General features: G+C 66.0%; 51 protein-coding genes, 1 tRNA gene and 1 riboswitch (1 of these 53 cut by a window edge). Of the genes, 27 read left to right on the top strand and 25 right to left on the bottom strand.

Annotated features, from left to right (window positions below):
• From GTK09_RS03035 to GTK09_RS03000, 8 genes are all read right to left on the bottom strand, one after another.
• Positions 1-39, bottom strand: partial view of a thioredoxin domain-containing protein gene (locus tag GTK09_RS03035; RefSeq protein ID WP_163461036.1) — the 5' end (the start) only. The gene continues 753 nt to the left of window position 1, outside the view; the window shows 39 of its 792 coding nt (coding positions 1-39); the start codon lies at positions 37-39; the stop codon falls past the left edge of the window.
• Positions 40-86: 47 nt separating this feature from the next.
• A complete protein-coding gene (locus tag GTK09_RS03030) occupies positions 87-665 on the bottom strand; it encodes a hypothetical protein (protein ID WP_163461035.1) in 579 nt (192 codons plus the stop codon).
• Positions 662-1738 carry a hypothetical protein gene (locus tag GTK09_RS03025; RefSeq protein WP_163461034.1) on the bottom strand — a complete coding sequence of 359 codons (1077 nt, stop codon included), beginning with the start codon at positions 1736-1738 and terminating at the stop codon, positions 662-664. The genes GTK09_RS03030 and GTK09_RS03025 overlap by 4 nt, the downstream gene beginning before the upstream one ends.
• Positions 1735-2340 (bottom strand): c-type cytochrome, encoded by a 606-nt coding sequence (locus GTK09_RS03020; protein WP_163461367.1) that lies wholly within the window; start codon positions 2338-2340, stop codon positions 1735-1737. Before GTK09_RS03020 ends, GTK09_RS03025 begins: the two co-directional genes overlap by 4 nt.
• A 344-nt stretch (positions 2341-2684) precedes the next feature.
• Positions 2685-3236 (bottom strand): DUF3341 domain-containing protein, encoded by a 552-nt coding sequence (locus GTK09_RS03015; RefSeq protein WP_163461033.1) that lies wholly within the window; start codon positions 3234-3236, stop codon positions 2685-2687.
• Positions 3233-4621, bottom strand: a complete 1389-nt coding sequence (gene nrfD / locus GTK09_RS03010; protein WP_246217677.1) for an NrfD/PsrC family molybdoenzyme membrane anchor subunit — start codon at positions 4619-4621, stop codon at positions 3233-3235. The genes GTK09_RS03015 and nrfD overlap by 4 nt, the downstream gene beginning before the upstream one ends.
• The gene (locus tag GTK09_RS03005) at positions 4618-7623 is read right to left on the bottom strand and encodes a 4Fe-4S dicluster domain-containing protein (protein ID WP_163461032.1); all 3006 of its coding nucleotides are present in this window, start codon (positions 7621-7623) and stop codon (positions 4618-4620) included. Before GTK09_RS03005 ends, nrfD begins: the two co-directional genes overlap by 4 nt.
• Positions 7620-8276 (bottom strand): cytochrome c3 family protein, encoded by a 657-nt coding sequence (locus tag GTK09_RS03000; RefSeq protein WP_163461031.1) that lies wholly within the window; start codon positions 8274-8276, stop codon positions 7620-7622. Before GTK09_RS03000 ends, GTK09_RS03005 begins: the two co-directional genes overlap by 4 nt.
• Before the next feature lie 504 nt (positions 8277-8780).
• On the opposite strand from GTK09_RS03000, the gene pdhA reads away from it, so the two are divergent.
• The 10 genes from pdhA to GTK09_RS02950 all read left to right on the top strand — a co-directional run bounded on the left by pdhA (position 8781) and on the right by GTK09_RS02950 (position 18250).
• Positions 8781-9887, top strand: coding sequence for a pyruvate dehydrogenase (acetyl-transferring) E1 component subunit alpha (gene pdhA, locus GTK09_RS02995; protein WP_163461030.1), 1107 nt, complete (start codon positions 8781-8783; stop codon positions 9885-9887).
• Between the two features lie 156 nt (positions 9888-10043).
• The gene (locus GTK09_RS02990; RefSeq protein WP_163461029.1) at positions 10044-11516 is read left to right on the top strand and encodes a pyruvate dehydrogenase complex E1 component subunit beta; all 1473 of its coding nucleotides are present in this window, start codon (positions 10044-10046) and stop codon (positions 11514-11516) included.
• A 34-nt stretch (positions 11517-11550) separates the two neighbouring features.
• Positions 11551-12048 (top strand): SRPBCC family protein, encoded by a 498-nt coding sequence (locus tag GTK09_RS02985; RefSeq protein WP_163461028.1) that lies wholly within the window; start codon positions 11551-11553, stop codon positions 12046-12048.
• A gap of 11 nt (positions 12049-12059) precedes the next feature.
• Positions 12060-12668 (top strand): Uma2 family endonuclease, encoded by a 609-nt coding sequence (locus tag GTK09_RS02980; protein ID WP_163461027.1) that lies wholly within the window; start codon positions 12060-12062, stop codon positions 12666-12668.
• Positions 12669-12689: 21 nt separating this feature from the next.
• On the top strand, positions 12690-14135 hold the full coding sequence (locus tag GTK09_RS02975) for a pyruvate dehydrogenase complex dihydrolipoamide acetyltransferase (RefSeq protein WP_163461026.1): 1446 nt from the start codon (positions 12690-12692) through the stop codon (positions 14133-14135).
• 10 nt (positions 14136-14145) lie between these two features.
• On the top strand, positions 14146-14784 hold the full coding sequence (locus GTK09_RS02970) for an SGNH/GDSL hydrolase family protein (protein ID WP_163461025.1): 639 nt from the start codon (positions 14146-14148) through the stop codon (positions 14782-14784).
• 74 nt (positions 14785-14858) lie between these two features.
• Positions 14859-16313, top strand: coding sequence for a dihydrolipoyl dehydrogenase (gene lpdA / locus GTK09_RS02965; protein ID WP_163461024.1), 1455 nt, complete (start codon positions 14859-14861; stop codon positions 16311-16313).
• Positions 16314-16458: 145 nt separating this feature from the next.
• On the top strand, positions 16459-16713 hold the full coding sequence (locus GTK09_RS02960) for a GlsB/YeaQ/YmgE family stress response membrane protein (RefSeq protein WP_163461023.1): 255 nt from the start codon (positions 16459-16461) through the stop codon (positions 16711-16713).
• 105 nt (positions 16714-16818) lie between these two features.
• Positions 16819-17793, top strand: coding sequence for a lipoyl synthase (gene lipA, locus GTK09_RS02955; protein ID WP_163461022.1), 975 nt, complete (start codon positions 16819-16821; stop codon positions 17791-17793).
• A gap of 10 nt (positions 17794-17803) precedes the next feature.
• Positions 17804-18250 carry a type II toxin-antitoxin system RatA family toxin gene (locus tag GTK09_RS02950; protein WP_163461021.1) on the top strand — a complete coding sequence of 149 codons (447 nt, stop codon included), beginning with the start codon at positions 17804-17806 and terminating at the stop codon, positions 18248-18250.
• A gap of 75 nt (positions 18251-18325) precedes the next feature.
• Here the strand turns inward: GTK09_RS02950 and GTK09_RS02945 are convergent, their stop codons facing one another.
• The 3 genes from GTK09_RS02945 to GTK09_RS02935 all read right to left on the bottom strand — a co-directional run bounded on the left by GTK09_RS02945 (position 18326) and on the right by GTK09_RS02935 (position 21572).
• Positions 18326-19609: an MFS transporter gene (locus tag GTK09_RS02945; RefSeq protein ID WP_163461020.1), complete on the bottom strand. Its 1284-nt coding sequence runs from the start codon at positions 19607-19609 to the stop codon at positions 18326-18328.
• Positions 19610-19824: 215 nt separating this feature from the next.
• Complete coding sequence (locus tag GTK09_RS02940) at positions 19825-20301, bottom strand: CinA family protein (RefSeq protein WP_163461356.1); 477 nt, start codon at positions 20299-20301, stop codon at positions 19825-19827.
• A gap of 59 nt (positions 20302-20360) precedes the next feature.
• Positions 20361-21572 (bottom strand): bifunctional 2-C-methyl-D-erythritol 4-phosphate cytidylyltransferase/2-C-methyl-D-erythritol 2,4-cyclodiphosphate synthase, encoded by a 1212-nt coding sequence (locus GTK09_RS02935; protein ID WP_163461019.1) that lies wholly within the window; start codon positions 21570-21572, stop codon positions 20361-20363.
• Positions 21573-21705: 133 nt separating this feature from the next.
• On the opposite strand from GTK09_RS02935, the gene dusB reads away from it, so the two are divergent.
• From dusB to GTK09_RS02885, 10 genes are all read left to right on the top strand, one after another.
• Complete coding sequence (gene dusB, locus GTK09_RS02930; protein WP_163461018.1) at positions 21706-22776, top strand: tRNA dihydrouridine synthase DusB; 1071 nt, start codon at positions 21706-21708, stop codon at positions 22774-22776.
• A gap of 1 nt (position 22777) precedes the next feature.
• Complete coding sequence (locus tag GTK09_RS02925; RefSeq protein WP_163461017.1) at positions 22778-23923, top strand: two-component system sensor histidine kinase NtrB; 1146 nt, start codon at positions 22778-22780, stop codon at positions 23921-23923.
• On the top strand, positions 23889-25376 hold the full coding sequence (ntrC, locus tag GTK09_RS02920) for a nitrogen regulation protein NR(I) (RefSeq protein WP_512698708.1): 1488 nt from the start codon (positions 23889-23891) through the stop codon (positions 25374-25376). The genes GTK09_RS02925 and ntrC overlap by 35 nt, the downstream gene beginning before the upstream one ends.
• Positions 25377-25459: 83 nt before the next feature.
• A complete protein-coding gene (locus GTK09_RS02915) occupies positions 25460-27715 on the top strand; it encodes a sensor histidine kinase NtrY-like (RefSeq protein WP_163461015.1) in 2256 nt (751 codons plus the stop codon).
• On the top strand, positions 27697-29061 hold the full coding sequence (gene ntrX, locus GTK09_RS02910; protein ID WP_163461014.1) for a nitrogen assimilation response regulator NtrX: 1365 nt from the start codon (positions 27697-27699) through the stop codon (positions 29059-29061). The genes GTK09_RS02915 and ntrX overlap by 19 nt, the downstream gene beginning before the upstream one ends.
• Positions 29062-29116: 55 nt before the next feature.
• Complete coding sequence (trkA, locus tag GTK09_RS02905) at positions 29117-30493, top strand: Trk system potassium transporter TrkA (protein WP_163461013.1); 1377 nt, start codon at positions 29117-29119, stop codon at positions 30491-30493.
• Between the two features lie 182 nt (positions 30494-30675).
• The gene (hfq, locus tag GTK09_RS02900; protein WP_083589440.1) at positions 30676-30924 is read left to right on the top strand and encodes an RNA chaperone Hfq; all 249 of its coding nucleotides are present in this window, start codon (positions 30676-30678) and stop codon (positions 30922-30924) included.
• On the top strand, positions 30925-32313 hold the full coding sequence (hflX, locus tag GTK09_RS02895; protein WP_163461012.1) for a GTPase HflX: 1389 nt from the start codon (positions 30925-30927) through the stop codon (positions 32311-32313).
• A 181-nt stretch (positions 32314-32494) separates the two neighbouring features.
• On the top strand, positions 32495-33016 hold the full coding sequence (locus tag GTK09_RS02890; protein ID WP_163461011.1) for a T6SS effector amidase Tae4 family protein: 522 nt from the start codon (positions 32495-32497) through the stop codon (positions 33014-33016).
• A gap of 40 nt (positions 33017-33056) precedes the next feature.
• Positions 33057-33413, top strand: coding sequence for a hypothetical protein (locus tag GTK09_RS02885; protein WP_163461010.1), 357 nt, complete (start codon positions 33057-33059; stop codon positions 33411-33413).
• 266 nt (positions 33414-33679) lie between these two features.
• Here the strand turns inward: GTK09_RS02885 and GTK09_RS02880 are convergent, their stop codons facing one another.
• Entirely contained in the window at positions 33680-35239 is a 1560-nt protein-coding gene (locus tag GTK09_RS02880; RefSeq protein ID WP_163461009.1) for a DEAD/DEAH box helicase, read from the bottom strand.
• 147 nt (positions 35240-35386) lie between these two features.
• On the opposite strand from GTK09_RS02880, the gene GTK09_RS02875 reads away from it, so the two are divergent.
• Positions 35387-36088 carry an alpha/beta fold hydrolase gene (locus GTK09_RS02875; RefSeq protein WP_163461008.1) on the top strand — a complete coding sequence of 234 codons (702 nt, stop codon included), beginning with the start codon at positions 35387-35389 and terminating at the stop codon, positions 36086-36088.
• 54 nt (positions 36089-36142) lie between these two features.
• Here the strand turns inward: GTK09_RS02875 and GTK09_RS02870 are convergent, their stop codons facing one another.
• The 4 genes from GTK09_RS02870 to GTK09_RS02855 form a co-directional block, all read right to left on the bottom strand.
• Positions 36143-36703, bottom strand: coding sequence for a hypothetical protein (locus tag GTK09_RS02870; protein ID WP_163461007.1), 561 nt, complete (start codon positions 36701-36703; stop codon positions 36143-36145).
• Between the two features lie 154 nt (positions 36704-36857).
• The gene (gene parE / locus GTK09_RS02865; RefSeq protein WP_163461006.1) at positions 36858-38882 is read right to left on the bottom strand and encodes a DNA topoisomerase IV subunit B; all 2025 of its coding nucleotides are present in this window, start codon (positions 38880-38882) and stop codon (positions 36858-36860) included.
• Between the two features lie 285 nt (positions 38883-39167).
• Positions 39168-40577: a type I glutamate--ammonia ligase gene (glnA, locus tag GTK09_RS02860; protein ID WP_163461005.1), complete on the bottom strand. Its 1410-nt coding sequence runs from the start codon at positions 40575-40577 to the stop codon at positions 39168-39170.
• A gap of 148 nt (positions 40578-40725) precedes the next feature.
• Positions 40726-41064 carry a P-II family nitrogen regulator gene (locus GTK09_RS02855; RefSeq protein ID WP_163461004.1) on the bottom strand — a complete coding sequence of 113 codons (339 nt, stop codon included), beginning with the start codon at positions 41062-41064 and terminating at the stop codon, positions 40726-40728.
• A gap of 276 nt (positions 41065-41340) precedes the next feature.
• Here GTK09_RS02855 and GTK09_RS02850 point away from each other — a divergent pair, with 276 nt between their 5' ends.
• The gene (locus GTK09_RS02850) at positions 41341-42867 is read left to right on the top strand and encodes an NAD(P)H-hydrate dehydratase (RefSeq protein ID WP_163461003.1); all 1527 of its coding nucleotides are present in this window, start codon (positions 41341-41343) and stop codon (positions 42865-42867) included.
• Positions 42868-42973: 106 nt separating this feature from the next.
• Here the strand turns inward: GTK09_RS02850 and GTK09_RS02845 are convergent, their stop codons facing one another.
• The 3 genes from GTK09_RS02845 to GTK09_RS02835 are packed head-to-tail and all read right to left on the bottom strand — an operon-like array spanning position 42974 to position 46786.
• Complete coding sequence (locus GTK09_RS02845; protein ID WP_163461002.1) at positions 42974-45241, bottom strand: xanthine dehydrogenase family protein molybdopterin-binding subunit; 2268 nt, start codon at positions 45239-45241, stop codon at positions 42974-42976.
• The gene (locus tag GTK09_RS02840) at positions 45234-46292 is read right to left on the bottom strand and encodes an FAD binding domain-containing protein (RefSeq protein WP_163461001.1); all 1059 of its coding nucleotides are present in this window, start codon (positions 46290-46292) and stop codon (positions 45234-45236) included. Before GTK09_RS02840 ends, GTK09_RS02845 begins: the two co-directional genes overlap by 8 nt.
• Entirely contained in the window at positions 46289-46786 is a 498-nt protein-coding gene (locus GTK09_RS02835) for a (2Fe-2S)-binding protein (RefSeq protein WP_163461000.1), read from the bottom strand. The genes GTK09_RS02840 and GTK09_RS02835 overlap by 4 nt, the downstream gene beginning before the upstream one ends.
• Positions 46787-46996: 210 nt before the next feature.
• On the opposite strand from GTK09_RS02835, the gene GTK09_RS02830 reads away from it, so the two are divergent.
• Complete coding sequence (locus GTK09_RS02830) at positions 46997-47617, top strand: TetR/AcrR family transcriptional regulator (protein ID WP_163460999.1); 621 nt, start codon at positions 46997-46999, stop codon at positions 47615-47617.
• 72 nt (positions 47618-47689) lie between these two features.
• Here GTK09_RS02830 and GTK09_RS02825 read toward each other — a convergent pair whose 3' ends face one another.
• From GTK09_RS02825 to apaG, 4 genes are all read right to left on the bottom strand, one after another.
• Positions 47690-48628 carry a prephenate/arogenate dehydrogenase family protein gene (locus GTK09_RS02825; RefSeq protein ID WP_163460998.1) on the bottom strand — a complete coding sequence of 313 codons (939 nt, stop codon included), beginning with the start codon at positions 48626-48628 and terminating at the stop codon, positions 47690-47692.
• Entirely contained in the window at positions 48625-49722 is a 1098-nt protein-coding gene (gene hisC, locus GTK09_RS02820; RefSeq protein ID WP_163460997.1) for a histidinol-phosphate transaminase, read from the bottom strand. Before hisC ends, GTK09_RS02825 begins: the two co-directional genes overlap by 4 nt.
• Before the next feature lie 37 nt (positions 49723-49759).
• Positions 49760-50554 carry a chorismate mutase gene (gene pheA / locus GTK09_RS02815; RefSeq protein WP_163460996.1) on the bottom strand — a complete coding sequence of 265 codons (795 nt, stop codon included), beginning with the start codon at positions 50552-50554 and terminating at the stop codon, positions 49760-49762.
• A gap of 102 nt (positions 50555-50656) precedes the next feature.
• Entirely contained in the window at positions 50657-51049 is a 393-nt protein-coding gene (apaG, locus tag GTK09_RS02810) for a Co2+/Mg2+ efflux facilitator ApaG/CorD (RefSeq protein WP_163460995.1), read from the bottom strand.
• A gap of 218 nt (positions 51050-51267) precedes the next feature.
• On the opposite strand from apaG, the gene GTK09_RS02805 reads away from it, so the two are divergent.
• Positions 51268-51873, top strand: a complete 606-nt coding sequence (locus GTK09_RS02805; protein ID WP_163460994.1) for a CDP-alcohol phosphatidyltransferase family protein — start codon at positions 51268-51270, stop codon at positions 51871-51873.
• Positions 51874-52206: 333 nt separating this feature from the next.
• Here the strand turns inward: GTK09_RS02805 and GTK09_RS02800 are convergent, their stop codons facing one another.
• Positions 52207-53400 carry an O-succinylhomoserine sulfhydrylase gene (locus tag GTK09_RS02800; RefSeq protein ID WP_163460993.1) on the bottom strand — a complete coding sequence of 398 codons (1194 nt, stop codon included), beginning with the start codon at positions 53398-53400 and terminating at the stop codon, positions 52207-52209.
• Positions 53401-53465: 65 nt separating this feature from the next.
• Positions 53466-53543, bottom strand: a riboswitch (SAM riboswitch).
• A 92-nt stretch (positions 53544-53635) separates the two neighbouring features.
• Here GTK09_RS02800 and GTK09_RS02795 point away from each other — a divergent pair.
• The 3 genes from GTK09_RS02795 (at position 53636) to GTK09_RS02785 (ending at position 56405) form a co-directional block, all read left to right on the top strand.
• Entirely contained in the window at positions 53636-54727 is a 1092-nt protein-coding gene (locus tag GTK09_RS02795; RefSeq protein WP_312869582.1) for a 2'-deoxycytidine 5'-triphosphate deaminase, read from the top strand.
• A 169-nt stretch (positions 54728-54896) separates the two neighbouring features.
• Positions 54897-56219, top strand: coding sequence for a UDP-glucose dehydrogenase family protein (locus tag GTK09_RS02790; protein WP_163460992.1), 1323 nt, complete (start codon positions 54897-54899; stop codon positions 56217-56219).
• Positions 56220-56328: 109 nt separating this feature from the next.
• Positions 56329-56405: transfer RNA gene (locus tag GTK09_RS02785), tRNA-Pro, on the top strand.
• A 44-nt stretch (positions 56406-56449) separates the two neighbouring features.
• Here GTK09_RS02785 and GTK09_RS02780 read toward each other — a convergent pair.
• Positions 56450-56899: integrase core domain-containing protein (locus GTK09_RS02780; RefSeq protein ID WP_163460991.1), on the bottom strand; the 450-nt coding region annotated here is incomplete at its 5' end.

Below are 56899 nucleotides of genomic sequence, written 5' to 3'. Positions count from 1 at the left end.
GAGGCCGGCGACTGCGGGAGCGGCGGCGAGGGCGGACATGGCAATGGCTGCGAACAGGGAAGGCAGTCTGCGGAGCTGGCGAGGCGTCATCGAACAACCCCCGAATTTTCTTCCGGTGGCGGCTGGTAGTTCGGCGTTCCATCGAAGGCGTCGGTGGGAACACGAGTCGCTTCGCCGAGACCGGGCTGGCCGGGGGGCGGAGCGCCCTCGATCTGCGGGCTCATCGCCCCCGTGCGGGCGCCGGCGTCGAAAGTCACGCCTCCGGAAGGACTCTGCGCCGTCTGGGCCTTCATCGCCCTCAGGCCGGCTCCGTCGGGCACGTCGCTCTCCGGCAGGAGGGGGGCGTAAGGATCCGGCCGGCTAGCGACGAGGCGCATCGCCTCGTTGATCGGGACATTCGCCGACTGCGTCAGCTGGGCGATGCCGGCGGCGTTCGAGCGGTCGAGATCGATCTTCGGCACGACCTGCAAGCGGGGGCGTGGGAACCCCGTCACCGCCTGGGGGCTGGTATTGTTCGGCAGATAGCCGAGCATGTACCAGAAGGCGAAGCCGAGTAGCGACATGACGGTGATCGCGATGGCAAAGGCGAGGGCAACCGCCGCGACGATCGGACGAGCCGAAACGTCGGGGCTCAACTGTTCCGGCGTCGGGGCTTCGCCGCTCATGGCGCGACCTCCGGCTTCGAGTTCTCAGACGCGGATCGGGGCGCGATGGCCGCCACGGTCAGAAACAGCATGAGGCCGATGGCACCGACAACGGCGGCGAGGACGAATAGGCCCGTCATCCAGTCGCGGAAGGGCGGGGCGAATTCGAAGAAGACGAAGAGCGCGACGAAGGCCAACGCGCAGTCGGCCGCGATCTTCGTATAGGCCGCATCGTGGCGGAGCGAGGTTCGGCTGAGGATCGCGAAGGCCGAAGCGGCGAGGAGGGAGGCGAGGATCGCCACGGCCTGCCAGGGAAACTCGCTGCGCAGGACGTAGTAGGCGACTTTTTCGGGCAGGTTTCCCGACCATTGCACCAGGAACTGCATGAACTGCATGTAGACGAGGCCGAGAATCGCCACGAGCAGCAGCTTGGCGAGATCGTCGCGCGGGCCGGGCGAGCCGCCGGCGTCGGTGGCGACGAGGAGGGATAGGGCAAGGGCGATCTGGGTGATGGCGAACATCGCGCCGAAGGTGGTCGACGACCAGTGCGGCTCCAGCGACATGATCCAGTCGATCGAGGCGAATTGGACGCTGATCGCATAGAAGGCGATCGACAGGCCGCTGGCGAGCCGGCCTTGGGGGCCGAAGCCCGCCGCCAGGACGGCGATCGCCGACCAGCCGAGAAGAATGACGATCGCCCGGACGCCGAAGAACACGGGGTTGAGGTAGAGCGCGGCGACGTCGGGTTTTTCGGCGAGGCCTGAGCCGTCCGCCCAGGGCCAGACCAGCGGCTGCACGAGGATGACGACGAAACCGAGGATGGCGAGGAACGGGACGGTGGCGGCCAGCCCTTCGAAAGCCGGCCGAGCGGCCTCGCCCCAGCAGCCGCGGGTCAGCCTATGAGTGTGGACGAGGATGCTGGCGCCCATGCCGGCGGAGATCGCGACGATCCAGCCTGCGACATAGGCTCTCGCGACGGCGGCGGGAAAGACCAGGGCCAGCGCGACGAACAGGAGCGCGATCAGCCCGAACAGCCGCAGCGAAACCGGGGTGTTGGCGCCGAGATTGCGCTGGATCCAGGCCGACGGGTTCATCGCGCGCCCTCCCGGTTGCTGGATGGTGCATCATCATCGCCTGCTTCGGGAGTGCCTTGCGCACCATTCGCAGGGATTGCCGCCGCGACGTCCCGCGGCGCGCCGGTCTGGGAGACCTGCAGGGCGCGGATATAGGCGGCGATGGCCCAGCGGTCGCGTGGCTCGACGCGGGCGGCGTAGGGGTACATCACCCCCCAGCCATGGGTGATGACGTCGACGAAATGCTGTGAATCGGCGGAAAGCAGCCGCGGCTCCATGTAGGAGGGTGGCTGCGGAAAGCCGCGCTGGACGATGATGCCGTCGCCGTGGCCGGCGAGGCCATGGCAGGGCGTGCAGTAGATTTCGTACTGCTCGCGCCCACGCCGCAGCAGCGCTTCGTCGACGGGCGGGCGGTCTGCGAGCGCGGCGATGCGGGCGGGTTCGTTACGCGACACCGTGCCGAAGGGGATCTCGCGCGCTACAGCATTGTCGGGAAAGGCCGCGGCGGTGGAATAGGTCTTCAGCTTCGGCTGCGTCTCCATGCTCTGCTGCTCGCAGGCGGACAGCAAGGCGGGGGCGAGCACGGCGAGCACGGCGGAGGCTAGCCGGGGGACGGCGGACATGGCGGCGATGGCGAGCGGTGCGTCGGTGACTGCCGAGACGTTGGGGGCGGGCGAGCGCCTCCCGCGTCCACTTTCGGCGGCTTGGCCGGATGAGGCCGTGCCATCCACGCGGCCGTCATTCTCGGGCCCCGTCCCGAGAATCCAGGAATCGTCGGGCACCCATTGCGGCTCGTGGCAACGGCATCGTGGCATGGAAGGTTGCGGCAACCGCCCCTGGATTCTCGGGACGGGGCCCGAGAATGACGAAGCGGCTAGGCGAGTGCCCATCCTGAAGTGTCGGGCAAAAGCGGGCCAGCGCCGTCTCCGGGCATTGCAAAGCCGCCCTTCAATCGTCATCCGCCACCTCATGCCACCCGCTCCCGGACCGTCAGGGCGCCATGGTGGCGGAGGAGATCGCTCAAGGCGCGATCGACGACCGGGTCCGATGTGCTGACGGGATCGAGCTCGACCTCCAGCATGAAGCGGTCGTCGCTGGCCCTCTCGATGCCGTCCCAGTCGAAGACCGGATTGTAAAGCCTGCCGAGGCGGCCGGTGACGACGAGGGTGACGAAGCCGCCGATCGCCGCGGACAGGACGGTGATCTCGAAGGTCGTCAACATGAAGGTCGGCCAGGCATTGTAGGGGCGGCCGCCCGAGTTGAACGGATAGGCCTCCACCGACGACCAATATTGCAGGAAGAACATCAGCGCCGCGCCGACCGCCGCTGCAGCGACCATGACGGTGCGCACCGGCGAGGGGCGGGCACCTTGGGCCGCGGCAATCTCGTCGAGGTCGGGGATGGAGTAGGGCGTGTAGGTCTCGAAGCGCCGGCCTTTCTGCGCCGACGCCATCGCCCGGACGGCGTCCGTCAGCGCGTCGGCGGTGGAGAATTCGGCGAAGAGCATCCGGGGCTTCATCGCGCCGCGCCCTCCTTGTGGGCGAGTTCGCGGATCTCATGGATCGTGGCGGTCGGGATGACCTTGGCGAAGACGAAGAACAGGAAGCAGAACAGGCCGAAGCTGCCGAGAAACAGCGACCAGTCCCAGAAGGTCGGCGTGTAGCTGGAATCGGTGGCTGGCAGGAAGCCGTGGCTCAGCGTGTTCATGTTGATCAGGATGCGTTCCAGCCACATGCCGAGATTGATCAGGACGCCAGCGATGAAGAGGATCACCAGATTGCGCCGGCAGAGGCGAAACCAGAAGAGCTGCGGCACGGCGCCGTTGCAGGCCAGCATCAGCCAGTAGAGCCACCAGTACTGCCCGGTGAACTGGGCGACGACATGGGCACGGTCGACCTCGTTGCCGAGATACCAGGCGTTGAACCACTCGAATGAATAGGAAAATGTCATTACCAACCCGCCGAACAGCATGATCTTGGCCATGGCGTCGAGATGGTTGCGGGTGATGATCGCCTCGAGGCCGAGGCCCCAGCGGATCGGGATCGTCAGGGTGACCACCATGGCGAAGCCCGAGAACATCGCGCCGACGACGAAATAGGGCGGGAAGATCGTTTCCTGCCAACCGGGCATCAGCGTCGCGGCATAGTCGAGCCCGACGACGGAATGGATCGAGATGACCAGTGGCACGCCGAGGGCCGCCATGGCGTAGTAATAGGCGTTAAAGGCCCGCCACTGCCGGGACGAGCCGGTCCAGCCGAGGGCGAAGAGACCGTAGGCGACCTTGACGAACCTAGTCTTCGCTCGGTCGCGCAGGGTGGCGAGGTCGGGGATCAGCCCGGTGTACCAGAACAGCAGCGAAAACAGGATGTAGCAGGCGATCGCGAACATGTCCCAGACGAGCGGCGAGCGCCACTGCGGCCAGAGATCCATGGTGTTCGGATAGGGCGTCATGAAATGGACGAGCCAGGGCCGGCCGACATGCAAGAGCGGGAACAGGCCGGCGATCGAGGCCGCGAACAGCGTCATCGCCTCGGCATAGCGGTTGATCGAGGCGCGCCACTTCTGCCGGGTGAGGAGCAGCATCGAGGAGATCAGCGTGCCGGCATTGCCGATGCCGATCCACCAGACGTAGTTGGCGACGGCATAGCCCCAGACGACGTCGGAATTGATGCCCCAGATGCCGACGCCTTCGGCAAGCAGCACCCAGATCGAGACGAAGAGCAGGACGACGCCGAGAAACGACACGCCGACCAGCGCCATCCACAGCCGCGTCGGCTTGGCGAAGACGGCGCCGGCCACCTCGTCGGTGATCGAGCGGTATCCCATCTCCGCCGGCATCAGGCCGTCGCGGGTGCGGCCGTGCTCGGCGATCAGGTCGCGGCCGGAGAGGGACGTCTCGCTCATCCGCCCTCCCGGTCTTCGGAGATGCGGTTGGTCACCTTGGCGAGATAGGTGGTGCGCGGCCGTGTGCCGAGTTCTTCCAGGAGCGCGTAGTGATGGGGTTCGCGCCGGAGCGCGTTGACGCTCGATCCGGATTCGGAAAGATTGCCGAAGCTGATCGCCTTGGTCGGACAGGCCTGCTGGCAGGCGGTGACGACCTCGCCCTCCGCGATCGTCCCGTCCTCACGGATCGCCTCTCGCCTGGCGCCGGAGATTCGCTGGACGCAGTAGGTGCACTTCTCCATGACGCCGCGGGCCCGCACCGTGACGTCGGGATTGTGGACGGCATGGACCATGGGATCACCAAGATCGGCGAATTCCTGGCCGTTGTTATAGGCGAAGAAGTTGAAGCGGCGGACCTTGTAGGGGCAGTTGGCCTGGCAGTCGCGCGTGCCGATGCAGCGGTTGTAGACCTGGACGTTGAGGCCCTCGCTGTCGTGGATCGCCGCGCCGACCGGGCACATCGGCTCGCAGGGCGCCTTTTCGCAATGCATGCAGGGGACCGGTTGCGAGGCGGTGGAAATGGCTTCGTCGTCGCCGGTGTAATAGGTGTCGATGCGCAGCCAGTGCATGTCGCGGCCGCGGCGGATCTCCGCCGGCCCCACCACCGGCACGTTGTTCTCCGCCTGGCAGGCGACGACGCAGGCCGAGCAGTTGATGCAGGCGGTCTGGTCGATCACCATCGCCCATTCGTAGGGGCCGTGCGGGAACTCCGGATAGAGCGTCGGCGGGACCTCGGCCTCGTTCGAAAGTTCCGTGGCGGCGAGGTCCGACAGAGCGACTTCCCGGACGATCTCGCGGCCGTGCATCTGGTGGGTGTGCTGGGTGAGGGCGAGTTCCACCGAGGCGCCGGTGACGCTCACCTCGACGGCACGCATCCACAGGGCGTCGGTCGTTCGCAAGGGACCGACGTCGGCGCCGATGCCGCGGGCGACCGAGCCGAAGCGGCGGCCATAGCCGAGAGTGAGGCCGATGGTGCCGCGGGCGATGCCGGGCACGGCGATGACGGGAATCAGCACCGGCCGAGACACCGTATCGCCCGAGCCCGCCACAGTGATCGAGACGAGCGCGCCGTCGGCGACGCCGAGCGCCTCGATGTCCCTCGGGTTCATCGCCGCCGCGTTGCCCCAGACTTCCTTGGTGATCGGCCGGGGAAGCTCCTGCAGCCAGGCATTGTTGGAAAAGCGGCCGTCCCAGACTGAGGGGTCGGGCAGGAAGACAGCCTCGAAGGCGCCGGCTTCCGGCGTTTCGGTAAGAGCCGGCGCCACAGGCGCGGCGGAAAGGGCAGGGGCTCGGCCCGTTTCGGTCTCGGTGCCCAAGATCGTGCCGCGCGCCAGAACGGTCCGCCAGAAGGTCTCGAAATCGCCGGCGTCGTCAGCACCTGCTGCGCCGGCCACCGGTCCAGCACCGGGACCAGTTCCTCCGCCGATCTCGCCAGAGTCGAAGCGCTCGCGCCAGTTGGCCAGCAGGATCTCGTGGCCAGAGCGGTTCACCTGGCCGCCGATCGCGGCGAGGACGGAGAGGGGCGAATGGCCTTCGTAGAGCGGCGAGACGAGGGGCTGGACGATCGAGGCGAGGCCCGTCGCCGTGCGGCCGTCGCTCCATTCCTCCAGCGGATGCAGCTGCGGCACGTGCCACAGGCATTGCTCGCTGGTTTCGTCCTCGTAGAGCGAATGATGAACCGTGAACGGCACCTTCTGCAGGGCGTCTTCGAAGGCAATGTCGGCGGGGGCCGAATAGATCGGATTGACGCCGAGGACGAAGAGGTCGGAGACCGCGCCGGCCGCCATCGCCGCAGTCAGTTCAGCCAAAGACTGGAGCTTCGATTCCAACAGCCTCGGCGGCAGGATCGAGACCGTTTCGCCGAGCGAGCCGAGATGGGCGTTGACCCGGTGGGCGAGGGCATGGACCGCCGGTGGCTGGGCCTCACCGACCGTCAGGAGGGCACTTCCGCGGGCCGCTTGCAAGGCCCTGGCGGCGACGTTCGCGAAGCGCGTCTCGCGCGCGTCCAAATCGACCACCGGCCCGGTCCCCGGAAGGCCAAGTCGTCCCGCGATGGCGGAGGCGAGGGCGGGAATGCGGCTGCGCCGGCAGGCGAGGCGCTCGTCGGCGGTGCCGCCCGTTGCCGTCAGCACCGGTTCGGCGACGAGGAGCGGCGCCATGGTCGTCGAGCCCGCGCGGACCCGCCGCCTGTCGATCACCCCGCGCGACAGCCGCACCTGCTCGGGGCCGGGGCCGAGAATGTCGTGGTCGAGGCAGACGAAGGCGCTCGCCCGGCCCGTCACGAGATGCACGCGGCCAGGCGCGCCGAAGGCCACCTCGACGCCCTGTCGCTGGTTCTCGCGGGAGATCGGCTCGAAGACGGAGATGCGCATCTTCGGATAGTCGCGCTGCAGGCTGTGCAGCAGCCGTTCGGCCGTCGGCGAACTGTTCTCGCCGACGATCAGCGCCAGGCCCTCGCCGCCTGTCCGGGACCATTCGGCGCGGCGCGCGACGACGGCTTGGAGGAAGGCGTCGTAGGTGGAGAATTCTCCCGCGCGCCGCACCAGCGAGGCGCGGCCGGGGTCATAGAGCGACAGCACCATCGCCTGGTGGAAGGCGTCGGTGGAGCCGAGTGAATTTGGATGGTCGGGATTGCCCTCGATCTTGGTCGGCCGGCCCTCGTAGCTTTCGGCCAGAAGCCCCGTGGCGACGCCATTGAGGTCGAAGGCGGTGGCGAAATATTGCGGCTGGCCGGCGACGAGACCTTCCGGCATCTCGACGTAGGGGACGATCTCCTCGTGCGGCGCGTCGCAGGCAGCCAGCGGCAGGGCGGCCGAAAGACCGAGGAATTTGAGCACGGAGCGGCGGTCGAAACCCTCCCGGGCGACCTTGAGAAGCTCGCCGTCCTCGACCGGCAAGAGACCGGCCGTCTTGCCGACCATGGCCTCGCGGGTCCGATAAGGGGCGGCGTTCGCGGTGCTCATCGGTGGCACACGGAGCAGTCGGTGAGATGGTCGGGGCGAATGCCGTAATGCTTCAGCAGGGTGGCGCCTTTCTCCTCCTGGTCGGCCGGCTTCTGCCAGGCCGTGTCGAAGATCTCGCTCTCCGGCCGAAGGTTCTTGGCCGGATCGCGGTGGCAATCGAGACACCAGCTCATCGACAGCGGCTCAGCTTTGGCGATCAGCGGCATGTCGGCGACGTCGCCGTGGCAGGAGGAGCAGCCGATGCCGTTGGTGACGTGCACCGAATGGTCGAAATAGACGTAGTCGGCGAGGTCATGGACGCGCTGCCAGTGGATCGGCGTGTTGGTCGCGAGGCTGACGCGGACCGGCGCCAGCATCTCGGCATTCGTCCAGAGCTGCGAATGGCAGGTCATGCAGGTCTCGGTGGGCGGCACGCCGGCAAAGGCCGCCTTTTCGACCTGGGTGTGGCAATAGCGGCAGTCGAGGCCGAGTTCGCCCGCATGATGGCGATGGGAGAAGGGAACCGGTTGCTGAACGTAATTGCCGACATCGGTGTAGTAGCTCGATCGGACATAGGCGTAGGCCGAGATCGCCGCGAAGGCGATGGTGCCAGCAATTCCGACGAGGGCGACGGGCAGGAGCAGATTTGCGCGCTGCCGGAAGATCTGCGCCAAGCCCCGCCCCCCTTAGCTCTCTCACAAGTTCGGCCATCGAAGCAAAGTTGTAGGCCATGGGATCAGACGGGCAACCGTAAGCGACGCTGTCTTCTGGATCGTTTCCAGTCGTTGGAACACAATTTCGCCCAGTTCGTCACCAGCGAAGAGGGCGGATGACCTGTCTCACGGGCGGTGCGGCCCGTGCGGCCGAGATCGCCGCTTGCGAACTGTGTTGAAAGGACGGAAGGGCTCCGGGTCCATCGCCGCACGCCAGCCATATGGGAAGGCGTGACCCCTCATGATGCAAGGGCTGTGCGACGAACTCTCTCTTCAGCCAATGCAGATCGAACGAGCCGAAGGTCGTCAGTTTAACTGACGTCCAATTAAATCGAGCTCAGCGGCAAATTTGAACCAGAATAAAGTTAAACCAATTTGTCGTGCTTGAAGCGCCATCCTCCTCCAATATACTGGTGGTCTAACGACAGACGTGGAACGTCGAAACCGCGGGTCAAGGGAGACGTCATGGCGGCCAAGTCAAACAAGTCCAGGTCGGATTCGCCGTCGGCCAAGCCGGAAACGGTCCGGGAGAGTTCCGCCCGCGAGATCGTCAGGACGCTCGAGCATTTCGACGCGCCGGCGCCGGCAAAGTTCGGCAAGGACGACGAGATTCGCGCCTATCGCGACATGCTTTTGATCCGCCGCTTCGAGGAAAAGGCCGGCCAGCTCTACGGCATGGGCTTCATCGGCGGCTTCTGCCATCTCTATATCGGTCAGGAAGCGGTCGTCGTCGGCATGCAGATGGCGATGAAGGAGGGTGACCAGGTCATCACCGGCTATCGCGACCATGGCCATATGCTGGCCACCGGCATGGAAGCGCGCGGCGTCATGGCCGAGCTCACCGGCCGCCGCTCGGGCTATTCCAAGGGCAAGGGCGGCTCGATGCACATGTTCTCCAAGGAGAAGAAATTCTTCGGCGGGCACGGCATCGTCGGCGCGCAGGTGCCGATCGGCACAGGCCTCGCTTTCTCCAACGTCTACAACAAGACCGACGCGATCTCGATCACCTATTTCGGCGACGGCGCGGCCAATCAGGGCCAGGTCTATGAGAGCTTCAACATGGCCTCGCTGTGGAAGCTGCCGGTGGTCTACGTCGTCGAGAACAACCGTTACGCCATGGGCACCTCGGTCAATCGCGCCTCGGCCGAGACCGACTTCTCGCATCGCGGCCTGTCCTTCAAGATCCCCGGCTTCCAGGTCGACGGCATGGACGTGCGGGCGGTGAAGGCGGCCGGCGATCTCGCCGCCGAGCATTGCCGCTCGGGCGAGGGGCCGATCATCCTCGAAATGATGACCTACCGCTATCGCGGCCATTCCATGTCCGATCCTGCGAAGTACCGCACGCGCGACGAAGTCCAGAAGATGCGCTCCGAATCGGATCCGATCGAGCAGGTGAAGAAGCGCCTGACCGGCGATCACGGCATGTCGGAGGACGAGGTCAAGGCGATCGACAAGGACGTGCGCGACATCGTCGCCGATGCCGCCGACTTCGCCCAGAACGATCCCGAGCCGGATCCCTCCGAGCTGTGGACCGACATCTATGCCGAGGACATTCCTCAGGCCGCCGAATAGGCGCGGGTTCGATCCGGCCGCGGGCTTCCGCGGCCGATTGGTGCAACGAGCTTGCGCCGCTATTTGAGGTTTGAACGGGCCGGCAACGGGGATCGCCACGACGCGCCCCAGACAAGACCCGCCCAAGAGGCCTGAGTTTCAGGAGGAAACACCTTCATGCCGACCGAAATCCTGATGCCGGCTCTGTCCCCGACCATGGAGGAGGGGACGCTCGCCAAATGGGTCAAGAAGGTCGGCGACGCCGTTGCCCCGGGCGACGTCATCGCCGAGATCGAGACCGACAAGGCCACCATGGAAGTCGAGGCCGTCGACGAGGGCACGCTCGGCAAGATCCTCGTCGAGGAGGGCTCCGAGGGCGTCAAGGTCAATACGCCGATCGCCATCCTTCTCGCCGAGGGTGAGGACGAGAGCGCCATAGAGAACGGCGCCGCTTCCCAGTCGCGCGGTGCCCCGGCTTCGGCCGCCGAAGATACGTCGGCGACCCGCGAAACCGACGAGAAGCAGTCGTCGAAGGGTTCGGAGCCCTCCGGCGGCGATGCCGTAAAGGACATGTCGGCTCGGCGCGTTCCGGCCGAGGGAAAGACCCATCCCGACCCCGAGGATCCCGAGGGTGATCTCGCCCAGGAGATCCCGGAGGGCACCGAGATGGTCTCGACCACCGTGCGCGAAGCGCTGCGCGACGCCATGGCGGAAGAGATGCGCCGGGACGAGCGCGTCTTCGTCATGGGCGAGGAGGTCGCCGAATATCAGGGCGCCTACAAGATCACCCAGGGTCTGCTCGACGAGTTCGGCGCGCGCCGGGTCGTCGATACGCCGATTACCGAGCACGGCTTTGCCGGCCTCGGGGTCGGCGCGGCCTTCGGCGGGCTGAAGCCGATCGTCGAGTTCATGACCTTCAACTTCGCCATGCAGGCGATCGACCAGATCATCAATTCGGCGGCCAAGACCCTCTACATGGCCGGCGGCCAGATGGGCTGCCCGATCGTCTTTCGCGGGCCCAACGGCGCGGCCGCCCGTGTCGCCGCCCAGCACAGTCAGGACTACGCCGCCTGGTACAGCCACGTGCCTGGGCTCAAGGTCGTCCAGCCCTACACGGCGGCCGACTACAAGGGTCTCTTGAAGTCGGCGATCCGCGATCCCAACCCGGTGATCTTCCTCGAAAACGAGATCCTTTACGGGCAATCCTTCGAGATCCCGAAGATCGACGACTGGACCGTGCCGATTGGCAAGGCCCGCATCCACCGCAAGGGCAACGACGTCACCATCGTCTCCTTCGGCATCGGCATGACCTATGCCGTGAAGGCCGCCGAGGAATTGGCGAAGGAAGGCATCGAGGCCGAGATCGTCGACCTGCGCACCATCCGCCCGATGGACATGGACACCGTCATCCGCTCGGTGAAGAAGACCAATCGCTGCGTGACGGTGGAAGAGGGCTATCCGCAGAGCTCCGTCGGCGCCCACATCGCCTCCGAGATCATGGTCCGCGCCTTCGACTATCTCGACGCGCCGGTGCTCAAGGTCGCGGGCAAGGACGTGCCGATGCCCTATGCCGCCAATCTCGAAAAGCTGGCGCTGCCCTCGGTCAAGGACGTGATCGACGCGGTGAAGGCCGTGACATACAAGGATTGAGGCGAGGGCCGAAGCTGGAAGGAACGCCGCTGCGATGACGCCCGAGGGCCATTCAGACCTGTCCGAAGCGGGAACGCTCGTCCTCACGAGGGACGTGCGTCGGCCGCGGGCGCATGTCTGGCGGTGCCTGACGCAGCCGGACTGCTTCAAGGTCTGGTGGCGCGACAATCTCGAATTCGAGCCGCAGCTCGGCGGCCGTTTCGTCGAGCCCTGGGTCGACCCGTCCGGCCGCGAGCGCACGACGCGGGCGGAAGTGACGGCGTTTCATCCGCCGGAAGGCTTCGTCATGGTCTGGGCCGACGAGGACTGGGAGTTCGACACCGTCGTGTCCGTGTCGCTGACGGAGATCGAGAGCGGCACCCGCGTCACGATCGAGCACCAAGGATGGGAGAAGGCTGCGGAGCCGGATCGCGCGACCTATCTTCTCGATCATCACGCCGGCTGGGATCGCCATCTCGATAACCTTGTGGCCTTCGCCGAGGATCTTGCCCATGACGACGGGTCGGCCTCGGGCGACGGCGACGGGCGATGAGGGAGGCGGGAATGTCCACGGTCGAACAGCTTTCCCCGGCGGTCCGCAAGCCGGCGACCTATGCCGATCTCGAAGCGGTGCATCCGCATCTCGTCGCCGAGATCCTCGATGGCGAGCTGGTGACCCATCCGCGGCCGCGTTTGAAGCATGCCGTCGCGTCCTCCGCCCTCGGCGCCGAACTGAACGATGCCTTTCAGAGAGGCCGTTCGGGGCCCGGAGGTTGGATGATCCTTGACGAACCCGAACTTCACCTCGGGCCGCAGGTGGTGGTTCCCGATATTGCCGGTTGGCGGCTCGAGAGATTTCAAGCCTTGCCGGACAAGGCGTATGCAGAAACGCCGCCCGACTGGGTGTGTGAAGTCGTATCACCTTCGACGGAGATCTATGACCGCAGCACCAAGCGGCGCATTTATGCGGATGCGGGTGTTCCGTTCCTGTGGATTCTCGACCCTCGTCTAGAGATGCTCGAAACCTTTACCCTAACCGGGCGCCAGTGGCTCCTGGATGCCACACTTTCCGGCAAGGATGACGTGAACGCTGCCCCCTTCGAGGCGATCACCTTCCCGCTGACCATTCTCTGGCCGCTCAACCCGGCCCCCGACACCCAAAACGCGCAGTAAGACGCTTTCGGAGACGCCCACATGCCGATCAACGTCACCATGCCCGCCCTGTCTCCGACCATGGAGGAGGGCAATCTCGCCAAATGGCTGGTCAAGGAGGGCGACGAGGTCTCCGCCGGCGACATCATCGCCGAGATCGAGACCGACAAGGCGACCATGGAAGTGGAAGCCGTCGACGAGGGCAAGGTTGCGAAGATCGTCGTTCCGGCGGGCACCGAAGGCGTCAAGGTGAACGCCGTGATCGCCATCCTCGCCGCCGAGGGCGAAGATGTTTCCGAGGCCGCGAGCGGTGGTGACGGCAAGGGCTCAGCCGGCGACGACAAGGGCGGTGCGATGGCAGCCGACCCGAAGGCCGATGCCGCAACGACGGGATCCAAGGAAGAGGCCAAAGAACCCGCGATGCGGGGCGACAGCCGCACCTCCGGTGGAGAGCCGAAGAGCGGTGCCAACGGCACCTCCGAATCCAAGGCCGGTGCTGCGCCAAGCGGCGAGAAGGGCGGCCGCATCTTCGCCTCGCCGCTGGCACGGCGGCTCGCCAAGGAGGCCGGCATCGAGCTCGGCGCCGTCGACGGTTCCGGGCCCCATGGCCGGGTGGTGAAGGCCGACATCGAGGCGGCGAAGAAGGACGGCGGTGCCAAGAAGGCTGCGCCCGAAAAGCCGGCCGACGCGAAGAAGCCCGAAGCGGCCCCGGCCGCCGCGGCGCCGATGGCCAAGGCGGCCAGCGACGAGTCCATCCTCAAGCTCTTCCCCGAGGGCTCCTACGAGAAAATCCCGCACGACGGGATGCGCAAGACGATCGCCAAGCGGCTGGTCGAGGCCAAGCAGACCGTCCCGCATTTCTATCTCACCCTCGATTGCGAGATCGACGCGCTGCTGGCGCTGAGGAAGCAGCTCAACGACGCGGCGCCGACGATCAAGGGCGAAGCCGGCGACAGGCCGGCCTACAAGCTCTCGGTCAACGACATGATCATCAAGGCTCACGCGCTGGCGCTGAAGGCCGTGCCGATGGCCAACGCTTCCTGGACCGAGGGCGGCATGCTGATCCACAAGCATGCCGACGTCGGCGTCGCGGTTTCCATCGAGGGCGGGCTGATCACCCCGATCATCCGCCGGGCCGAGGAAAAGACGCTTTCGACGATTTCCAACGAGATGAAGGACCTCGCCAAGCGCGCCCGGTCCCGCAAGCTGAAGCCCGACGAATATCAGGGCGGCACGAGCGCGGTTTCCAATCTCGGCATGTTCGGCATCAAGGACTTCTCCGCCGTCATCAACCCGCCCCATGCGACGATCCTCGCGGTCGGCTCGGGCGACCAGCGCGCGGTGGTGAAGGCCGGCGCGGTGACCGTCGCGACGGTGATGACGGTGACGCTGTCGACCGACCACCGGGCGGTGGACGGCGTCCTCGGCGCCGAGCTGATCGCCGCCTTCAAGAACTTCATCGAAAACCCGATGTCGATGCTGGTCTGAGGGGAGGACGATGAAAACCGTCCTCGCCTTCGGCGACTCGCTGACCTGGGGCTACAACCCCGAAAACGGCCTGCGGCACGAGTTCTTCGACCGCTGGCCGAATGTCGTCGCCAAGGCGCTCGGCCACGGCGTCCGGGTGATCTCGGAAGGGCTGAACGGCCGCACCACGGCCTTCGACGACCATACGGTGATGGCCGAGCGCAACGGGGTGAAGACCCTGCCGACGCTGCTCGACAGCCACCAGCCGCTCGATCTCGTGGTCATCATGCTCGGCACCAACGACTTGAAGCGCCACACCGGCGGCGGCCGGGTATTCGAGAGCCGGCAGGGGCTCGAACGGCTGGTCGAGATCGTCCAGTGCTTTCCCTATCAGCGCGGCTATGACGCGCCGAAGCTCTTGCTCGTCGCGCCGCCGCACTTTGCCGAGACGATGGAGCCGGATTTCTCGCTGCTGTTTGGCCATGCGGTCGAAGAGAGCCAGCATTTCCGCTCCGCCGTCACCAAGGTGGCGGAGGAGTATGGTTGCGCGATGTTCGATGCCGCCGAGGTCTGTGAAGCCTCCTGCCTCGACGGCGTGCATCTTTCGGCAGAGCACAGCCGCGCCCTCGGCGAGGCGCTGGTCGAGCCGATCAGGGCGCTACTCGGCTGAGCCGGGCCGTGCCAATCCGATTTCAAGCGGCGCCTTGAGAGCGCCCAGTCAGACGATCCGCGGAGAGACGACCCATGGCTGACACCTACGACATCCTGGTCATCGGCGGCGGGCCGGGCGGCTATGTAGCCGCAATCCGGGCCGCGCAACTCGGCTTCAAGACTGCGGTCGTAGAGCGGGAGCATCTCGGTGGAATCTGCCTCAACTGGGGGTGCATCCCGACAAAGGCGCTGCTGCGCTCCGCCGAGATCTTCCACTATGCCGAGAATGCCCAGAACTACGGGCTGAAGATCGAGAAGCCGAGCTTCGAGATGGAAGCGGTGGTCAAGCGCTCGCGCCAGGTGTCGGGGCAGCTCGCCGGCGGCGTCGGGTATCTCATGAAGAAGAACAAGATCGACGTCATCTGGGGCGAGGCGAAGATCACCAAGGCCGGCAAGGGCGGCCCGGTCGAGGTCGCCGTCGGCAAGATGAAGAAGCCGATCGTCGAGCCGCAGAACCCGGTGCCGAAGGGAACGCTCGGCGAGGGCACCTACAAGGCCAAGCACGTCATCGTCGCCACCGGCGCCCGCCCACGCGTCCTTCCGGGCATCGAGCCGGACGGCGACCGCATCTGGACCTATTTCGAGGCGATGAAGCCCAAGGCGATGCCGAAGAGCCTGATCGTCATGGGTTCGGGCGCCATCGGCATCGAGTTCGCGTCCTTCTACCGGACGATGGGCGCCGAGGTGACCGTCGTCGAGCTGCTGCCGCAGATCATGCCGGTGGAAGACGCCGAGATCGCCAAGCTCGCCCGCAAGCAGTTCGAGAAGCAGGGGATGAAGATCCTCACCGATGCCAAGGTGTCGAAGGTCGAGAAGGGCGGCGACGGCGTCACCGTCACGGTCGAGACGAAGGACGGCAAGTCGCAGACGCTGAAGGCCGAGCGGCTGATCTCCGCCGTCGGCGTTCAGGGCAATACCGAGGGGCTCGGCCTCGAAGAGATCGGCGTCGCGATCGAGCGCGGCATCGTCAAGGTCGACGGCTATGGCAAGACCAATGTCGAGGGCGTCTACGCCATCGGCGACGTCGCCGGCCCGCCGATGCTCGCCCACAAGGCCGAGCACGAGGGCACGATCTGCGTCGAGAAGATCAAGGGGATCGACGTCCACCCGATGAAGAAGACCGAGATCCCCGGCTGCACCTACTGCCAGCCTCAGGTCGCCTCGGTCGGCCTGACGGAGGCGAAGGCGAAAGAGGCCGGCCGCGAGGTCAAGGTCGGCCGCTTCACCTTCGTCGGCAACGGCAAGGCGATCGCGCTGGGCGAGCCGGACGGCATGGTCAAGACCGTCTTCGACGCCAAGACCGGCGAGCTCCTGGGCGCGCATCTGGTGGGGGCGGAGGTCACCGAGCTGATCCAGGGCTTCGTCATCGCCATGGGCCTCGAGACCACCGAGGAAGAGCTGATGCACACCTGCTTCCCGCATCCGACGATCTCGGAGACGATGCACGAAAGCGTCCTCGACGCGTATGGGCGCGTCATTCACATGTGACGAGAAAGAACGCGGCATCCGGCCGTGTTCGAGTCCATCGATCGTGGCGGCACGGCAGAAAAGAACCGCCGTGCCTCTTGCCGGAAGGTTGCCGGCTCTAACTATCGGTCCAGACTTCTCCAAACCCAGACACGGGAAATTTCACATGATCGGTAGCTTTCTTGCAGCAATCATCGTCGGCGGCATTGCCGGCTGGCTGGCCGAAAAGGTGATGAAGAGCGACATGGGGTTGATGATGAACATCATCCTCGGCGTCGTCGGCGCCATCATCTTGAGCTTCATCCTGCGCCTCACCGGCATTGGCGGCGGCGCTTCGGCGTCATTCTCCTTCGCCTATCTCATCACCGGCTTCGTCGGCGCCTGCCTCCTGATCCTCATCGCCCGCGCCGTCCGGCGCTGAGGTGACAACAGGGATCCCTGCGTGACGGGCAACCCCGTCATGCAGGAGCCGATGCGGGTGTCGAAGCTGATTGCATCGCTAAAACCGGAGGCTTAAGTAGGCCCCATGGTCACACTCCTCGACACCCGGTCGTCAGAAACCGAGAAGCCACGGCTCCGCCACCCGGAAAAGGCCCATCGGCCAGACGCCGTGGCGAGCCCGCCCAAGCCGGACTGGATCCGGGTCAAGGCGCCGGTTTCAAAGGGCTATTTCGAGACCCGGGAGATCGCCCGGGAAAACCGCCTAGTCACCGTCTGCGAGGAGGCCGGCTGCCCCAATATCGGCGGCTGCTGGGAGAAGAAGCACGCCACCTTCATGATCATGGGCGGCATCTGCACCAGGGCCTGTTCCTTCTGCAACGTCGCCACCGGCATGCCCCATGCACTGGATGAGAGCGAGCCCGAGAGCGTCGGCCGCGCCGTCGCCAAGATGGGCCTCAACCATGTCGTCATCACCTCGGTCGACCGCGACGATCTCGCCGATGGCGGAGCGGAACATTTCGTCCGCACCATCCGGGCGATCCGCGCCGCGGCGCCCGGCACGACGATCGAGATCCTGACCCCCGACTTTTTAAGGAAGCCCGGCGCGCTCGAGCGTGTCGTCGAGGCCAAGCCCGACGTCTTCAACCACAATCTTGAGACCGTTCCGTCGAAATATCTGACGGTGCGCCCCGGCGCCCGCTACTTCCATTCGATCCGGCTGTTGCAGCGGGTGAAGGAACTCGACCCGACGATCTTCACCAAGTCCGGCATCATGGTCGGCCTCGGCGAGGAGCGCAACGAGGTGCTGCAGCTGATGGACGACCTTCGAACCGCCGATGTCGACTTCCTCACCATCGGTCAGTACCTCCAGCCGACGAAGAAGCATCATGCGGTAATTCGCTACGTCACGCCGGACGAGTTCGCCTCTTTCGAGAAAGTCGCGTTGACGAAGGGCTTCCTCGTTGTCTCGGCCAGCCCGCTCACTCGCTCTTCCCACCACGCGGGGGAGGATTTCGAACGCCTGAAGGCCGCGCGGCTCGCCCGCCAGTCGGCCGCCTAATCCGCCCGTCATGCCCAAATTTCAAACGACGCGCCACGTTCGCCACTCCGCCGATCAGATGTTCGCTCTCGTCGCGGACGTCGAGAAGTATCCCGAGTTCCTGCCGCTCTGCCAGGCGCTGACGGTGCGCTCCGAGCGCGAGAAGGAGGGCAAGCGCCTTCTCGTCGCCGACATGACGGTGGCCTACAAGATGGTCCGCGAGACCTTCACCTCGCAGGTGCTGCTGAAGCCCGATGAGCGTCGGATCGAGGTGTCCTACGTCAACGGCCCGTTCAAGTTCCTCGACAATCGCTGGGACTTCGTACCGACCGGCGAGGGCTCGTGCGACGTCGAGTTCTTCATCGAATACGAGTTCAAGAGCCGCACCCTCGGCATGCTGATGGGCTCGATGTTCGATTTCGCCTTCCGGCGGTTCGCCGTCGCCTTCGAGGAGCGGGCGGACAAGATCTACGGGTGAGGACGGCGTAGCATGGGTGCGTCACGCCTCCGGTTCCAGCGCAGAGGAAGCCGACGATGTGTTCCGTCGCAAACGTCAGCCCTGCGCCGGAGTCTCGGCCTCGGCAGGGGGTTCGCGTTCGATTTCAGACTGTTCGACGGCCCAGGCGCTCGCAGCTTCGACGGCAACCGGTGACGATGTCGGAATGACGCCGATATAGCTCTCGGTCTGGCCCGCGGGAATGCCGGGCCGCTGTGTCATACGATACAGCGCGTAGAGAGCGATGGCGGCGAACGTCACGCTGAGGACCAGCCAGAACGTGAACGGCCCCGCCCATTCCATCGCCCAACCGGTGACAAGCGGTCCCAGGATGGCGCCGAGACCGAATGTGAAGACGAGGCCGCCGGACGCCGCCGGCATGTCTTCCGATGAGAGGAAGTCGTTCGTATAGGCCAGAAACAGCGCGTAGAGGGGGGTCGTCATGCCGCCCGCGACGAAGGCCGATGCCATCAGCGACCACAGACCGGCGCCAGCGATCCATCCGAAGAGACAGGATGCCGATCCGATAACGGAGACGGCAAAGATCAGGATGCGCCGATCCACGCGGTCCGAGATCCAACCGATCGGGTATTGAAGGAAGAGCGCCCCGGCGAACAGCATCGCCACGAACAGTGCTATCTGAGACGCGCTCATTCCGATCAGCGTGCCGAAGACGGCGCCCATGCCGGACTGTGTCGCATAGGCGCTGCCCAGAAGAAAGATCCCGACCGTGCCCAGGGGGGACTCGGCGAAGAGAGCCTTCAGGGCCATCGGCCGCGTGACGTCTGTCCTGGGGGCCGGAGCCACGGTGAGGAGGATCGGTGCGAAGGATATCGAGACGAGGATCGACGCACCGATGAACAGCACCGACGTCTGGGCATCGCCGAGCGTGAGTAGCCCTTGCGCTCCGATGATTCCGAGGGTCTGCGCGATCATGTAGGCGGACAGCACCTTGCCGCGGGTCTCATTGGTCGAGGCGTCATTCAGCCAACTCTCTGCCGTCACATAGACGCCCGACATGCAGAAGCCGATCAGCATCCGCAGCAATGTCCACGCCCAAGGTTCCGCGAGCAGAGGGAAGGTGATCAGCCCGGCCGACATGAAACTGCCGAGCGCCGCAAACACGCGGACATGCCCGACATTGCGGATGAGAGACGGCGTGAGATGAGCGCCGGACAGGAAGCCGACGAAATACCCTGAGGTGACGATGGCGAGGGCCGTGGCCGAAAACCCCTCGATTCCGCCGCGCAGACCGATGAGGGTGAAATGCATGCCGTTGCCCAGCATGATCAGGACGATACCGACCAGAAGAGCCCAAATGCCGGATAAGACTTTGACCATGGGTCGCCCTCGAGCGCTGGCCCGCACCTTCTATGCCAAGCGTTCGGCGAAGGTTACACATCCCGCCTGCTTGCGCGACGTTCCAATCGCGACCTCGCATTGACGGGACCACGAAATCGCTGACGGGCCGAGGCCTGGAGCCGAGCCTTGGTAGAACTTCATTCTGCGGCACCCGCTGCTAGGAAAAAGCCATCGTCTGAGAACGGCTTATGCCTTCACGTTCCCGACGCGGCCACCAGCAGTTCCAACGCCACCACCACCGACGCCTGTCTGATGGCCGCGCGTCCCAGATCCCCGAACAGCTCTTCCCGATGCACCGTCCCCGCCGGTCCAGCGCAGGCGAAATGCACCAGCCCGACCGGTTTTGCCGCCGACCCACCGCCGGGGCCGGCGATGCCGGTGATCGACACGGCGACGGTGACGCCCGCGCGTCGGCGCGCGCCTTCCGCCATCTGGCGCGCGACCGTTTCCGACACCGCGCCATGGGCGGCGAGCGCCGCAGGATCGACGGCGACGAGGTCGATCTTCGCCTGGTTGGAATAGGTGACGAAGCCGCGGTCGAGGACGGCCGAGGAGCCGGCGACGTCGGTGATCGCCCCGGCGACGAGGCCTCCGGTGCAAGATTCGGCGGTCGCGAGCGTCCAGCCGGCTTGGGCGTAGCGCGCGACGACGGCGCGGGCGAGGGCGGCGATCTCGTTGCTGCGACCGCAACCGGGGCCGGCTTGCCCGTCGGCCTCGATCTCGCCGCCGCTCACTTGCCCTCTCCGTAGACGACCGAGGCCGTGGCAATCGCCGCGATTCCCTCACGGCGGCCGACGAAGCCGATGGTCTCGTTGGTCGTCGCCTTCACCGAAACCCGGTCGAGCGACAGGCCGGTCATCGTCGCGATCGCCTGACGCATTGCCTCGCGGTGCGGCGCGATCTTCGGCGCCTCGCAGATCAAAGAGATATCGGCATTCATGATCCGTCCGCCCTTGGCCGCGACGATCCGGACGGCCTCTTCGACGAAGATGTGCGAGGCTGCGCCCTTCCATTGCGGGTCGCTTGGCGGGAAGTGATCGCCGATGTCGCCGGCGCCGCAGGTGGCGAGTAGCGCGTCGGTCAAGGCGTGGAGGCCGACATCGGCGTCGGAGTGGCCGTCGAGCCGCTGGTCGTGGGCGATCTTTATGCCGCAGAGGGTGACGTGGTCGCCCGGAACGAGGCGGTGCACGTCGTAGCCATTGCCGGTCCGAACGTCGATCACGGGCAGCTTCTCCTTGAGTTTCTCGTTGGCCAGTCTCTCGTCGGCGGCGGCGATGTCCTCGCGCGTCGTCAGCTTGACGTTGCCCGCAGCTCCTTCGACCAGCACCACCCTCGCGCCCGCCCATTCGGCGATGGAAGCGTCGTCGGTGAAGTCGGATCGGCCGGAGCCTGCGGCGGCCTCATGGGCGCCGACGATCGCTGCGAAACGAAAGCCCTGCGGTGTCTGCGCGCCGTAGAGGCCGCTGCGCGGCACGGTTTCGGCGATCGACAGGTCGCTCGTCGCCCGCTTGATCGTGTCGGCGATGGGAACCGCCGGGATCGCGCCGCCATGGGCGATGGCTGCGGCAATCACCCGGTCGACGGTCGCGTGATCGGCGAAGGGGCGGACGGCATCGTGGATCAGCACAATGCCGGGGGGGCGATCCGACGCCCGGAGGAATTCGAGCCCGCGCCGCACCGAGATCTGCCGCTCCGCCCCGCCGGTGACGAGATGGACGCGCGCGGCTTCTTTGCCGAGGGCGCGTTCGCAGAGCGCGTGATCGTCCGCATGGATCACAAGGACGATGGTTTCGATGCGCGGGTGGCTTCGAAAAAGCGCCAGCGTGTGGGCGAGCACGGCCCGCCCGCCGATGGTCCGATACTGTTTGGGACCCTCCGTGGAATGGCCGGCCCGCTCGCCGCGACCGGCCGCCACCAGGATCGCCGCGACGCTCTCCGCCATACCGCTCGACCTCGCTCGAAACCCGTGGGTGCTGGAGCATGAACCCATGACAGAATGCAAGCACCTAATTGCTTGTCATTTGAGCATGCTCCGATTAAGTACAGCTCAGGTGGTGCAAGAATCGACAGTTGCGATGAACGCTCAAGGTTTAGGCGAATTTGGAAGGCGAGGGGATGTTTCCGTCCCGCTGCAGGTCGGCGGCTGCCGGCTCGGCAATCGCGTCCTCCTGGCGCCGATGTCGGGCGTTTCCGACGTGCCGTTCCGCCGGCTGGCGCGGCGCTTCGGCGCAGGCCTCGTCGTTTCGGAGATGGTCGCCAGCGGGGAATATCTGAAGGGTGCCGGCGAATCGACCCTTCGAGCCCTGCGTGACGGGCATGGCATCCATGCGGTGCAGCTCGCGGGCCGCGATCCGCGGGCGATGGGGGAGGCCACACGGCGCCTTGCCGCCTCCGGCGCGGACATTGTCGACATCAATTTTGGCTGCCCGGCGAAGAAGGTGGTGGGCGGGCTGTCCGGCTCCGCCCTGATGCGCGAGCCGGAGCTTGCCCTTGCCATCGTCGAGGCTGTCGTCGCGGGGGCGGGCGACGTGCCGGTGACGGTGAAGATGCGTCTCGGCTGGGACCGCGCGTCGATGAACGCGCCCTGGCTCGCCGCGCGGGCGGAAGCGGCGGGCGCCCGGATGGTGACGGTGCATGGCCGCACGCGCATGGATTTCTACGACGGCGCCGCCGACTGGAAGGCCATCGCCGCCGTCCGCCGCGCCGTCACGGTGCCGCTCGTCGCCAATGGCGACCTCGTCTCGCCGGACCGCCTCGGCGAGATGCTCGCCTCGAGCGGCGCCGATGCTGTGATGGTCGGGCGCGGCGCCTATGGCCGGCCGTGGCTTCCCGGCCTGATGGCCGGCGCGACCGCGATGGCGGAACTTTCCCGCGTCGATCTCGGCGACTTCGCCGCAGAGCATTACGAGACGATGCTCGGCCATTACGGCCTGCCGACCGGCATTCGCCATGCGCGGAAGCATCTCGGCTGGTATCTCGATCGCCATGCTGCGACCGGTGCCGTCGTCCCGCCGTCCGAGCGCCGGGCGATCATGACCGGAACCGACCCGAACGACGTTCGCAAAAGGCTGTCTCTTCTCCTTGCCGGCACGACGCTGGCCGAGATCGAGACGGCCGCAACCGCGCCGATGGCGGAGGCAGCCTGACATGTCCCATTCGTCCGACAGCGGCCCCTTCCTGCTCGATCAGGCGTTCCAGATCCTCAATGCGCTGCCGCATCCGGTGATCGTCGTCGACGCGGCGGGTCGGTTCCGCTTCGCCAATTCCGATGCCGAGCAGTTCTTCTCCGCTGGCTCGGCCTATCTCGCCCGCAAGAGGCTGCAGGATTTCGTGCCCGGCGACAGCCCGATGTTCTCGCTGGTCGAGCAGGCCCGCACCGAATCCGCCCGCATCAGCGAATACCGGGTCGACGTGTCCTCGCCCCGGCTCGGCGGCGAGCGGCTGGTCGATCTCTACGTCTCGGCGATGCCGGAAGCGCCGGAGCTGGTCGTGGTGATGATCCAGCAGCGCTCGATCGCCGAGAAGATGGATCGCCAGCTGACCCATCGCTCCGCCGCCCGAACCGTCACCGGTCTTGCGGCGATGCTCGCCCACGAGATCCGCAATCCGCTTTCCGGCATCAAGGGGGCCGCCCAGCTGCTCGCCGCCTCGGCCAGCGACGAGGACAGGGCGCTCACCCGGCTGATCCAGGAAGAATCCGACCGCATCGTCAAGCTGGTCGACCGGATGGAGGTGTTCTCCGACCAGCGTCCGATCGAACGCTCCGCGGTGAACATCCATTCCGTGCTCGAGCACGTGAAGACGCTGGGCCGCAACGGCTTTGCCCGTGACATCAAGATCCTCGAACTCTACGACCCGTCGCTGCCGCCGGTCTTCGCCAATCGCGACCAGCTCGTCCAGGTTTTCCTCAATCTTCTGAAGAACGCCGCCGAGGCGGTGAAGGGCCGAGAGAACCCGGAGATCCGCCTGACCACGGCGTTCCGACCGGGGGTTCGCCTCTCGGTGCCGGGCACCAAGGACCGGGTGACGCTGCCCCTGGAATTTGCCGTGGAGGACAATGGCGACGGCGTGCCGGAGGACATCCGCGAGCACATTTTCGATCCCTTCGTGACCACCAAGCCGAGCGGCTCGGGCCTCGGCCTCGCGCTGGTCGCCAAGATCGTGGGCGATCACGGCGGCGTCATCGAGTGCGAGTCGCAGCCGGGACACACGGTCTTCCGCATTCTCATGCCGGCCTGGCGCGAGCTTTCCGAACCCGATGCGCTGCGTGACGCGACCGACGAACAGGGCTGAAATATCCATGGCAATGCAGATCATCGTAGCCGACGACGATGCCGCGATCCGCACGGTCGTCTCCCAGGCCCTGATGCGGGCCGGCTTCGAGGTGCGCGTCACGTCGAACATCGCGACCCTATGGCGGTGGATATCGGCGGGCGACGGCGACCTCGTCATCACCGACGTTTTGATGCCGGACGGCAACGCCTTCGATACGCTGCCGAAGATCAAGAACTCGCGGCCCGACCTGCCGGTCGTGGTGATGAGCGCCCAGAACACCTTCATGACGGCGATCAAGGCGTCCGAGAAGGGCGCCTACGACTACATCCCGAAGCCGTTCGACCTGACCGAGCTCGTCTCGATCGTCCGTCGCGCCCTGTCCGAGCCGAAACAGGGCCCTCGGGTCACCGCGCCCGACGACATGCAGGAGGCGATGCCGCTGGTCGGCCGCTCGCCCGCCATGCAGGACATCTACCGGGCGCTGGCGCGAATGATGCAGACGGATCTGACGGTGACGATCACCGGCGAATCCGGCACCGGCAAGGAGCTCGTCGCAAGGGCGCTGCACGATTACGGCCGCCGCCGCAAAGGTCCCTTCGTCGCCATCAACATGGCGGCGATCCCGCGCGACCTCATCGAATCGGAACTGTTCGGCCACGAGAAGGGCGCCTTCACCGGCGCCCAGTCGCGCACCAGCGGACGATTCGAACAGGCCGAGGGCGGTACGCTCTTCCTCGACGAGATCGGCGACATGCCGATGGAGGCGCAGACGCGGCTCCTGCGGGTGCTGCAGCAGGGCGAATACACCATCGTCGGCGGCCGCACGCCGATCGCCACAGACGTGCGGATCGTCGCTGCGACCAACAAGGACCTGCGCCAGCTCATCGCGCGCGGCCTGTTTCGCGAGGATCTGTTCTACCGGCTCAACGTCGTGCCGCTGCGCCTGCCGCCGCTGCGCGAGCGCATCGAGGACCTGCCGGATCTGGCGCGACATTTCTTCGCAGTCGCCGAAACCGAAGGGCTGCCGCGCAAAACCCTCAGCCAGGGCGCGCTCGACGTCATGCGCCGCTACGGGTGGCCGGGCAATGTGCGCGAACTCGAAAACCTCATCCGCCGGCTCGCCGCGCTCTATCCCCAGGACGAGATTTCCGGCGAGATCGTCGAGCACGAACTCATCAACGACCCGATCAAGAGCCCGGGGCTTGAGACGGACGGCAGCAAGCCAATCGATCTCAGTGCCTCGGTCGAACGCTATCTGGCCGAGTATTTCTCATCCTTCGGCGACGATCTGCCCCCGCCGGGGCTGCACGGGCGGATCCTGCGCGAGGTCGAATATCCGCTGATCGCCGCGGCCCTGGCCGCCACCCGCGGAAACCAAGTGAAGGCCGCCGATCTTCTCGGCGTCAATCGCAATACGCTCAGAAAGAAGATCCGCGACCTCGATATTTCCGTCGTCCGCTCGATCCGTTGACTGGCTTTTTTCAGGGCTTCGTTGCAGTTTAGACACAATCCGTTGCTTTGTGGCAACGGCAATCGGAACTGTTCTCGCGAAGCATGACGACACACCAGATCCAAGGCGAGCCCCAGGTCCCGTTCCTCATGGAACGGCGGCGCTTCCTGTTGTTTCCCGGCCTTCTGGCCGTTGCCGGTGCGTTGATCACCGGGGCGATTTCCTTCGTCGTGCTCATGGGCCTGACGCCGATCGAGCCGACCGACACGATCGTCACCATCGCAACCGTCGTCAACGGCGGCTTCGTGCTGCTCCTCTGCGGGCTGATCGGCCGCGAGGTGCTGCGCATGGTGCGGGCTCGGCGAGAGGGCCGGGCGGCCTCGCGCCTGCACGTGCGGATCGTCGTCCTGTTCTCGATCGTCGCCATCCTGCCGGCGCTGCTCGTCGCCATGGTCGCCAGCGTCACGCTCGACCTCGGCCTCGATCGATGGTTCGGCATGCGGACCCAGGCGATCGTCGAATCCTCGATCTCGGTGGCGCGGGCCTATGTGAACGAGAACGCCCGCAACCTGCAGGGGACGACCCTGTCGATGGCCTATGATCTCGATCAGCAGCGCCAGCTTTTCGATCTCGACCGAGGCGGCTTCCAGGACCTGATGACCGAACAGGCGCGCGGCCGCTCGCTGCTCGGCGCGCAGGTCCTGCGCCTCGACGGCCAGCCGATCCTCAAGGCCGACATCGACCAGGGCAAGCCGCTGCCCGTCCCGCCGGCCGACGCCCTGCAGAAGGCCGCCGAGGGCAATCTCGTCTTCATTCCACCCGGCGTCACCAATCTCGTCGGCGCGATCATCCGTCTCAGGCAGATCTCCAACGCCTATCTCTACACCGTGCGCGCCGTTGACCCTGAGGTGATCACGGCGCTGCGCGAGATGGAGGAACGCTCGGCCGAATATTCGAGCCTGCGGGAAAACCGCTTCGGGCTGCAGCTCGCCTTCGCGCTGCTTTATCTCGGCATCACGCTGATCGTGCTGTTGTCGGCGATCTGGACGGGCATCGGCGTCGCCGACCGCTTGGTCCGGCCGATCCGGCTGTTGATCGGTGCGGCCGACGAGGTGTCGGAGGGCAATCTCTCAGTCTCGGTGCCGGTGCGCGTGTCCGACGGCGACGTCGGCTCGCTCTCCAACACCTTCAACAACATGATCCTGCAGTTGCGAAGCCAGCGCGCCGAGCTCGTCAACGCCAAGGATGTCATCGACGAGCGTCGTCGCTTCATCGAGGCGGTGCTTTCCGGCGTCACGGTCGGCGTCGTCGGCATCGAGCGCGACGGCACGATCTCGATGGTCAACCCGTCGGCCGAGCGGATCCTCGCGGTCGCCGCTGACGAGGTCACCGGCCGCAAGCTCGCTTCCGTCTTTCCAGAAATCGGCCGCATCCGCGGGGCTGCCTCGGCCTCTCGCCGGCCGGAGCATCAGGAAGACGTGAAGCTGAAGATCCGCGAGCGCGAGCGGACGCTGGCCATCCGCATCACCTCGTCGGAAGAGAGCGAGGGCGACCACGCCTCGGTGGTGACCATCGACGACATCACCGATCTCGTCGACGCCCAGCGGACTTCGGCCTGGGCCGACGTCGCCCGGCGCATCGCCCATGAGATCAAGAATCCGCTGACGCCGATCCAGCTGTCCGCCGAGCGCATCCGGCGCCGCTACGGCAAAAGGGTCGAGGACGACCGCGAAGTGTTCGACCGCTGCATCGAGACGATCGTCCGCCAGGTTTCGGACATCGGCCGCATGGTCGACGAGTTCTCGACGTTCGCCCGTATGCCAAAACCGACGATGGAGCGCATGGACCTGCGCGACGCCTTGCGCGAAGCGGTGTTCATGCGCGAGATGGGCGATCACGGAATCGCCTTCGCCGCCGAGATTCCCGAAACGCCGATGTTCGGCTCCTACGACATCCGGCTTTTGTCCCAGGCCTTCGGCAATCTCGTGAAGAACGCCGTGGAATCGCTCGAGGCGACCGAGGGCGTCGAGGGCCGGATCGCCATCCGGGCGAAGATCCTGGACGGCGTCTACCGCATCGATATCGTCGACAACGGCCGCGGTTTTCCGAAGGAGAATCGCGATCGGCTGCTGGAGCCCTACATGACGACCCGCGAGAAGGGCACAGGCCTCGGCCTCGCGATCGTTCGCAAGATCATCGAAGACCACGGCGGCACGATTACCCTCGAGGACGCACCGGATCAGCCGCAGGGCGCAATGGTGCGGATCGTTCTGCCGGCAGGCACCAACCCGTCGGGTGGGAGCCAACCGAACAATGCTGATGATGAAAGGATTGGTGAGCCATGGCATCGGACATCCTGATCGTCGACGACGAGGCCGACATTCGCGAGCTCGTCGCCGGTCTCCTCGAGGACGAGGGCCACGAGACCCGCACGGCTGGCAATTCGGATGCCGCCATGCAGGCCTTTACCGACCGCGTGCCGCGACTGGTCTTTCTCGACATCTGGCTGCAGGGCAGCCGGCTGGACGGGCTCGACCTCCTCGACGTCATCAAGGCGCAGCACCCGGAAGTGCCCGTCGTGATGATTTCCGGACACGGCAACATCGAGACCGCCGTCTCGGCGATCAAGCGCGGCGCCTACGATTATATCGAGAAGCCCTTCAAGGCCGACAGGCTGATTCTGATCGCCGAGCGGGCCCTGGAGACCTCGAAGCTGAAACGCGAGGTGCTCGAACTGAAGCGCCGCTCCACCGATTTCGCCGAGCTGATCGGCAAGTCGCAGCCGATGAACCAGCTGCGCAACGTCATCGAGCGGGTTTCTCCGACTAACAGCCGGGTGATGATCCTCGGGCCATCGGGCTCCGGCAAGGAGATGGTGGCGCGGGCGATCCATGCGGCGTCCCCGCGCGCATCCGGCCCGTTCATCGCGTTGAATGCGGCGGCGATCACGCCGGATCGGATGGAGATCGAACTCTTCGGCAACGAGACCCCGCCCGGCACCGAGCGCAAGATCGGCGCGTTGGAGGAGGCCCATCGCGGCGTCCTCTATCTCGACGAAGTCGCTGACATGCCGCGCGAGACGCAGAACAAGATCCTGCGTGTCCTCACCGAACAGACCTTCGAGCGGATCGGCGGATCGAAACGGGTGAAGGTCGACGTCAGGATCATCTCCTCGACCTCGCAGAACCTCGATTCGCTGATCGCCGAGGGGCTCTTCCGCGAGGATCTCTTCCACCGGCTTGCCGTGGTGCCGATCCAGGTGCCGCCGCTGGCCGAGCGTCGCCAGGACGTGCCGCTGCTGATCGAGGCTTTCATGAAGCAGATCGCCGAGCAGACCGGCATCAAGGCGCGGCGGATCAGCGACGAGGCGATGGCGGTCCTGCAGTCGAGCGAATGGCCCGGCAACGTCCGGCAACTGCGCAACAACGTCGAGCGGCTGATGATCCTGTCCCGCGATGGCGAGAGCGACGAGCCGATCACCGCCGACATGCTGCCCAACGAGGTCGGCGACATGCTGCCGCGGACGCCGAGCCAGGCCAATGGCCAGATCCTCGCTCTGCCGCTGCGCGACGCCCGCGAGGTGTTCGAGAAGGAGTATCTCGTCGCCCAGATCAATCGCTTCGGCGGCAACATCTCGCGCACCGCCGAATTCGTCGGCATGGAACGCTCGGCGCTGCACCGCAAACTGAAATCCCTCGGCATTTGATGCCCCGATACGCTATGGCTGCGCCGCAGAATCGGATGGCGATGGAGCGGCCGACATGAAGGTGGTGATCTGCGGCGCGGGGCAGGTGGGCTACGGCATCGCCGAACGGCTCGCCTCCGAGCGCAACGACGTCTCGGTGATCGACACCTCGCGCACCCTCGTCCAGGCGATCCGCGACAATCTCGACGCCAGGGGCTTCGTCGGACACGGCGCTCACCCGGACGTCCTCGCCGAGGCGGGGGCCGAGCAGGCCGATATGATCATCGCCGTGACGCTGCACGATGAGGTCAACATGGTCGCCTGCCAGGTGGCCCACTCCCTGTTCAACGTGCCGACCAAGATCGCCCGCATCCGCTCCCAGAGCTATCTGCGGCCGCATTGGCAGGATCTGTTCTCCACCGAGAACATGCCGATCGACGTGATCATCTCGCCGGAGATCGAGGTCGGCGAGATGGTCCTGCGGCGCATCGCCCTGCCGGGGGCGATGGATGCGGTGCGCTTTGCCGACGATCACATCGCCATGGTGGCGATCGAGTGCGCGGAGGACTGTCCGGTCGTCAACACGCCGCTCGACCAGCTGACCGACCTGTTTCCCGACCTCAACGCCACGGTCGTCGGCATCTGGCGGGGCGACCGGCTCTTCATCCCCGGCTCCAACGATCACATGGTCCCGGGCGACGTCGCCTATGTGGTCGCCGAGAAGACGCACGTGCGCCGCGCCCTCGGACTGTTCGGCCATGAGGAGCCGGAAGCGGGCCGCATCGTCATCGTCGGCGGCGGCAATATCGGCCACTACGTCGCCAAGCAGATCGAGAAGCGCAATTACGGCGCTCGGATTCGCGTCGTCGAGGACAATCACGACCGTGCCGTGACGATCGCCGACGGGCTGAAGCGCACGATCGTGCTGCATGGAAGCGGCCTCGACCAGGCGATCCTCAAGGAAGCCGACATCGGCACGAGCGACCTGCTCGTCGCGCTCACCAACGACGATAAGGTCAACATCCTGTCGAGCGTCATGGCCAAGCGCCTCGGCTGCAAGGGCAATCTGGCGCTCCTCAACAATGCCGACTACCAGGGCTTCACCCGGATGCTCGGCATCGACGCCTTCATCAATCCGCGCTCGGTGACGATCTCTCGCGTCCTGCAGCACGTGCGGCGCGGGCGCATCCGGGCGGTCCATTCGATCCAGAACGGCGTCGCCGAGGTGATCGAGGCCGAGGCGCTGGAGACCTCGCCGCTGGTGGGCGAGGCGCTGCGCGACCTCGATCTGCCCGACAATTTGCGGATCGGGGCGATCTTAAGAAACGGCATCTACGTCAAACCGACGGGCCAGACGAAAATCCGCGCCAAGGACAGGGTGGTGATCTTCGCCGCCGCCGCCGCCGTGCGCCACGTCGAGCAGATGTTCCGGGTCAGCCTGGAGTTCTTTTGACGTGTGACTTACCACGCCGCATGCCACTCTCGTGAGCAGGCGCGAAATCTCGTCACGATTCGCATCGACCGGGGCTTCGAACTCGTTCGCTCCTGCGGTATCAATGGAATAACGCTCGCGGCCGACCGGCCGCGTTCGTCATCAACCAGGCTGCAGCACAAATCAAAAAAGGACATTTCTGCATGCCAGAGCGGACCCAACACCTTCAGGACCTGTTTCTCAACACGGTTCGCAAGCAAAAGATTTCACTGACGATTTTTCTGGTCAATGGCGTCAAGCTGACCGGCGTCGTGACATCGTTCGACAATTTCTGCGTCCTCTTGCGCCGGGACGGTCATTCGCAGCTCGTCTACAAGCATGCGATCTCCACCATCATGCCATCGCAACCGGTACAGATGTACGAGGGCGTCGACGAAAGCGGGAAGGCCTGATTGGCGGAGTTTCAGGATAAAGGGCCGCGCGGGCCGATCGAGCACGAAAAGGTGGCGACGCGCGCCGCCGTCTTCGTTCCGGTCTTCAAGCAGCGGACGGAAGCCGACGGCCGCGGAACGCCGGGCCTGGCGGCCGTGCGTCGAAGCGACGAGGCGCGTCTCGCCGAGGCCGTCGGGCTGGCGGCGGCGATCGACCTCGACATCGTGACGAGTGCCATCATCACAGGGCAGAAGCCGCAGCCAGCCACGCTGCTCGGCAGCGGCAAGGTCGAGGAGATGAAGGGGCTCGTCGCGGCGGAGGCCGTTGGCCTCGTCATCGTCGACCATCCGCTGACGCCGGTTCAGCAACGCAATCTGGAGAAGGAGCTCGACACCAAGGTGCTCGATCGCACCGGGCTCATCCTGGAAATCTTCGGCCGGCGGGCGCGCACCAAGGAAGGCCGGCTGCAGGTGGAATTGGCCCATCTGAACTACCAGCGTGGCCGGCTCGTGAGGTCCTGGACCCATCTCGAGCGCCAGCGCGGCGGTGCCGGCTTCATGGGCGGTCCGGGCGAAACCCAGATCGAGGCAGATCGCCGGCAGCTGCAGGAAAAGATCAAGCGGCTCGAGAAAGAACTCGACCAGGTCCGTCGCACCCGGCAGCTACACCGGGAGAAGCGCCGCAAGCGCCCCCATCCGATCGTCGCCCTGGTCGGCTACACCAATGCCGGAAAGTCGACGCTGTTCAACCTTCTGACCGGCGCCGATGTCATGGCCCGCGATCTGCTCTTCGCGACCCTCGATCCGACGCTGCGCAAGACCGTCCTGCCACACGGCACCGAGATTTTGTTTTCCGACACGGTCGGCTTCGTCTCGGATCTGCCGACCCATCTCGTCGCCGCCTTCCGGGCGACGCTGGAAGAGGTGTTGGAAGCCGACCTGATCCTGCATGTGCGCGACGTGTCCGATCCCGACACGCTGGCACAGGCCGAGGACGTGCGCCGGATCCTGCGCGATCTCGACGTCGACACCGAGGACGCCGAGCATGTCGTCGAGGTCTGGAACAAGATCGACCGGCTCGACGAGGACACGCTGCACCGTATGACGGGGGCGCGAGCATCCCTTGCCGATCAGGCTTCGGCGCATCTCGTCTCGGCGGTGACGGGCGAGGGGACGCAGGCGCTCCTTACCGACATCGAGCGGCGCATCGCCGGCCATCTCACCGGCGTCACGCTCGACGTTGCGCCGGAGGCGATGAACCTCATTTCCTGGCTCTACGACAACGCCACCATCCTCGAACGCGAGGACGGCGAGGACGGCGTCGTGCACCTGAAGGCGGAGATGACCGCGCAGGCGAGGACCGAGCTTCGTCGGATCGGCGATTCGACCACAGGCCTGACGATCCACTGAACCGCGATTGGGGCGACGATTCCTCGACCGGACGGTATCCTGCCTACGACCCGAATATCGCCGATGCAGCAATGAAGGGTTCGGGCAAACCTGACCGGAGAGCGATTGCTCTTCGTCGGAACGGCGTCTATATTGCAATTTATACGAGTATTGTTTCAGGGTATCGACCGGAGAGATTGGCATGCGGCCAAGCTTCATGGGTGTCTGGAATGCCTTTCCAGATCACGTTGCCCATCCAACGTTGAAAGATCTCTATACGTGGCTCGGAGGGAAGGCTCGGCAGAACATCGAGGCGCCAGGGTTCGGCCCGAATGGGAATGCCTGCGCCAGTCGGCTCAGCGTCGCTTTCAACAACGGTGGCATGCCGATCAACCCGTCGGTCGCGGCTTCGCTCGGTATTCAAACCATCACGACCGGCGATGGAGCGAAGATCATCTTTCGAGTTCAATCGTTCCGTAAATATCTCATCAAAGTGTTTGGCGATCCGATCGTCGACGTGACCTTGCCGTTCAACGACAAGTTTCTGGGCCAGATGGGGATCATCGCATTCAACGTGAATTGGGCCGATGCATCCGGCCATATCGCGTTATGGAATGGGAACAAATTTCGAGAACCAACCCATGACGACTACTCGACATATGTTGGCGGGACCCGCGGTGACGTCAAAACGCGCAGCGGCGAATTCTGGAAATGGGGTAGTTGACCGCGGACACGCTTGGACGAACTATCTTGCGTGTCTCTTCGTGCTGGCGATCCCCACCCAAGGACTTGCGGCGGACAGCGCCACCGCGAGACGAGACGCAGAGGAATACGCCATTGCCAGTTGCCTGGTGGCGCAAAGCGAGCCGTTCCTCGAGAATCAAGGCGATGCCGTCGGTTCGGTTGTCATCCAGCGCGGCAATATCGAGCTGGACGGCCTTGCCGGGATCAACAAATCCGTCGAGCGGGAAATGGCAAAAGGTGAGATCCCGATCATCCGGTCCGAGAGCGGCAGCGACCAGACGCTGCCCGTCCTCTATTGCATCGAGATCATCGACAAACTGCAGGTCCGAAAGGCAATAGAAGAGGCCGTCGCGCAGCATGGTGCAACAGCCGATTGAGAATACCGGCAGCGGGTTGCCCAGTCACCGGGACACTCTGGCGCCTCTCGGAATCCAAACAACTTCACGCGTCCAATCCACGAGGCCGCCCCAGGGTCCGCTGCATCGGGCTCCGGCATCCGTGGTTGAGCGGACAATACCAATACCGACGCCCTCAAGAGTTCGCCGGGTGGGACCAAGACGGTAACGCTGTGATCCGAGGACTTGAGGCCGCTACGCTCGGCGTCAGCGTGTCGGGCAACTCGCGGCTGTCGAGGCTTCGTCGATCAGGTTCCGGTCTGGATCAGCATGAAGGCGGGGATGTCGTCGCCGAAGCCGACAGGCTGGGGGCCGCCGTCGTCACCGCGCTGGCGGTTGTTGTTGCCTTCGGCGCCGCGCTTCGGACGGCCGCCGCGCCCCGTGCCGGCGGAAGACCGGTTGTAGCTCGACGGCGCCGGACGAGGCGTTACCTCCTTGGCAACGGGAACATCCACGGCGACGGGGAGATCGGCGATGGCTTCGACCGGGACGGTGAGTTCGCCGGCCTCGGCGCGTTCCATCACGGCGTCGTCCGTCTCGGCGACTTCGGGCGTCGGCTCGGGCTTCGGCCGCCGCGAGCGGCGCTCACGCTCGGGCTTCTCGCCCGTCGTCGTCGTGCGGCGCGTGGCGCTGCGGCGCTTCGGACGCTCGTCTTCCTCGGTGGAGGCCGGCAGTTCGGCGGTCGTGGGGCCCTGCCATTCGATCGCCGAGCCGAGCATCTTCTCGATCGAGTCGAGATATTTCTTGTCGGACTTGGTCACCAGCGTGAACGCCTTGCCCGAACGGCCGGCCCGGCCAGTGCGGCCGATGCGGTGCACGTAGTCCTCGGCGTGGATCGGGACGTCGAAGTTGAAGACGTGGCTGACCTTCGGAATGTCGAGGCCTCGCGCCGCGACGTCGGAGGCGACGAGCAGCTGGATCTGGTTGTCGCGGAAGCCCTGCAGCATCGCCGTGCGGGCGCGCTGGTCCATGTCGCCATGCAACGCGCCGGCCGAGAAGCCGTGCTTGTCAAGCGAGCGGAACAGCGTCGCGACGTCGCGCTTGCGATTGCAGAAGATGATCGCGTTGGTGAGTTCGTCCTCTTCGCGCAGCAGCCTCCGCAGCGTCTCGCGCTTGTCCCACTCCTTGCCGCCGCTGGCGACGAGGCGCTGGGTGACCGTCAGCGCGGCGGAGGCCTGCTTGGCGACCTCGACCCGCACCGGGTTCTGCAGGAACTGCTCGGTGAGGCGGGTGATCTCCGGCGGCATGGTCGCCGAGAAGAACAGCGTCTGGCGGGTGAAGGGGAGCTGCTTGCAGATCCGCTCGATGTCCGGGATGAAGCCCATGTCGAGCATCCGGTCGGCTTCGTCGATGACGAGGATCTCGACGCCGGTCAAAAGCAGCTTGCCGCGCTCGAAATGGTCGAGCAGACGGCCAGGCGTGGCGATCAGGACGTCGGCGCCCCGGTCGATCTTCTTGTCCTGGTCGCCGAAGGACATGCCGCCGATGAGCAGCGCGACGTTGATCTTCTGGTCCTTGCCGTAGCGGGTGAAGGATTCTTCCACCTGGGCGGCGAGTTCGCGGGTCGGCTCGATGATCAGCGTACGCGGCATGCGCGCGCGGGCCCGGCCCTTTTCCAGCAAGGTCAACATGGGCAGGACGAAGGATGCCGTCTTGCCCGTGCCGGTCTGGGCGATGCCGAGCACGTCGCGACGCGCAAGCGCGTGCGGGATCGCCTCTTCCTGGATCGGAGTCGGTTGCGTGTAGCCGGAGGCTTCGACAGCCGCCAGCACCTTGGCGCTGAGACCGAGATCAGAGAATAGTGTCAAGCTGGCAAGTCTCTTAAGGAACGAGATAGCGTCGCGGCTGCGCGCTGGGGCAGCCCGTCTGCAAAGGGGCGATAGGACTACTGGTCGACCGAGTCAACCGTTTCCCGACATATGGGCGGCTTCGAGAGGGTTTTGAAGGTCAGTTTCATGAAAATTTCGCAAATGGTGATGGTCCCGGGGCTGCTGTCGACCGCCGACGTCTATCGACCACTCATCGATGCCTTGGGCAAGGATGTCTTCGTTGCCGAAACCAGACTTGACGATACGATCGAAGCCATGGCGCGGCGGCTGCTCGACGAGGCACATGGACGATTTCTACTTTGCGGACACTCGATGGGAGGCTACGTCGCCCTGGAATTGCTGCGGCTGGCTCCCGAGCGGGTTGCGGGACTGGCGCTGATCGCAACGTCGGCGAGAGCCGACGCACCTGAGCAGACGGCGGTTCGCCTAAGGCTGATCGACATGGCGCGGCGGCGGGGGATCGAAGAGGCGGCGAAGCTTCTGGAACCGAAACTCTTCGGCCCACGGGGCGGCGGCGAAGCGCTTCGTCGGCTCAACCTCGAAATGGCCCGCGAGATCGGCACCGACGTCTTCGCGCGGCAGCAGGAGGCGATCATCGCGAGACGGGATCAGCAGGAGGTCCTCGCCGGGATCGACGTGCCGACGGTGGTTGTGGCGGGGACGGCCGACGCGATCATTCCGCCGCAGCGCTCGCAGGAGATGGCCGCGGCGATACCCGGAGCGGACCTCGTCATGCTCAATGAGATCGGACACATGGTTCCGCTGGAGGCGCCGGGCGAGACCCACGCGGCCGTGGCGGGGCTTCAGGCGCGGGTCGCAGCGGCCTGAGCGTTCGGAACGGCGCAGCGGCACTGTACTCAGTGCCGCTCCTGCTTGGGGCGGTCAGTTGGATGCGGGGCCGAACATGTATGGCTGGCCGGGCATGAAGTGCAGCTCGTAGGTCTCGCTGATCTCGCCGTCGCTCGGCACGACCTCGAAGAACAGCGACAGACTGTTGGGCTCGGCCTCGTTCGGATCGTCGGCGCGATAGCCGACGATCTGGCCGTCCATCTTGGCGATCTCGGGAATCTCGGTGGTCGAGCGGACCGCGAGGCCGTCGTGCCCCGAGGCGTCGAGCTGCTGAATGAAGAAGTGGGCCTTGGCATCGTCGCCGGCGGGTTGCACCATCACAGTGCGCCAGACGCCGTGCTCGTCGCCTTCGGACCACGGGCCGACGACCTGAACGTCCTGAACGAGCGGCGACAGCTTCTCGACGGCAGCGGCAAATTCGCTCGGCTCCGCCGCGGGCTGGGCGCCCGCTTCGGCTGGCGCAGCGGCCGCTCCGCCAGCCTGAGGGGCGGCAGCCGGCGTGTCCGTGGTGGCGGCATCCTGCGCCAGGCTCGTGCCCGCAACAGCGAGCGAGGCGGCGAGGGCAGCGGCGAGGGTCGGCAGGATCCTGGTCATCGTGTTCACCTCGGGACGGCTTGGCCGTCGTTGGGGGGCGCTGACGTCTTGCGGCGCACAGCTTCGGCCAGCGCGCGTCGCATGTCGAGGGGGGCGCCCCGGCTCAGCCGCGAAGCACCGGTTTCGTTTGCACAGGCGAGATACGCCAGCCGCGTCAGATGTCGAGGTCTCCGGCGAAGGCGGCGCGATCCTGAATGAAGCGGAAGCGCGATTCCGGCTTGTTCCCCATCAGCGCTTCGACGGCGCCGGAGGTGCCTGCCTCGGGGGTCTCGTCGACGATGACACGGAGCAGCGTGCGCCGCTTCGGATCCATCGTGGTCTCCTTCAGCTGGGCAGGCAGCATCTCGCCGAGGCCCTTGAACCGGCCGACCTCGACCTTCCGGCCCTTGAACTCGCGCGCCACGATCTCCTCGCGGTGCCGATCGTCCCGCGCATAGAAGGTCTTGCCTCCGGCCGAGAGCTTGTAGAGCGGCGGGACGGCGAGGAAGAGATGGCCGCCGCGGATCAGCTCCGGCATCTCGCGGTAGAAGAAGGTGATCAGCAGCGAGGCAATGTGGGCTCCGTCGACGTCGGCGTCGGTCATGATGATCACCCGCTCGTAGCGCAGATCGTCCTGCCGGTATTTCGCCTTCGTGCCGCAGCCGAGGGCCTGGATCAGGTCGGCCAGCTGCTGGTTGGCCGTGACCTTGTCGCGGCCGGCGCTGGCGACGTTGAGGATCTTGCCGCGCAAGGGCAGGATCGCCTGCAGCTTGCGGTCCCGTGCCTGCTTGGCCGAGCCGCCCGCCGAGTCACCCTCGACGATGAAGATCTCGGCGCCGGCGGCGCCTGTCTGCGAGCAGTCGGCCAGCTTGCCGGGAAGGCGCAGCTTGCGGGTCGCCGTCTTGCGGCTGACCTCCTTTTCTTGGCGGCGGCGCAAGCGCTCGTCGGCCCGCTCGACCACCCAGTCGATCAGCCGCGCGGCGTCCTGGGGCGAGGAGGCGAGCCAGATGTCGAAACTGTCGCGCATCGACTGCTCGACGATGCGTTGCGCCTCGGCGGTGGCCAGCCTGTCCTTGGTCTGGCCGACGAATTCCGGCTCGCGGATGAACACCGACAGCATGGCCGAGGCCGTCTGCATGATGTCGTCGCCGGTGATGATGGAAGCGCGTTTGTTGCCCGAGACTTCCGCGAAGGCCTTCATGCCGCGGAGCAGCACCGAGCGCAGCCCGGCCTCGTGGCTGCCGCCCTCCGGCGTCGGAATGGTGTTGCAGTAGGAGCGCACGAAGCCGTCGTCGGCGGTCCAGGAGACGGCCCACTCGACCGCGCCGTGGCCGGAGACCTTCTCCGTGCGGCCGGCAAAGATCTGCGAGGTGACGCGGTGCTCCGCGCCGAGGGTGACGTCGAGATAGTCCTTGAGCCCGCCGGGGAAGTGGAAGGTTTCGCGCGTCGGCACACCGGAATCGGCGGCGATCAGCGAGGGATCGCAGGACCAGCGGATCTCGACGCCGCCGAAGAGATAGGCCTTGGAGCGTGCCATGGCCATCAGACGCTCGGGGCGGAACCGGCAGTTGGCCCCGAAGATCTGCGGATCGGGTCGAAAGCGCACCCTCGTGCCGCGACGGTTCTGGGTTTCGCCCACCTCTTCGAGCTTCGAGGTGGCGAGGCCCCGCGAATAGGTCTGCCGGTAGAGCTTGCGATTGCGCGCGACCTCGACCTCGAGATGCTCCGACAGGGCGTTGACCACCGAGACGCCGACGCCGTGCAGGCCACCTGAGGTCTCGTAGACCTTGGAATCGAACTTGCCGCCGGCATGCAGCGTCGTCATGATGACTTCGAGCGCCGAGCGGTCCTTGTATTTCGGGTGGGGATCGACCGGAATGCCGCGGCCGTTGTCGGTCACCGCCAAGGTGCCGTCGGCCTCGAGCGACACCTCGATGAAATTGGCATGGCCAGCCGTCGCCTCGTCCATCGCATTGTCGATGACCTCGGCGAAGAGATGGTGGACGGCCTTCTCGTCGGTGCCGCCGATATACATGCCCGGACGCCGGCGGACCGGCTCCAGCCCCTCCAGCACCTCAATGTCGGCGGCGGTGTAATCCGCCCCCGGCACGAATTCCTGGGCCGGCTTCCTGGCCGGCGCCGGTGGCTTGGGGCCCGCGGGCTTGCGAGCGGCGTTGCCCGAGAACAGGTCGTCGCTCATCGGCTGAAAAATCCTCGTGTCGTCGAAGGAGACTCGTGCTGCGACGCGATCATGGCCCCTTGCTATACTTTCACGAAATGTTCTTCAAGGCGGCGACCCGCCCGATGTCTCGTTCTGGCGCGGATTTCAGCATTTTTCCACGAAAAAGTCGCGGAAGGGCTACGCCCCAGCGCCCTCCGCAACTGTCGCTGCAGCCTGTCGCGAACGACGAAGGGCGCCCGTTGCCGGACGCCCTCGCAATGTTCTCGATGCTGGGGTCGACCCCGAAGGCGGGGCCGGTCCGGCTCAGACCGAATAATACATGTCGAACTCGACCGGATGCGGCGTCATCTCGTAACGCAGCACCTCGGCCATCTTCAGGTCGATGAAGGCATCGATCTGGTCGTCGTCGAAGACGCCGCCGGCCTTCAGGAAGTCGCGGTCGGCATCGAGGCTCTCCATCGCCTCGCGCAGCGAGCGGCAGACGGTCGGGATTTCCTTCAACTCCTCCGGCGGCAGGTCGTAGAGATCCTTGTCCATGGGCTGGCCCGGATGGATCTTGTTCTTGATGCCGTCGAGGCCGGCCATCAGCATGGCGGCGAAGGCGAGATAGGGGTTCGCCGTCGGATCCGGGAAGCGGACCTCGAGGCGCTTGGCCTTCGGCGACTGGCCGAAGGGGATGCGGCAGGAGGCCGAGCGGTTGCGCGACGAATAAGCGAGCAGCACCGGCGCCTCGAAGCCCGGGACCAGCCGCTTGTAGGAGTTGGTCGAGGGGTTGGTGAAGGCGTTCAGCGCCTTGGCATGCTTGATGATGCCGCCGATGTAGAACAGGCAGCTCTCCGACAGGCCGGCATATTCGTTGCCCGCGAAGGAGGGCTTGTCGCCCTTCCAGATCGACTGGTGGACATGCATGCCCGAGCCGTTGTCGCCATAGACGGGCTTCGGCATGAACGTCGCCGTCTTGCCATAGGCGTTCGCCACCTGGTGGATGACGTATTTGTAGATCTGCATCTTGTCGGCGTTGCGGGTCAACGTGTCGAACTTGATGCCGAGTTCGTGCTGGGCCGCCGCCACCTCGTGGTGATGCTTCTCGACGGCGACGCCCATCTCGGCCATCACCGTCAGCATTTCGGAGCGCATGTCCTGGCACGAGTCGATCGGCGGAACCGGGAAGTAGCCGCCCTTGATGCGCGGCCGGTGGCCGAGATTGCCGGTCTCGTATTCGGTGTCGTCATTCGACGGAAGCTCGGTCGAGTCGAGCTTGAAGCCGGTGTTGTAGGGATCGGCCTTGTAGCGCACGTCGTCGAACACGAAGAACTCGGCCTCGGGGCCGAAATAGCAGGTGTCGCCGATGCCGGACTGGGAGAGATAGGCCTCGGCCTTGCGGGCGGTCGAGCGCGGATCGCGGTTATAGGCCTCGCCGGAGATCGGATCGAGGATGTCGCAGGTGATCGCCATGGTCGACTGGGCGAAGAACGGGTCCATGTAGGCCGTCTCCGGATCCGGCATCAGCACCATGTCGGACTCGTTGATGGCCTTCCAGCCCTGGATCGACGAGCCGTCGAACATCGAGCCTTCGGAGAACATGTCCTCGTCGACGATGGAGACGTCCATCGTCACGTGCTGCATCTTGCCTTTCGGATCGGTGAAGCGCAGGTCGACGAACTTCACGTCGTTGTCCTTGATTTGCTTCAGAATCTCGTTGGCGCTCGTCATGGCCTTCCTTCCCTGTTGAAGAGTCTCTCTGGTCCCGGTCCGGACGCCCGCTCGTTATCCCATGGCGAGCTCGCGATCCATCCCGATCGTCGTCGGTTCGGGCGGCCCGCGAGGTGGCCGCCCCGATCTTTGGCGATGGTGCCGAAGGTCAGATCGCGTCGGTGCCGGATTCGCCGGTGCGAATTCGGATGGCTTCCTCGATCGGCGAGACGAAGATCTTGCCGTCGCCGATGCGGCCCGTCTGCGCCGCCTTGCGGATCGCTTCCACCGCAGCTTCCACCGTCTCGTCGGCGAGGACGACCTCGACCTTCACCTTGGGGAGGAAGTCGACGACGTACTCGGCGCCGCGATAGAGCTCGGTGTGGCCCTTCTGCCGACCGAATCCCTTGGCCTCGGTCACGGTGATGCCCTGGAGGCCGACCTCCTGAAGCGCCTCCTTCACCTCATCGAGCTTGAACGGCTTGATGATCGCCTCGACCTTTTTCATCGACTGACCTTTTTCAATGACTTCTTCGTTGCGCCGGGCGTTGAGCCGGTCGCGTCCGGCAATGCAGGTGTCGTGCCAACAGCGCGGCACCGAAGGCATACTCGAAATAGCGAGCCTGCGGCAGGGGGCAATGGAGCCGACTGGCCATTGCCGTCGTCTCATGGCGATTTTTCGCCTTCGCAGGCCGCCCTATCATCTCGAACGGGAAGCAGACAGAATCCACGGGCAGGCAATGCCTATTCGCTGCCCAAATTGACGAAATAAAAGGCAGACAAAATGGCGCAGAATCGCGCATCGGATGCAGCTTTACTCACTCCCCGCGAGATGGGCGAGGCGGACCGGCTGACGATCGCTGCCGGCACGGCCGGGATCGTGCTGATGGACCGGGCGGCCGCCGCGGTGGCCGCGGCGGCGATGGAACGCTTTGCGGCGGCGAGGCGGATCGCGCTTCTCGCTGGACCCGGCAACAATGGCGGCGACGCCTACGCCGCGGCGGGGAACCTCTTGCGGGCGGGGCGGCACGTGCAGCTGTTTCATCTCGTATCGCCGGAGAAGCTGTCCGGCGACGCGGCGATCGCCGCTGCGGCCTATCATGGGCCGGCCAGCGTTCTGTCGGGGTTTCGACCGGAAGGCTTCGACCTCGTGGTCGACGGTCTCTTCGGCGCCGGGCTGTCGCGGCCTCTCGACGGGGACGTGGCGGAGGTCGTTGCGCGGCTGAAGGCGGCGGCGACGCCGGTGCTCGCCGTCGACCTTCCGTCCGGCATCTCCGGCGAGACCGGCGCGGTTCTCGGTGCGGCCATCGAGGCGGACGCGACCATCACCTTCTTTCGCAAGAAGCCGGGGCACCTGCTCGAGCCGGGCCGCTCTCATTGCGGCGAGGTCGTCGTCGCCGACATCGGCATTTCCGCTGAGGTTTTGGGCGAGATCGGGCCAAGGGCATTCGAGAATCGGCCGGCGCTGTGGCGCGAGCGGCTCGTGCTGCCGATCGAGGCGGGACACAAATACGACCGCGGCCATGCCGTCGTCTTTTCCGGCGGAGCGAGCCAGACGGGGGCGGCCCGGCTTGCGGCGACGGCGGCGCTCAGGGCGGGGGCAGGGCTCGTGACGGTGTTCTCGCCGGCCAGTGCGATCATGGTCAACGCAGCCCATCTGACGGCGGTGATGCTGAAGCGCTGCGACGACGCAGCAGAACTCGACGAGCGCCTCGGCGACGAAAGATTGAACGCTTTCGTGCTCGGCCCAGGCTTTGGGCTGGGCGAGAGCGCCCGCGCCTATGCGAAAGCAGTGCTGGCAGCCGGGCGGCGGCTGGTGCTCGACGCTGATGGGATCACCGCCTATCAGGACGATCCTGGTGCGCTGTTCGAGATGGCGGGCGATGCGGCAATGGCGCCCGAGGATGCCGAGCCGACGCTCGTCCTCACCCCCCATGCCGGCGAGTTCAAGCGGCTGTTCCCCGATCTCTCGGCGGCGGAGGGCCTGTCGAAGCTCGATCGCGCGCGTCAGGCGGCGGCGCGTTCGAACGCGATCGTCGTCCTGAAGGGCCGCGACACGGTGATCGCCGCGCCGGACGGTCGCGCGGCGATCAACCCCAGCGGCACGCCCTGGCTGGCGACGGCCGGAACGGGGGACGTCCTTACCGGCATCATCGCCGCGCAACTGGCGCAGGGAACGCCGACGTTCGAAGCCGCCGCGGCCGGCGTCTGGATGCACGGCAAGGCTGCGGAATTCTTCGGGCCGGGGTTGATCGCCGAGGATCTGCCGGCGATGCTGCCGAGGGTCTTTGCGGAGCTTGCGGGCGTCTGATCTTCTCGCGGCCCCGGTCGAACCTCCCAATAGCTGCCTGTGGGAAGCATAAAGCCCGCCAGCATGATCTGCCGGCGGGCTTCATTGTGAAGAGGGTAAAGCCCCCTCAACGGGCCGCGGCGCCCTCCAGTAAGTCGGCAACGTTGATCGGGAAACGCCGAACGCGTACCCCCGTCGCGTGCCAGATCGCGCCGGCTATCGCCCCCACCGTTCCAGTGACGCCGATCTCGCCGACGCCCTTGATGCCGAGTGCATTCACGTAGGGGTCGTCCTCGTGGACGAGGATCGTCTCGAGCGACGGCACGTCGGCATTCACCGGCACGCGGTACTCGGCGAGGTTGGCATTCATGATCCGCCCCGAGCGCTTGTCGTGCACCGCCTCCTCGTGCAGGGCGAAGGAGATGCCCCAGATCATCCCGCCATAATACTGGCTCTCGACCATGCGGGGATTGATCACCCGGCCGGCGGCGAAGGCGCCGATCAGCCGGGTGACGCGTATCTGGCCGAGATCCGGGTCGACCGTCACCTCGGCGAAGACCGCGCCATGGGCGTCCATCGCGTATTTTTCGCGTGGGCCGGCGTCCGGAACGCCTTGGCCCTTGCCTTCGATCTCCGCGAGGCCCGCACGCTGGAGGATCGCGGCATAAGGTTCGCCGCGGCTCTCGTCGTCCTGGCGCACGAGCCTGCCGTTGCGGGCGACGACGCCGACGTTGCCGGCGCCGTAGAGCGGCGAGTTTTCGTCGTTCACCGCAAGCTCGGTCAGTTTGGCGATGACGTCCTCGCCGGCCCGGTGGAGCGCCATGCCGGCCGTCGCCGTGTGGCCGGAGCCGCCGGCGATGCCAGCGTCCGGAAGGTCGGAGGAGCCGGCGCGGAATTCGGTCTCGTCCATGGAGAGGCCCAGGCCGTCGGCGGCGATCTGGTGGAGCGCCGTCCAGGCGCCCTGGCCCATGTCGTGGGCGCCGGTTTCCATCAGCCCGCTGCCGTCTGCCCGGATCACCGCGCGGGCGGCGGCCTGGAACATGATCGCCGGGAACATCGCCGTGCCGACGCCCCAGCCGACGAGCCGCCCTTCGGCGTCGCGCATCGAGCGCGGCTCGAGCGGGCGTTTCGCCCAGCCGAAGCGTTCCGCGCCCTTAGCGTAGCATTCGCGCAGAGCCTTGGAGGAGAACGGCTTGCCGGAGATCGGCTCGACCTCGGCATAGTTCAGGAGGCGGAAGTCGAGCGGATCCATGCGCGCCGCGAAGGCCGCCTCGTCGATGGCGCCTTCCAGCGCCGCCGAGCCGCTGGCCTCGCCCGGTGCGCGCATGAACATCGGCGTGCCGATGTCGATGCGGGCCCCTTCATGCGTGGTCCGGATCCCGGGCGCCGCATAGAGGGTGTGTGAGGCGTTGGAGGCGGGCTCGACGAAATCGTCGAAGCGGCTAGTGGAGGCGAGGGTGTGGTGCTCGATGGCCGTCAGCCGGCCGTCGTCACTCATGCCGAGCCGCAGCGTCTGGCGGGTCTGGCCGCGATGGCCGACGGGCCCGTACATCTGCTGGCGGCTGAGCACCAGCTTGACCGGCGCCCCGACGTGCTTCGCCGCGATGATGCCGAGCATCTGCGGCCCCGCCGGCATGCCCTTGGAGCCGAACCCGCCGCCCAGGAAGGGGCTGCGGATGTGGATGTTCTCGGCCGGGATGCCGAACAGGCCTGCCACCCGGTCGATGGCCATCGCCATGCCCTGTGTCGGCATGTCGATCGACAGCCTGTCGCCGTCCCATGCCGCGACGATGGAATGGGGCTCCATCGCGTTGTGATATTGCGGCGGGGTCTCGTACGTCGCTTCCAGGGTCTTCGCCGAGCCCGCATATTCGGCGTCGAAATCGCCGGTTTCCGCCCTGGCCGGAGCGCCGGGACCGACGACCTCGGGGACGAAGTTCTCACCGTCGAGGTCGACCCGTGGCGCTTCGACCTCGTATTGCGGCGCCAGCAGCGCGGCGCCTTCGTTGGCGGCTTCCAGCGTCCGGGCGACCACCAGCGCGATCGGCTGGCCGGCATAACGCACGCCGTCGTTCTGCAGGAGATCCAGACGGAACATGAAGCCGTGCAGCTTGGCGTCCGGATCCAGCGCCAGCGGCGGCCGGTTCTGCGGCGTCAGCACCTCGACGACGCCGGGATGGGCTTTTGCCGCCTCGACGTCGAGATGAGTCACCCGGCCGCGGGCGATGGTGGCGGTCGCGACGACGGCGTAGAGCAGGCCCTCGGGATTGTTGTCGGCGGCGTAGGTGGCCTGGCCGGTGACCTTGAGGACACCTTCGCGCCGGGTCATCGGCTGGCCGATGTTGGAGCCCTGGCGCTGGCGCGAGCCGGTGGGAAGCGAAGCGATCTCAGACATTGACGACACCTTCCGGAATGGGGGCGAAGGGCGAGGCGGGCAGTGCCGGCATGCGGTCCGGCGTCCCGGCGGCGGCCATCGCCAGCACGCGGGCGACGACCCGCTTGCCGAGTTCGATCTTGTAGCCGTTGTCGCCGGATGGTCGGGCTTCGGCAAAGGCCGCTTCTGCGGCCTTCTCGAATACCTGTTTCCCAGGCGCCGCGCCGGCGAGGAGGGCCTCCGCAGCCTTGGCCCGCCAGGGCTTGGTGGCGACGCCGCCGAGCGCGAGGCGGGCTTCGACGATCGTGCCGTTCTCGATCTTCAGGGCCGCCGCCGCCGAGGCCAGGGCGAAGGCGTAGGACGTGCGCTCGCGGACCTTCAGGTAGCGCTGGTGGTCGGCGAAGGCGGCGGCGTCCGCCGGCAATCGCACCGCGACGATCATTTCGCCGGCTTCGAGCACCGTCTCCCTGTCGGGCGTGTCGCCGGGCAGGCGGTGGAAGTCGGTCAGCGGAACCTCCCGCTGGCCGCCCGCGCCGGCGATCTCGACGATGGCGCCGAGTGCGGCGAGCGGGACGCAGAAGTCCGACGGGTGGACCGCGATGCAATGATCGCTCCAGCCGAGGACGGCGTGCGAACGATTTTCGCCGCCGAGGGCGTCGCAGCCGGTGCCGGGCTCACGCTTGTTGCAGGCGCTGGCCGGGTCGTTGAAATAGCTGCAGCGGGTGCGCTGCATCAGGTTGCCGCCGACGGTGGCGGCGTTGCGCAGCTGCGCCGACGCGCCCGCAAGCAACGCCTCGGCGACCACCGGGAAACGTTTGGCGAAGTCCGGATCGTGGGCGAGGGCCGAGTTCTTGACCAGCGCGCCGATCCGGGCCGACCCGTCGGGCAGGGTCTCGATCCCGTTGAGATCCGGCAGATGGGTCAGGTCGACCAGCCGGCTCGGCCGGGTGACGCCGCCCTTCATGAGGTCGAGGAGGTTGGTGCCCGCGCCGAGATAGGCCGAGCCGGGCTCGCCGGCGGCAGCGACGGCCTCGGCGATCGAGGACGGTCGAACGTATTCGAAGAGATTCATGCCGCGTCCCTTTCCTTGCCGGCGGAGATTTTCGCCTGGGCGTCGAGGACGGCCTCGGTGATGCCCTTGTAGGCGCCGCAGCGGCAGATGTTGCCGCTCATCGCCTCGCGGACGCGCTCGGCATCCTCGCCGGCCTGGGCTTCGGCGATGAGGCCGACGGCGCTCATGATCTGGCCCGGCGTGCAGAAGCCGCACTGGAAGCCGTCATGGTCGATGAAGGCCTGCTGCACGGGATGCAGCGCGTCACCGTCCGCGAGGCCCTCGATGGTGGTGATGGAGGCGCCGTCGTAGCTGATCGCCAGCGCCAGGCAGGAATTGATCCGCTGGCCGTGGACGAGGATCGTGCACGCGCCGCACTGGCCCCTGTCGCAGCCCTTCTTGGAGCCGGTGAGATCGAGCCGCTCGCGCAACAGGTCGAGAAGCGTCACGCGGGGATCGTCGAGAACGATTTCGCGTCGCTTCCCGTTGATCGTGAGTGTCAGGGAAAGGTTCATCAGGTTACCTTTCGAGGAATCGGATGATCGGGACAGGCGTTCGAGCCGGCATTGCCGGGCGGCAGTCGCCGCATTCGGGGCGGGCAAGGGCTCGTCTTGCGGTTCGGCCGCCGGCGGAAGAACGGAACGGGCGGCTTGGGCCGCCTGCCGAGATGCAATTATACGGAGGCTCCCTCCGCTTTCAAGGCTGGAAGGATTATAATTCTTCAGATGGAGAGACAACCGACCCCGGCAATCCGGCGCCCGCGCGCCGACTCGCTACGAAACCGTGAGAAGCTGTTGGGCGCCGCCGCCGCGGTGTTCCGCGAAACGGGCGGCGAGGGCACGCTGGAAGCCGTGGCGCGACGCGCGGGCGTGGGAATCGGGACGCTTTACCGGCATTTTCCGACGCGCGAGGCGCTGTTCGAGGCGGTCTATCGGCGCGAGATCGATCAGCTCGCCGAGCTGTCGCTGCGGCTGGAAGGGTCGAGCGATCCGGTGGCGGCGCTGCGGAGTTTCCTGCACGAATTGGTGGGAATGGTCGCGACGAAGAAGGGGATGATCAAGGCGCTGGCCATCGCCATGGACGGCTCCTGCGAGATCGCCAACTATTCGCAGATCACGCTTCTTGCCGCCGTCGAGCGGCTGCATGGGCCGGCGGTTCGGGCCGGAACGCTTCGTGCCGACGTTTCGGGCGAGGATGTCGCGCAGACCGTCGTCGGCATGTGCCTCGCCCGCCGCGACGAGCGCTGGGAAGCGGCGGTGGTCCGCCTCAGCGACGTCTTCCTGGACGGCTTGTGCACCGGACGGCCCGGCGAGACGCCAGGGCGATCCGGGAGCAAGGAGGCGTAGCGCGAAGAGCGAAAACCCCGTCGCCGGGCCTCGTGCCAACGAGTCGAGACGCCGAGCGCCCGCTCGTTGCAATCACTGCCCGGGCTTCGCCCCGCCTGCCGGCTCGCGGCCGAAATTCGGCTTGGCCGTATCCTGACCGGCCTCGATGACGTTGCGCCGGATCGCCCTCGTGCGGGTGAAAAGGTCAAACAGCGCATCGCCGTCGCCCCAGCGGATCGCCCGCTGCAACGTCGCGAGGTCCTCGGAAAAACGTGCCAGCATCTCCAGCACCGCATCGCGGTTGGTCAGGAAGACGTCGCGCCACATCGTCGGGTCCGAGGCGGCGATACGGGTGAAGTCGCGGAAGCCTGAGGCCGAGAACTTGACGACTTCCGACTGGGTGACCTCTTCGAGGTCCGCTGCCGTGCCGACGATGTTGTAGGCGATGAGATGCGGCACGTGGGACACGATGGCGAGCACCAGGTCGTGATGCTCCGCGGTCATCGTCTCGACATTGGCGCCGCAGGCCTGCCAGAACGTCTCGACCTTCGCGATCGCCGCCGGATCGGTGCCCTCGGGCGGCGTCAGGATGCACCAGCGATTGTGGAAGAGTTCGACGAAGCCGGCCTCTGGGCCGGACTGCTCGGTGCCCGCGAGCGGATGGGCCGGCACGAACTGCACGCCCTCCGGCAGATGCGGCGCCATCTGCGCGATCACCGCGCCTTTGACCGAACCGACGTCGGAGACGATCGCGCCTTGCTTCAGATGCGGCGCGATCTCGCGGGTGATCGCCCCGCAGATGCCGACGGGAACGCAGAGGATCACGAAGTCGGCGTCCCGGACGGCCTCGCTCGCCTCCAGATGGTAGCTGTCGCCGAGGCCGAGTTCCTCGGCCTTGTCGAGGGTCTCCCTGCGCCGCGTGGCGATCGCGACATGGCCGGCGAGGCCGCTCGCCTTGATATTGAGGGCGATCGACGAGCCGATCAGGCCGATGCCGATCAGCGCGACGCGCCGAAACAGAGGCTCGCTCATGCCGACGGGCTCTTCAGGAATTCGGCGAGCGCCGCCACCACGCCGCGATTGGCTTCCTCGCTGCCGATCGACATGCGCAGCGCGTTCGGAAAGCCATAGCCGGCGACCCGGCGGAGGATGAAGCCGCGCGCGGTCAGGAATGCGTCCGCTTCGGCCGCGCCCTTGCCGGTCTCGTCGGGAAAGTGGACCAGCACGAAATTGCCGACGCTCGGCGTCACCTGAAGCCCCAGCGCCTCGATCGCGCGGGTCGTCCAGTCGAGCCATTCGGCGTTGAAACTCGCGGCCGCCTCGATGAAGGCGCGATCACGGATCGCCGCAGCGCCGGCGGCGATCGCCGCGGCATTGAGGTTGAACGGCCCGCGGACCCGGTCGAGGGTTGAGACGATCGCCTCCGGCCCGTAGAGCCAGCCGATCCTCAGGCCCGCGAGGCCGTAAATCTTCGAGAAGGTGCGCGTCATCACGACATTCTCGCAGGCCGAGACGAGCTCGATGCCGGCGCCGTAATCGTTGCGCCTGACATATTCGGCATAGGCTGCGTCGAGAACGAGAATGACGTGGCCCGGCAGCCCGGCCTGCAGCCGCCTCACCTCGTCGAAGGGCAAGTACGTGCCGGTCGGATTGTTCGGGTTGGCGAGGAAAACGAGCTTCGTTTTGTTCGTCACGCGCTCCAGAATGGCATCGACGTCGGCCGTGCGGTCCTTCTCCGGAGCGACGACGGGGGTCGCGCCCGCTGCCTTGATCTGGATCTCGTAGACGAGGAAGCCGTGCTCGGTGTGGATCGCCTCGTCGCCGGGTGCCAGATAGCACTGGCAGAGCAGGCCGAGGAGTTCGTCCGAGCCGTTGCCGCAGAGGATGTTTGCGGTGTTGAGTCCGTGCACCTCGGCGATCGCCGCCTTCAACTCGCTCGCCTGGCCGTCCGGGTAGGAGGCGAGGTCGGCCATCGCGCGGCGCGCGGCCTCGATCGCCGCGGGTGGGGGACCGAGCGGCGTCTCGTTCGACGACAGCTTGTGAAGCTTGATCCCCTCGGGCGCGCGGCTTTTGCCGGGGACATAGATCTCGATGTCGAGCACGCCGTTCTTGGGAGTAGGTTTCATCGCCGCTTGGCCTTCGAAAGAGATGTCGTGGCAGCCGTCAGGAACGCTGCGGCGCCAACGGAGCCGCATAACCACCAATCTGTCGGATGTCGAGGGCGCCGCCGAGCTGCGCGGCGAGGGCTTCCTGCGGCAGCCGCGAGGCGACGAGCGCGTGGGTGACGTCCTCGCTCGACAGGCTGGCGACGACGTCGACCGCCTCGCCGAGATCTGCCAGCGGACCCGGCAGTTTTACAGCATAACAGGCGACTTCCGGCGGTACGGGATCGGCGAGCGGCGGCGCGATCACCAGCGCCGGGCTCGCGGCCGGTCGGCCGGGTACGTCGAAGAAGGGCAGCCGCGCTACCACCTGGGCATTCTCCAGCCGCTCCCACCATGGATCGCTCGTTGCCTGAAGGTCGACGACACCGAGCCTGTCGTCGCCGCCGGTCTCGATCGCCTCGACGACCTCGGCCGGCGAGGGCTTGAGCGTCACCGGCACGGTGAAGCCGAAATAGAAGCGAGCTGTCTCGATGGCCGAGGTCGGTTCACCGCTGGCGAATACTTCAAACGGTGCCTGAAGCGCGGTGAAGGTCGAGATGATCTCGCGCCACAGATGCTCCACGGCGGTCACGGGCAGATGGCCCGAATGGCGCTCGGCGAGGCGGTGCATCATCTCGGCCTCGCGGCCGGGCCGGAAGGCGGCACCGTTCTTGGCGGTGCCCTTCACCTTGATCAGTTCGTCGATCACCGCGGCGCGCTGCATCAGGAGCCGATGAACCGACTCGTCGATTGCGTCGATCTTGGCCCTGAGTTCCAAAAGCCGCGAGGGATCGGCCTTTTGAGGCTCGTTCATCGCCCTCTCCGTTGGTTGCGCGCCGCTTCTAGACCGACGCCGCGAACTTGGCAAAGCGTCTGGCGAGCCGAGCGACCGCCCGGACGGTGACGAGAGCTGGGCTCAGTTGAGAATCCGGTCGTCCGACGGCAGGTCGAGCGAGAAGGCCGGGATTTCCACCTCAAAAATCTCGCCGCCGTCGGAGCGCATCGAGTAATAGCCGCGCATGATGCCCGACGGCGTCGGCAGCGGGCAGCCGGAGGTGTAGGTGAAGCTGTCGCCCGGCAGGATCACCGGCCGCTCGCCGACCACACCCGGCCCTGAGACTTCCTCGACGTGACCATTCGCATCGGTGATGTGCCAGTATCGCTGCTCGAGCGTCACGGCGACGTCGCCGTCATTCTCGATCTCGACCCGATAGGCCCAGATCCAACGACCTTCGGACGGCTCGGACTGCTCGTCCAGAAAGACCGGCATCACGGTCACGACGATCTGCCGCGTCGTCGCTTGGTACATTGCGCTCGTAGCCTTTTCGGAACCCTGAGATCACGGATCCGGAATGATAGCGCAAACTTGCGACGAATTCATCGCTCGGTGGCGGTATCCTGCGTTCTTGGTTTCCTGAGCGGGCCATCGCGAAATCGGCATGACGATGTTGCGAAAAGCGCCGTGGCGACGAAGTGTGAACAGATGTCAGTGCTGGGCGCGGCAGGGTGCGAGAAAAGGGACGGCCATTGCTCGACGCGGTTCTGAGGCGAAGGATCGACCCGCCGGTGGCGCGGCTCGCGGCGTTGCTCGTAACTTATGGGGTGGGTGCGAACGCGGTCACGGTCGCGGGTCTCGTCATCGGCCTTGCCGCCGCCGCAGCCATCGCCCTCGGCAGCCCGCTCCTCGGACTGATGCTCATCCTCCTGTCGCGGCTGTGTGACGGACTCGACGGCGCGATCGCCAAAGACACCCGGCCGACCGACCTCGGCGGCTATCTCGACATCGTCTTCGACTTCGTCTTCTACGGCGCCATCCCGCTCGGCTTTGCCGTGCTCAACCCGGCACAGAATGCGCTGCCGGCTGCCGTGCTGCTTTTGACGTTTTACGCCAACGGCGCAAGCTTTCTGGCTTATGCCATTCTCGCCGAAAAGCGGAAGATCGCCACCGACGTCAGGGGGACGAAATCGTTCTTCTTCTCCACCGGCCTAGCCGAAGCCAGCGAGACGATCATCGCGTTCTGCCTGTTCTGCCTGTTTCCGGGGTGGTTTCCGGTCATCGCGCTCGTCTTCGCGGGGATGACGGCCTGGACGTTTGCCGCGCGGGTCTGGCTGGCGGTGAGGACGTTCGGGTGAGGGGGGAAGGCTGCCCTGGCAAGAATACCGCGTTTCCTGCCTACGCCCCGATTTTCGAAGCTTCCGCGGGGTCGCGGCCCGCACCCTCGCCCTTCGAGGCTCGCCCGCTCGGCGAGCGCGCGAGCGCCTCAGGATGAGGGTGCTCAGTTTTCGCCGCAAGGATCGCCCAGAGAATGCAACATGGAAAGCCTGGCGGGCGATCGAAGGGAGAGACGCGGCGATAATAGGTCGGCGGCGATAATACAGGGCGCAGCGGTAACATAGCCCCTCATCCTGAGGTGCCGCCGAGGGCGGCCTCGAAGGGCGAGGGGCGCCAGGCGCCGACCTCACCCCTCACACTGCCGAAAGCGCCGCCTCGATGTCGTCCCACAGGTCCTCGACGTCCTCCAGCCCGAGCGACAGGCGAATGAGACCGTCGTCGATGCCGAGTTCGGCCTGCGCCTCGGCCGAGAGGTTCTTGTGGGTCGTCGTCGCCGGATGGGTGACGAGGCTCTTTGCGTCGCCGAGATTGTTGGAGATCAGGATGATTTCCAGCGCGTTGAGGAAGCGGAAGGCCGCCGCCTTGCCGCCGGCGATGCCGAAAGCGACGAGGGTCGAGCCGGCCGCCATCTGCCGCTTCGCGATGGCGTAGTCGGGATGATCCTCGCGGTGCGGGTAGAGAACCCGGGAGATCTCGCTGCGCTCGGCGAGGCGGTCGGCGACGGTGGCGGCCGCGGCGGTTTGGGCGACGACGCGCAGGGGCAGGGTTTCCAGACCCTTCAACAGCGTCCAGGCATTGAAGGGCGACAGCGCCGGGCCGGTGTGCCGGTAGAACTGGTGAAGGTTCTCGTCGATCCAGTCCTTTGACGACAGGATGACGCCGCCGAGGCAGCGGCCCTGGCCGTCGATGTGCTTGGTCGCCGAGTAGACCACGACGTCGGCGCCGAGATCGAGCGGCTTCTGGTGGATCGGCGTCGCGAAGACGTTGTCGACGACGAGGGTGGCACCGGCCGCATGGGCGATCTCGGCGACGGCGGCGATGTCGATCACCTCCAGCGTCGGATTGGTCGGCGTCTCCATGAAGAACACCTTGGTGTTCGGCCGCACCGCCTTCTGCCACTGGTCGAGGTCGCGGCCGTCGATCAGCGTGCAGTCGACGCCGCACCGCGCCATCACCGTCTCGACCACGTAGCGGCAGGAGCCGAAGAGCGCCCGGGCGGCGACGATGTGGTCGCCGGCCTTGACCTGGCACTGGATGGCGGCTGCGACGGCGGCCATGCCGGAGGCTGTGCCGCGGGCGTCCTCGGCGCCTTCCAGCGCCATCATCCGCTCTTCGAACATGCGGTTGGTCGGGTTGGCGTAGCGCGAATAGATGAAGCCGGGCTCATCGCCATTGAAGCGAGATTCGGCGGCCTCGGCGGTCGGGTAGACGAAGCCTTGCGTCAGGAAGAGTGCCTCGGAGGTTTCGCCGAATCCCGACCGCGTCGTTCCGCCGTGAACCATCAAGGTGGCGGGTTTCAGGGGCTTCTTGTCGCGTGGCTTCAGCATCGTCTTCTCCGAACAGCAAAAAACCGGCCTTTGCGGATATCGCAACGCCGGTCCCTAAAAACGTCCTCGTCTTCGGATCGGCCCTTTAGCGAGTTGTTTTACGTGGCTGCAAGCCGGCCGGCCAAATCACCACGATGGCTTTGCAAATAGCTCCGATGCAGATAGGCGTCAATCCGCGAAAACTTGGGATGCCCGCGCCAGGGGGGCGGGCGGATGACGAGAGGACGGCTCGACGGTGAGCGCGACGTTGCAAGGCATTCTACCGGATCGGGAGATCGCGGCGCTGTTTCAGGCGGGCGCCTTGTCGTCCACGCGTGGGCGCGACGAAGACCAGATCCAGCCGGCCTCGCTCGATCTGCGGCTCGGTCCGCTCGCTTACCGGGTCCGCGCCAGTTTCCTGCCCGGGGGCGGGCATTCGGTGGCCGACAAGCTGGAGCGGTTTGCGCTGCACGAATTCAGCCTCGAAGGCGGCGCCGTGCTCGAGACCGGCTGCGTGTACGTCGTGCCGCTGATCGAGCGGCTGGCGCTGCCGGACCATGTGCGCGCCACGGCCAATCCGAAGTCGTCCACCGGCCGGCTCGACATCTTCACCCGCGTCCTCGCCGACAACACTCAGGAGTTCGACAAGGTGCCGGCCGGCTATCACGGCCCGCTCTATCTCGAAATCTCGCCGCGCACCTTCCCGATCCTGGTGCGGGAAGGCTCGCGCCTGTCGCAGATCCGCTTTCGCTGCGGCGAGCCGATGTTGTCGGCCTCCGAACTGACCGATCTGCACGAGCGCGCGCGGCTGACGACGGCCGAAGCGGCCAACATCTCCGAAGCCGGGATCGCCTTGTCGATCGATCTGTCCGGCGACCCGGGCACGCTCGTCGGCTACCGCGGCAAACGCCACACCGGCCTCGTCGACGTCGACCGGCGAGCTGCCTATCCGCTCGCCGACTACTGGGAGCCGATTGCCCGGCGCGGCACCGGCGAGCTGGTGCTCGACCCGGACGAGTTCTACATCCTCGTCTCCAAGGAAGCAGTGCACGTGCCGCCGGACTATGCGGCCGAAATGACCCCCTTCGATCCGCTGGTCGGCGAGTTCCGGGTCCATTACGCTGGCTTTTTCGATCCGGGTTTCGGCCATTCCCCGGCCGGGGGCGCGGGTAGCCGGGCCGTCCTCGAGGTGCGCAGCCACGACGTGCCCTTCATCCTCGAAGACGGCCAGATCGTCGGCCGTCTAGTCTATGAGAGGATGGCGGCGCGGCCGGATCGGCTCTACGGCACCGATCTTGCTTCCAACTATCAGGCCCAGGGGCTGAAGCTCTCCAAGCATTTCGTCTGACCACCGGCTGGTTTGAAATCAACTTTCGAGGCTTCCCTTTGGGAACAGCGGGGCCATGGTTGCGGGATTGTCGCGCCGGCCGGCAATATCGGCGAATTGGCGGAACTCGGCTTGACTGTCGCCGCAACCGGTGTATCGCGGCAGCAACGTCGAAAGAAGGAATGAAGCAGTGGCGGCAGCAGAAGTGTGTGTGGTCGGCGTCGGCTATGTCGGCCTGATCCAGGCAGTCGGGCTAGCAAGCTTCGGCCAGAAGGTCGAATGCGTCGATCTCGACGTCCGCAAGGTCGAGATGCTGAGGAAGGGCGTCCCGCCGATCTTCGAGGAGGGCCTCGAAGAAGCGCTGGCGGACGTGATCGACCGCGGGATGATCTCGTTCACCGCCAATGTCGCCGATGCACGCCAGGCCGGTCTGTTCTTCGTCGCCGTCGGGACGCCGACCAGCGAGCGGACCGGCAATGCCCGGCTCGACTATCTCGAAGCGGCGGTCTCCGACATCGCCGGGATCGCCAGGGACGGGGCGGTCATCGTCGTCAAGTCGACGGTGCCGATCGGCACCTGCGCGGGGCTGCAGGCCAAGCTCGATCGCGATCATCCGGAGAAGCGGCTGCACATCGTCTCCAATCCCGAGTTCCTGCGCGAAGGCACGGCGCTGAAGGATTTCTTCAATCCCGAGCGGATCGTCATCGGCGGGGCGAACGAAGCCGCGCGGGAGCGGGTGCAGGCAAGCTATGCCGCCTTCGCCGATCGCGGCATTCCGGTGATCCTCACCGACACCTCGACCAGCGAGACGATCAAATACGCCGCGAACGCCTTCCTGGCGACCAAGGTCACCTTCATCAACGAGATCTCCGATCTGGTCGAGACCGTCGGCGGCGACATCGATCAGGTCGCCCGCGGCATCGGGCTCGACAGCCGCATCGGCCCGCAGTTCCTGCGCGCCGGCCCGGGCTATGGCGGTTCGTGCTTCCCGAAGGACACTTTGGCGCTGGCGACCATCGGCCGGCGCCACGGCGTCCAGCAGCAGATCGTCGAGACCGTCATCCGCATCAACGATTCGCGGCGGTTCCGCATCCTCAAGCGGATCGAGGCGGCGATGGGCGACAAGCTTGCCGGCAAGCGCCTCGCGGTGCTCGGTCTCGCCTTCAAGGCGGATACCGACGACGTTCGCGACAGCCCGGCGGTCGACATCGTCCACGCGCTGCTCGAGGAAGGGGCGGACGTGCGGAGCTTTGATCCCGTGGCGAAATTTTCCGTCGACCATCGCGGCTATCGCCAGTGCGATTCGGTCGCCGCGGCCTGCGAAGGGGCGAGCGCCATCCTGGTCGCGACCGAATGGGCCGATTTCAAGAACTTCGATTTCAGCGAGATCGAGTCCGTGGTGGAGCGCCGCTACATCTTCGACATGCGCCGCGTCGTCGACATTGGCGCGGCCTGGGCGCCCCGCTGGGACATCGAGCGGATCGGCTCGCCGATGCAGCGAGCCACCGCCTGAGGCGCCGGGACGGCGGCGAGTTTGTCGCCGGTCTTCCCGGCCAATCCGGTGGCCGGCAGCGCTGAAACATCTTGCGTCGGCGGTCCCGTTTGGTTAGGCAGTCATTCGTCGGAGCGTAGCGCAGCCTGGTAGCGCACCTGGATGGGGTCCAGGGGGTCGGAGGTTCGAATCCTCTCGCTCCGACCAATTTTCAAATTGTCCGACCCGGAGACATGGGTAACAGAACGTCCCTAAGACATGGGAGACAATCTCGTGCCGAACGGATTGTCGATGGTCTGCAAGGTTCTCTGTTCCAAGTCGATGTATCCGAGATCGTAGCTCATGAAGCTGACGATCCAAATGCCTTCGTCGATCTCCTTGATGCCGAGCCTCTGACCGGCCATGAAGGTGGAGACATTGATCTTCTTTCTATGCATGCAGATCCGCCCGCAGGCGGTGACGAGGATATCGCGGTCGTGGAAGGGATATTCGACCTCCGGCAGCCCGTGATAGGCTTTTGAAGAGGGACGATACACCTCGTCAGGCGTCTTCATGTCGAGTGCTTCATGCGGACGTTCGTGATTGAATTCGCTGACGAATTCATCGAAGCGGGCCTGCTGTTGCAGAATGTTCGCGCCGGGCGGTCGCGTCGTTTCCGTCTTCAAGGTCAGATGCATCCGTTCGTGGCGACCGTTCTGTTG

It is taken from the genome of Jiella pacifica, from assembly GCF_010500815.1.
GTDB lineage: Bacteria > Pseudomonadota > Alphaproteobacteria > Rhizobiales > Rhizobiaceae > Jiella > Jiella pacifica.
The sequence above is the reverse complement of the archived record's forward strand: the minus strand, read 5'-3'. Positions and strand labels throughout refer to the sequence as shown.

Excerpts from the sequence above, each read along its gene's own strand:
- GTK09_RS03030 (WP_163461035.1), bottom strand. The coding sequence starts at position 665 with ATGAGCGGCGAAGCCCCGACGCCGGAACAGTTGAGCCCCGACGTTTCG.
- GTK09_RS03025 (WP_163461034.1), bottom strand. The coding sequence starts at position 1,738 with ATGAACCCGTCGGCCTGGATCCAGCGCAATCTCGGCGCCAACACCCCG.
- GTK09_RS03020 (WP_163461367.1), bottom strand. The coding sequence starts at position 2,340 with ATGTCCGCCGTCCCCCGGCTAGCCTCCGCCGTGCTCGCCGTGCTCGCC.
- GTK09_RS03015 (WP_163461033.1), bottom strand. The coding sequence starts at position 3,236 with ATGAAGCCCCGGATGCTCTTCGCCGAATTCTCCACCGCCGACGCGCTG.
- nrfD (WP_246217677.1), bottom strand. The coding sequence starts at position 4,621 with ATGAGCGAGACGTCCCTCTCCGGCCGCGACCTGATCGCCGAGCACGGC.
- GTK09_RS03005 (WP_163461032.1), bottom strand. The coding sequence starts at position 7,623 with ATGAGCACCGCGAACGCCGCCCCTTATCGGACCCGCGAGGCCATGGTC.
- pdhA (WP_163461030.1), top strand. The coding sequence starts at position 8,781 with ATGGCGGCCAAGTCAAACAAGTCCAGGTCGGATTCGCCGTCGGCCAAG.
- GTK09_RS02990 (WP_163461029.1), top strand. The coding sequence starts at position 10,044 with ATGCCGACCGAAATCCTGATGCCGGCTCTGTCCCCGACCATGGAGGAG.
- GTK09_RS02985 (WP_163461028.1), top strand. The coding sequence starts at position 11,551 with ATGACGCCCGAGGGCCATTCAGACCTGTCCGAAGCGGGAACGCTCGTC.
- GTK09_RS02980 (WP_163461027.1), top strand. The coding sequence starts at position 12,060 with ATGTCCACGGTCGAACAGCTTTCCCCGGCGGTCCGCAAGCCGGCGACC.
- GTK09_RS02975 (WP_163461026.1), top strand. The coding sequence starts at position 12,690 with ATGCCGATCAACGTCACCATGCCCGCCCTGTCTCCGACCATGGAGGAG.
- GTK09_RS02970 (WP_163461025.1), top strand. The coding sequence starts at position 14,146 with ATGAAAACCGTCCTCGCCTTCGGCGACTCGCTGACCTGGGGCTACAAC.
- lpdA (WP_163461024.1), top strand. The coding sequence starts at position 14,859 with ATGGCTGACACCTACGACATCCTGGTCATCGGCGGCGGGCCGGGCGGC.
- GTK09_RS02960 (WP_163461023.1), top strand. The coding sequence starts at position 16,459 with ATGATCGGTAGCTTTCTTGCAGCAATCATCGTCGGCGGCATTGCCGGC.
- lipA (WP_163461022.1), top strand. The coding sequence starts at position 16,819 with ATGGTCACACTCCTCGACACCCGGTCGTCAGAAACCGAGAAGCCACGG.
- GTK09_RS02950 (WP_163461021.1), top strand. The coding sequence starts at position 17,804 with ATGCCCAAATTTCAAACGACGCGCCACGTTCGCCACTCCGCCGATCAG.
- GTK09_RS02945 (WP_163461020.1), bottom strand. The coding sequence starts at position 19,609 with ATGGTCAAAGTCTTATCCGGCATTTGGGCTCTTCTGGTCGGTATCGTC.
- GTK09_RS02935 (WP_163461019.1), bottom strand. The coding sequence starts at position 21,572 with ATGGCGGAGAGCGTCGCGGCGATCCTGGTGGCGGCCGGTCGCGGCGAG.
- dusB (WP_163461018.1), top strand. The coding sequence starts at position 21,706 with ATGAACGCTCAAGGTTTAGGCGAATTTGGAAGGCGAGGGGATGTTTCC.
- GTK09_RS02925 (WP_163461017.1), top strand. The coding sequence starts at position 22,778 with ATGTCCCATTCGTCCGACAGCGGCCCCTTCCTGCTCGATCAGGCGTTC.
- ntrC (WP_512698708.1), top strand. The coding sequence starts at position 23,889 with ATGCGCTGCGTGACGCGACCGACGAACAGGGCTGAAATATCCATGGCA.
- GTK09_RS02915 (WP_163461015.1), top strand. The coding sequence starts at position 25,460 with ATGACGACACACCAGATCCAAGGCGAGCCCCAGGTCCCGTTCCTCATG.
- ntrX (WP_163461014.1), top strand. The coding sequence starts at position 27,697 with ATGGCATCGGACATCCTGATCGTCGACGACGAGGCCGACATTCGCGAG.
- trkA (WP_163461013.1), top strand. The coding sequence starts at position 29,117 with ATGAAGGTGGTGATCTGCGGCGCGGGGCAGGTGGGCTACGGCATCGCC.
- hfq (WP_083589440.1), top strand. The coding sequence starts at position 30,676 with ATGCCAGAGCGGACCCAACACCTTCAGGACCTGTTTCTCAACACGGTT.
- GTK09_RS02890 (WP_163461011.1), top strand. The coding sequence starts at position 32,495 with ATGCGGCCAAGCTTCATGGGTGTCTGGAATGCCTTTCCAGATCACGTT.
- GTK09_RS02875 (WP_163461008.1), top strand. The coding sequence starts at position 35,387 with ATGAAAATTTCGCAAATGGTGATGGTCCCGGGGCTGCTGTCGACCGCC.
- GTK09_RS02870 (WP_163461007.1), bottom strand. The coding sequence starts at position 36,703 with ATGACCAGGATCCTGCCGACCCTCGCCGCTGCCCTCGCCGCCTCGCTC.
- parE (WP_163461006.1), bottom strand. The coding sequence starts at position 38,882 with ATGAGCGACGACCTGTTCTCGGGCAACGCCGCTCGCAAGCCCGCGGGC.
- glnA (WP_163461005.1), bottom strand. The coding sequence starts at position 40,577 with ATGACGAGCGCCAACGAGATTCTGAAGCAAATCAAGGACAACGACGTG.
- GTK09_RS02855 (WP_163461004.1), bottom strand. The coding sequence starts at position 41,064 with ATGAAAAAGGTCGAGGCGATCATCAAGCCGTTCAAGCTCGATGAGGTG.
- GTK09_RS02850 (WP_163461003.1), top strand. The coding sequence starts at position 41,341 with ATGGCGCAGAATCGCGCATCGGATGCAGCTTTACTCACTCCCCGCGAG.
- GTK09_RS02845 (WP_163461002.1), bottom strand. The coding sequence starts at position 45,241 with ATGTCTGAGATCGCTTCGCTTCCCACCGGCTCGCGCCAGCGCCAGGGC.
- GTK09_RS02840 (WP_163461001.1), bottom strand. The coding sequence starts at position 46,292 with ATGAATCTCTTCGAATACGTTCGACCGTCCTCGATCGCCGAGGCCGTC.
- GTK09_RS02835 (WP_163461000.1), bottom strand. The coding sequence starts at position 46,786 with ATGAACCTTTCCCTGACACTCACGATCAACGGGAAGCGACGCGAAATC.
- GTK09_RS02830 (WP_163460999.1), top strand. The coding sequence starts at position 46,997 with ATGGAGAGACAACCGACCCCGGCAATCCGGCGCCCGCGCGCCGACTCG.
- GTK09_RS02825 (WP_163460998.1), bottom strand. The coding sequence starts at position 48,628 with ATGAGCGAGCCTCTGTTTCGGCGCGTCGCGCTGATCGGCATCGGCCTG.
- hisC (WP_163460997.1), bottom strand. The coding sequence starts at position 49,722 with ATGAAACCTACTCCCAAGAACGGCGTGCTCGACATCGAGATCTATGTC.
- pheA (WP_163460996.1), bottom strand. The coding sequence starts at position 50,554 with ATGAACGAGCCTCAAAAGGCCGATCCCTCGCGGCTTTTGGAACTCAGG.
- apaG (WP_163460995.1), bottom strand. The coding sequence starts at position 51,049 with ATGTACCAAGCGACGACGCGGCAGATCGTCGTGACCGTGATGCCGGTC.
- GTK09_RS02800 (WP_163460993.1), bottom strand. The coding sequence starts at position 53,400 with ATGCTGAAGCCACGCGACAAGAAGCCCCTGAAACCCGCCACCTTGATG.